50 protein-coding genes and 2 tRNA genes (2 of these 52 cut by a window edge) are annotated in these 57,671 nt (G+C 46.4%); 26 read left to right on the top strand and 26 right to left on the bottom strand.

Annotation, left to right across the window (positions count from 1 at the left end; all coding sequences use genetic code 11):
• The 5 genes from prfB to ACVLR6_RS13545 all read left to right on the top strand — a co-directional run.
• A protein-coding gene (gene prfB, locus ACVLR6_RS13565; RefSeq protein WP_104470758.1) for a peptide chain release factor 2 occupies positions 1 to 1,027 on the top strand; the annotation gives its coding sequence in 2 pieces (ribosomal slippage) (positions 1 to 3 and positions 5 to 1,027; 1,095 coding nt in all); it begins 69 nt to the left of the window's first position.
• 166 nt (positions 1,028 to 1,193) lie between these two features.
• Positions 1,194 to 1,493, top strand: a complete 300-nt coding sequence (locus ACVLR6_RS13560; protein ID WP_104489264.1) for an ArsR/SmtB family transcription factor — start codon at positions 1,194 to 1,196, stop codon at positions 1,491 to 1,493.
• A 45-nt stretch (positions 1,494 to 1,538) separates the two neighbouring features.
• The gene (locus ACVLR6_RS13555; RefSeq protein ID WP_455995452.1) at positions 1,539 to 2,618 is read left to right on the top strand and encodes an alkene reductase; all 1,080 of its coding nucleotides are present in this window, start codon (positions 1,539 to 1,541) and stop codon (positions 2,616 to 2,618) included.
• Positions 2,619 to 2,723: 105 nt separating this feature from the next.
• Positions 2,724 to 4,004 (top strand): 3-deoxy-D-manno-octulosonic acid transferase, encoded by a 1,281-nt coding sequence (locus tag ACVLR6_RS13550; protein ID WP_455995450.1) that lies wholly within the window; start codon positions 2,724 to 2,726, stop codon positions 4,002 to 4,004.
• Between the two features lie 194 nt (positions 4,005 to 4,198).
• Positions 4,199 to 4,909 (top strand): 16S rRNA (uracil(1498)-N(3))-methyltransferase, encoded by a 711-nt coding sequence (locus tag ACVLR6_RS13545; RefSeq protein ID WP_455995448.1) that lies wholly within the window; start codon positions 4,199 to 4,201, stop codon positions 4,907 to 4,909.
• Here the strand turns inward: ACVLR6_RS13545 and ACVLR6_RS13540 are convergent.
• Complete coding sequence (locus tag ACVLR6_RS13540; protein WP_104513198.1) at positions 4,895 to 5,866, bottom strand: mechanosensitive ion channel family protein; 972 nt, start codon at positions 5,864 to 5,866, stop codon at positions 4,895 to 4,897. The genes ACVLR6_RS13545 and ACVLR6_RS13540 overlap by 15 nt on opposite strands.
• A 343-nt stretch (positions 5,867 to 6,209) precedes the next feature.
• Between ACVLR6_RS13540 and acs the strand changes: the two genes are divergently transcribed.
• Both acs and ACVLR6_RS13530 read left to right on the top strand, forming a co-directional pair.
• A complete protein-coding gene (acs, locus tag ACVLR6_RS13535) occupies positions 6,210 to 8,153 on the top strand; it encodes an acetate--CoA ligase (protein WP_104483887.1) in 1,944 nt (647 codons plus the stop codon).
• Positions 8,154 to 8,288: 135 nt separating this feature from the next.
• Positions 8,289 to 9,467, top strand: coding sequence for an acyl-CoA dehydrogenase family protein (locus ACVLR6_RS13530; protein ID WP_180048333.1), 1,179 nt, complete (start codon positions 8,289 to 8,291; stop codon positions 9,465 to 9,467).
• Between the two features lie 226 nt (positions 9,468 to 9,693).
• On the opposite strand, the gene msuE is transcribed toward ACVLR6_RS13530, so the two are convergent.
• Positions 9,694 to 10,425, bottom strand: coding sequence for an FMN reductase (gene msuE, locus ACVLR6_RS13525; protein ID WP_005180758.1), 732 nt, complete (start codon positions 10,423 to 10,425; stop codon positions 9,694 to 9,696).
• A 375-nt stretch (positions 10,426 to 10,800) separates the two neighbouring features.
• On the opposite strand from msuE, the gene ACVLR6_RS13520 reads away from it, so the two are divergent.
• On the top strand, positions 10,801 to 11,451 hold the full coding sequence (locus ACVLR6_RS13520; RefSeq protein ID WP_005180757.1) for a response regulator: 651 nt from the start codon (positions 10,801 to 10,803) through the stop codon (positions 11,449 to 11,451).
• 65 nt (positions 11,452 to 11,516) lie between these two features.
• Here the strand turns inward: ACVLR6_RS13520 and ACVLR6_RS13515 are convergent, their stop codons facing one another.
• A complete protein-coding gene (locus tag ACVLR6_RS13515; protein WP_168370791.1) occupies positions 11,517 to 12,284 on the bottom strand; it encodes a hypothetical protein in 768 nt (255 codons plus the stop codon).
• 405 nt (positions 12,285 to 12,689) lie between these two features.
• Positions 12,690 to 16,178, bottom strand: coding sequence for a hybrid sensor histidine kinase/response regulator (locus tag ACVLR6_RS13510; RefSeq protein WP_005180746.1), 3,489 nt, complete (start codon positions 16,176 to 16,178; stop codon positions 12,690 to 12,692).
• A 184-nt stretch (positions 16,179 to 16,362) separates the two neighbouring features.
• Between ACVLR6_RS13510 and ACVLR6_RS13505 the strand changes: the two genes are divergently transcribed.
• Both ACVLR6_RS13505 and ACVLR6_RS13500 read left to right on the top strand, forming a co-directional pair.
• A complete protein-coding gene (locus tag ACVLR6_RS13505) occupies positions 16,363 to 16,695 on the top strand; it encodes a DUF485 domain-containing protein (protein ID WP_005180745.1) in 333 nt (110 codons plus the stop codon).
• A gap of 1 nt (position 16,696) precedes the next feature.
• Positions 16,697 to 18,412: a cation acetate symporter gene (locus ACVLR6_RS13500; RefSeq protein WP_075167300.1), complete on the top strand. Its 1,716-nt coding sequence runs from the start codon at positions 16,697 to 16,699 to the stop codon at positions 18,410 to 18,412.
• A 42-nt stretch (positions 18,413 to 18,454) separates the two neighbouring features.
• On the opposite strand, the gene ACVLR6_RS13495 is transcribed toward ACVLR6_RS13500, so the two are convergent.
• Positions 18,455 to 19,354: a hypothetical protein gene (locus ACVLR6_RS13495; RefSeq protein ID WP_168397423.1), complete on the bottom strand. Its 900-nt coding sequence runs from the start codon at positions 19,352 to 19,354 to the stop codon at positions 18,455 to 18,457.
• 3 nt (positions 19,355 to 19,357) lie between these two features.
• Positions 19,358 to 19,882 (bottom strand): DUF697 domain-containing protein, encoded by a 525-nt coding sequence (locus tag ACVLR6_RS13490; protein ID WP_005180740.1) that lies wholly within the window; start codon positions 19,880 to 19,882, stop codon positions 19,358 to 19,360.
• 99 nt (positions 19,883 to 19,981) lie between these two features.
• On the opposite strand from ACVLR6_RS13490, the gene ACVLR6_RS13485 reads away from it, so the two are divergent.
• Both ACVLR6_RS13485 and ACVLR6_RS13480 read left to right on the top strand, forming a co-directional pair.
• Positions 19,982 to 20,662: an ion channel gene (locus tag ACVLR6_RS13485; RefSeq protein WP_455995444.1), complete on the top strand. Its 681-nt coding sequence runs from the start codon at positions 19,982 to 19,984 to the stop codon at positions 20,660 to 20,662.
• A gap of 172 nt (positions 20,663 to 20,834) precedes the next feature.
• Positions 20,835 to 22,802 (top strand): BCCT family transporter, encoded by a 1,968-nt coding sequence (locus ACVLR6_RS13480; RefSeq protein WP_455995442.1) that lies wholly within the window; start codon positions 20,835 to 20,837, stop codon positions 22,800 to 22,802.
• 65 nt (positions 22,803 to 22,867) lie between these two features.
• On the opposite strand, the gene omp33-36 is transcribed toward ACVLR6_RS13480, so the two are convergent.
• Positions 22,868 to 23,743, bottom strand: coding sequence for a porin Omp33-36 (omp33-36, locus tag ACVLR6_RS13475; protein WP_005180737.1), 876 nt, complete (start codon positions 23,741 to 23,743; stop codon positions 22,868 to 22,870).
• Positions 23,744 to 24,966: 1,223 nt separating this feature from the next.
• Between omp33-36 and ACVLR6_RS13470 the strand changes: the two genes are divergently transcribed.
• Positions 24,967 to 26,673 (top strand): GGDEF domain-containing protein, encoded by a 1,707-nt coding sequence (locus tag ACVLR6_RS13470; RefSeq protein WP_455995440.1) that lies wholly within the window; start codon positions 24,967 to 24,969, stop codon positions 26,671 to 26,673.
• 98 nt (positions 26,674 to 26,771) lie between these two features.
• Here ACVLR6_RS13470 and uvrA read toward each other — a convergent pair whose 3' ends face one another.
• Together uvrA and tenA are read right to left on the bottom strand one after the other, a co-directional pair.
• Positions 26,772 to 29,603, bottom strand: coding sequence for an excinuclease ABC subunit UvrA (gene uvrA, locus ACVLR6_RS13465; protein WP_160242721.1), 2,832 nt, complete (start codon positions 29,601 to 29,603; stop codon positions 26,772 to 26,774).
• A gap of 250 nt (positions 29,604 to 29,853) precedes the next feature.
• Complete coding sequence (gene tenA / locus ACVLR6_RS13460; RefSeq protein ID WP_168417077.1) at positions 29,854 to 30,531, bottom strand: thiaminase II; 678 nt, start codon at positions 30,529 to 30,531, stop codon at positions 29,854 to 29,856.
• A 267-nt stretch (positions 30,532 to 30,798) separates the two neighbouring features.
• Here tenA and ACVLR6_RS13455 point away from each other — a divergent pair, with 267 nt between their 5' ends.
• The 7 genes from ACVLR6_RS13455 (at position 30,799) to ACVLR6_RS13425 (ending at position 38,456) form a co-directional block, all read left to right on the top strand.
• Positions 30,799 to 31,881, top strand: coding sequence for a DUF475 domain-containing protein (locus tag ACVLR6_RS13455; RefSeq protein WP_005180731.1), 1,083 nt, complete (start codon positions 30,799 to 30,801; stop codon positions 31,879 to 31,881).
• A gap of 152 nt (positions 31,882 to 32,033) precedes the next feature.
• The gene (locus ACVLR6_RS13450; protein ID WP_411683927.1) at positions 32,034 to 33,398 is read left to right on the top strand and encodes an MFS transporter; all 1,365 of its coding nucleotides are present in this window, start codon (positions 32,034 to 32,036) and stop codon (positions 33,396 to 33,398) included.
• Between the two features lie 51 nt (positions 33,399 to 33,449).
• The gene (ssb, locus tag ACVLR6_RS13445; RefSeq protein ID WP_075175360.1) at positions 33,450 to 34,016 is read left to right on the top strand and encodes a single-stranded DNA-binding protein; all 567 of its coding nucleotides are present in this window, start codon (positions 33,450 to 33,452) and stop codon (positions 34,014 to 34,016) included.
• A gap of 239 nt (positions 34,017 to 34,255) precedes the next feature.
• The gene (ahpC, locus tag ACVLR6_RS13440) at positions 34,256 to 34,819 is read left to right on the top strand and encodes an alkyl hydroperoxide reductase subunit C (RefSeq protein WP_005180661.1); all 564 of its coding nucleotides are present in this window, start codon (positions 34,256 to 34,258) and stop codon (positions 34,817 to 34,819) included.
• 201 nt (positions 34,820 to 35,020) lie between these two features.
• Complete coding sequence (locus tag ACVLR6_RS13435; protein WP_455995437.1) at positions 35,021 to 35,896, top strand: pirin family protein; 876 nt, start codon at positions 35,021 to 35,023, stop codon at positions 35,894 to 35,896.
• Between the two features lie 433 nt (positions 35,897 to 36,329).
• A complete protein-coding gene (locus tag ACVLR6_RS13430; protein WP_455995435.1) occupies positions 36,330 to 37,628 on the top strand; it encodes an FAD-dependent oxidoreductase in 1,299 nt (432 codons plus the stop codon).
• A gap of 3 nt (positions 37,629 to 37,631) precedes the next feature.
• Positions 37,632 to 38,456 (top strand): SAM-dependent methyltransferase, encoded by an 825-nt coding sequence (locus tag ACVLR6_RS13425; protein WP_160242735.1) that lies wholly within the window; start codon positions 37,632 to 37,634, stop codon positions 38,454 to 38,456.
• A 61-nt stretch (positions 38,457 to 38,517) separates the two neighbouring features.
• On the opposite strand, the gene ACVLR6_RS13420 is transcribed toward ACVLR6_RS13425, so the two are convergent.
• The 11 genes from ACVLR6_RS13420 to ACVLR6_RS13370 form a co-directional block, all read right to left on the bottom strand.
• Positions 38,518 to 38,593, bottom strand: a tRNA-Thr gene (locus ACVLR6_RS13420).
• A gap of 223 nt (positions 38,594 to 38,816) precedes the next feature.
• Positions 38,817 to 39,044 (bottom strand): hypothetical protein, encoded by a 228-nt coding sequence (locus ACVLR6_RS13415; RefSeq protein WP_005180651.1) that lies wholly within the window; start codon positions 39,042 to 39,044, stop codon positions 38,817 to 38,819.
• A gap of 1,043 nt (positions 39,045 to 40,087) precedes the next feature.
• Positions 40,088 to 40,366: a hypothetical protein gene (locus ACVLR6_RS13410; RefSeq protein WP_455995433.1), complete on the bottom strand. Its 279-nt coding sequence runs from the start codon at positions 40,364 to 40,366 to the stop codon at positions 40,088 to 40,090.
• 770 nt (positions 40,367 to 41,136) lie between these two features.
• Entirely contained in the window at positions 41,137 to 43,257 is a 2,121-nt protein-coding gene (locus ACVLR6_RS13405) for a DUF3987 domain-containing protein (protein ID WP_455995432.1), read from the bottom strand.
• A gap of 5 nt (positions 43,258 to 43,262) precedes the next feature.
• Positions 43,263 to 43,622, bottom strand: coding sequence for a hypothetical protein (locus ACVLR6_RS13400; RefSeq protein ID WP_455995430.1), 360 nt, complete (start codon positions 43,620 to 43,622; stop codon positions 43,263 to 43,265).
• Entirely contained in the window at positions 43,615 to 43,998 is a 384-nt protein-coding gene (locus ACVLR6_RS13395) for a hypothetical protein (protein ID WP_455995428.1), read from the bottom strand. Before ACVLR6_RS13395 ends, ACVLR6_RS13400 begins: the two co-directional genes overlap by 8 nt.
• Positions 43,995 to 44,213 (bottom strand): helix-turn-helix domain-containing protein, encoded by a 219-nt coding sequence (locus ACVLR6_RS13390; protein WP_455995426.1) that lies wholly within the window; start codon positions 44,211 to 44,213, stop codon positions 43,995 to 43,997. Before ACVLR6_RS13390 ends, ACVLR6_RS13395 begins: the two co-directional genes overlap by 4 nt.
• A gap of 93 nt (positions 44,214 to 44,306) precedes the next feature.
• Positions 44,307 to 44,594: a helix-turn-helix transcriptional regulator gene (locus tag ACVLR6_RS13385; protein WP_455995425.1), complete on the bottom strand. Its 288-nt coding sequence runs from the start codon at positions 44,592 to 44,594 to the stop codon at positions 44,307 to 44,309.
• An 82-nt stretch (positions 44,595 to 44,676) separates the two neighbouring features.
• Positions 44,677 to 45,582, bottom strand: a complete 906-nt coding sequence (locus ACVLR6_RS13380) for a DUF6387 family protein (RefSeq protein WP_455995424.1) — start codon at positions 45,580 to 45,582, stop codon at positions 44,677 to 44,679.
• A 104-nt stretch (positions 45,583 to 45,686) separates the two neighbouring features.
• On the bottom strand, positions 45,687 to 46,973 hold the full coding sequence (locus ACVLR6_RS13375) for a tyrosine-type recombinase/integrase (RefSeq protein WP_455995422.1): 1,287 nt from the start codon (positions 46,971 to 46,973) through the stop codon (positions 45,687 to 45,689).
• Positions 46,974 to 47,183: 210 nt separating this feature from the next.
• Positions 47,184 to 47,273, bottom strand: a tRNA-Ser gene (locus ACVLR6_RS13370).
• A 121-nt stretch (positions 47,274 to 47,394) separates the two neighbouring features.
• Here ACVLR6_RS13370 and ACVLR6_RS13365 point away from each other — a divergent pair.
• Positions 47,395 to 49,275, top strand: a complete 1,881-nt coding sequence (locus ACVLR6_RS13365; protein WP_075167320.1) for a potassium transporter Kup — start codon at positions 47,395 to 47,397, stop codon at positions 49,273 to 49,275.
• A gap of 88 nt (positions 49,276 to 49,363) precedes the next feature.
• Here the strand turns inward: ACVLR6_RS13365 and ACVLR6_RS13360 are convergent, their stop codons facing one another.
• Positions 49,364 to 49,969: a hypothetical protein gene (locus tag ACVLR6_RS13360; RefSeq protein WP_455995420.1), complete on the bottom strand. Its 606-nt coding sequence runs from the start codon at positions 49,967 to 49,969 to the stop codon at positions 49,364 to 49,366.
• A gap of 264 nt (positions 49,970 to 50,233) precedes the next feature.
• Here ACVLR6_RS13360 and ACVLR6_RS13355 point away from each other — a divergent pair, with 264 nt between their 5' ends.
• A complete protein-coding gene (locus ACVLR6_RS13355; RefSeq protein ID WP_016658418.1) occupies positions 50,234 to 51,316 on the top strand; it encodes a DNA/RNA non-specific endonuclease in 1,083 nt (360 codons plus the stop codon).
• 70 nt (positions 51,317 to 51,386) lie between these two features.
• Positions 51,387 to 51,632 (top strand): hypothetical protein, encoded by a 246-nt coding sequence (locus ACVLR6_RS13350; RefSeq protein WP_005180612.1) that lies wholly within the window; start codon positions 51,387 to 51,389, stop codon positions 51,630 to 51,632.
• A gap of 20 nt (positions 51,633 to 51,652) precedes the next feature.
• On the opposite strand, the gene ACVLR6_RS13345 is transcribed toward ACVLR6_RS13350, so the two are convergent.
• The 4 genes from ACVLR6_RS13345 to ACVLR6_RS13330 form a co-directional block, all read right to left on the bottom strand.
• The gene (locus ACVLR6_RS13345; RefSeq protein WP_104470204.1) at positions 51,653 to 52,123 is read right to left on the bottom strand and encodes a transposase family protein; all 471 of its coding nucleotides are present in this window, start codon (positions 52,121 to 52,123) and stop codon (positions 51,653 to 51,655) included.
• A complete protein-coding gene (locus ACVLR6_RS13340; protein ID WP_075166718.1) occupies positions 52,071 to 52,466 on the bottom strand; it encodes a transposase family protein in 396 nt (131 codons plus the stop codon). The genes ACVLR6_RS13345 and ACVLR6_RS13340 overlap by 53 nt, the downstream gene beginning before the upstream one ends.
• 192 nt (positions 52,467 to 52,658) lie before the next feature.
• Positions 52,659 to 53,306, bottom strand: coding sequence for an aquaporin Z (gene aqpZ / locus ACVLR6_RS13335; protein WP_455996195.1), 648 nt, complete (start codon positions 53,304 to 53,306; stop codon positions 52,659 to 52,661).
• 142 nt (positions 53,307 to 53,448) lie between these two features.
• Positions 53,449 to 54,465, bottom strand: coding sequence for an AraC family transcriptional regulator (locus ACVLR6_RS13330; protein WP_005180609.1), 1,017 nt, complete (start codon positions 54,463 to 54,465; stop codon positions 53,449 to 53,451).
• Between the two features lie 110 nt (positions 54,466 to 54,575).
• On the opposite strand from ACVLR6_RS13330, the gene ACVLR6_RS13325 reads away from it, so the two are divergent.
• A complete protein-coding gene (locus ACVLR6_RS13325; protein ID WP_075167324.1) occupies positions 54,576 to 55,208 on the top strand; it encodes a sterol desaturase family protein in 633 nt (210 codons plus the stop codon).
• 422 nt (positions 55,209 to 55,630) lie between these two features.
• On the opposite strand, the gene hisF is transcribed toward ACVLR6_RS13325, so the two are convergent.
• A complete protein-coding gene (hisF, locus tag ACVLR6_RS13320; protein WP_075167325.1) occupies positions 55,631 to 56,389 on the bottom strand; it encodes an imidazole glycerol phosphate synthase subunit HisF in 759 nt (252 codons plus the stop codon).
• A 113-nt stretch (positions 56,390 to 56,502) separates the two neighbouring features.
• Here hisF and ACVLR6_RS13315 point away from each other — a divergent pair, with 113 nt between their 5' ends.
• Both ACVLR6_RS13315 and ACVLR6_RS13310 read left to right on the top strand, forming a co-directional pair.
• Entirely contained in the window at positions 56,503 to 57,453 is a 951-nt protein-coding gene (locus ACVLR6_RS13315) for a homoserine kinase (RefSeq protein ID WP_005180603.1), read from the top strand.
• A gap of 17 nt (positions 57,454 to 57,470) precedes the next feature.
• Positions 57,471 to 57,671, top strand: the 5' end (the start) of a protein-coding gene (locus ACVLR6_RS13310; protein ID WP_005180601.1) for a DUF1294 domain-containing protein. The gene runs 426 nt beyond the window's last position; 201 of the gene's 627 nt are visible here — the first part of the coding sequence; it begins with the start codon at positions 57,471 to 57,473; its stop codon lies beyond the right edge, outside the window.

Below are 57,671 nucleotides of genomic sequence, written 5' to 3'. Positions count from 1 at the left end.
CTTTGACTACGATCTTAAAAAAGAGCGTTTAGAAGAAGTTCTCCGTGAATTGGAAGATCCGGCCATCTGGAATGACCAGAACCGCGCCCAAGCCATGGCCAAAGAAAAAGGCGAGCTTGAGAACGTTCTGAATGTATTAGACGGTCTGGCAACACAGCTCGAAGATGCGCAGGCAATGCTGGATCTGGCGGTGGAAGCCGATGAAGAAGCCATGCTGGAAGATGTGCAGGCCGAATTGAGCGCCGCTGAAGAAGAGTTGGCAAAACTTGAATTCCGCCGGATGTTTAACAATCCAATGGACCCGAACCCGTGCTATGTCGAAATTCAGGCCGGTTCTGGCGGTACCGAAGCACAAGACTGGGCTTCAATGCTACTGCGTATGTATATGCGCTGGATTGAGCGTCATGGCTTTAAGGCCGAGCTGATGGAAGAATCAGACGGTGATGTGGCCGGGATTAAATCTGCGACTATTCGTGTAGAAGGCGAGTATGCTTATGGCTGGTTGCGGACTGAATCGGGTGTCCATCGTTTGGTGCGTAAGTCACCATTTGACTCGGGTAACCGCCGTCATACGTCATTCTCTGCAGTGTTCGTTTCACCTGAAGTAGATGACAATATTGAAATTGAAATCAATCCGTCAGATGTCCGTACCGATACCTATCGTGCATCGGGTGCTGGTGGTCAGCACATTAACAAAACTGACTCTGCCGTGCGTTTAACCCACATTCCAACCGGTATTGTGGTGGCCTGTCAGAACCAGCGTTCACAACATGCCAACCGTGACCATGCCTGGAAACAGTTACGTGCCAAACTCTATGAACTGGAGATGAACAAACGTAACGAAGCTGCGCAAGCGCTTGAAGATTCCAAGTCAGATATCGGCTGGGGCAGCCAGATCCGTTCTTATGTATTGGATGACTCGCGGATTAAAGACCTGCGTACCGGTGTCGAAAACTCCAACACAGGTGCAGTGCTGGACGGTGATCTGGACAAATTTATTGAAGCGAGCTTAAAGCAGGGGCTTTAAGCCGCTGGCAATAAGAAAGTATCAACAACAAGGCACTAGCAGTGTAAAACTAATATATCTAAAAAAATCGATATATAAATCGAAAAAATACGATATATTGGATAAGAACACTGAATAGTGCTTTGTTGCGTTCCTTGAACACAGCCTGATGCGACGTGCCTGAATTATGGATATTGATTTAATTTTTAAAGCCTTAGCCAATCCGACGCGCCGACAAATCTTGCTCTGGTTAAAACATCCGGAACAGTTTTTGTCAGAAGAGCAGTGCGGCGGCTTTCAACGTGGCGTCTGTGCCGGCAATATCGAAAAACTCGGTAAGGTGTCGCAGTCAACCATGTCCAATCATTTATCTGTGTTACAGCAGGCCGGTTTAATTCAGGCTGAAAAACATGGTCAATGGTCCTATTTCTCCCGCAACGAAGCCCTGATTCAGCAATATATTGAATTTTTAGAAAGCTCACTCTAAGACAAAACAGCATCTGTTTGGTCGCGTGCAGCTACAGAGGCATCTATGGCAGAACTGAATACTCCCTTAACCCTGGGTCAACTCCAGTTAAAAAATCGTGTGGTGATGGCACCCTTAACCCGTAGTCGGGCTACGGATGATCGCGTTCCGACGGCATTAATGGCGGAATATTATGCCCAGCGTGCCAGCGCCGGTCTGATTATTTCTGAAGCCACAGTCATTTCTGAAGAAGCCAATGGCTATTTAAATACTCCGGGCCTGTTTAGCGATGCTCAGGTTGAAGGCTGGAAGCGGGTCACCCATGCAGTGCATGAGCGCGGCAGTTTAATTGTGGCGCAGTTATGGCATGTGGGCCGGGTGTCGCATCCCGATTTACTTCAAGGCGAAACGCCAGTGTCTGCCAGCGCTGTGCAACAGGCTGGTCATGTCAGCTTGCTGCGTCCAAAACGTCCTTATGTGCTGCCACGTCCGCTAGAAATTGCTGAAATTCACGCGATTACCGAGCAATATAAACAGGCAGCGATACGTGCCAAAGACGCCGGTTTTGACGGGGTAGAACTGCACGCGGCCAATGGCTATTTAATTGACCAGTTCCTGCAAAGCAAGACCAACCAGCGTGAAGATCAGTATGGCGGTTCAGTTGAAAACCGTGCCCGTTTCTTGCTGGAAGTGGTGGATGCCTTGATTGAAGTCTGGGGTGCCGGTCGTGTGGGTGTACACCTTGCACCGCGCGGTGATGAGCATGATATGGGCGATGATGATCCACGTGAAACATTTGGCTATGTGATGCAGGAATTGGGTAAACGTCAGATCGCGTTTTTCTTTACCCGTGAATATTTGGCAGAAGACAGTATTTCTGAGTATATGAAACAGCGTTCAGGTGGTGTTCCCTACATTGCCAATATGCGTTTAAGCCGTGCCGATGCGATTGCACTGCTGGCTTCAGGCAAAGCCGATGCCGTGTCTTTTGGTAAGGCCTATATTGCCAACCCGGATTTATATGAGCGTCTGCTGGATGATGCACCGCTAAATGAACTGCAGCTGGAGACCATGATTGGGGTGCAGGGCGCAGCAGGCTATACCGATTATCCAACTCTGGCTGAAAGCGTGGTGACTGCCGACTAAAGCAGCCACGTTATTGCTGTGCTTTTTTATTTGGAGCCATATCCATTAACATGCGGATAGGGCTCTGTTATATTCTCAGGGCAAAAATCAGTTTGAGGCATCTCTTTGGCTACTCCGTTTTGGTATAACGCAGCGTTATCTGTTCTAAAACCGTTGTATCGGTCGCGTATTAAAAAGCGGGCCGAGAGTGAAGCGCAGTATCAGCAGGAAATTGTAGAGCGTTTTGGGCCATTTCAGCCGCCGAAAAATCTGCAGGCGATCTGGTTTCATGTGGTCTCGGTGGGAGAAACCAACGCGGCCCAGCCTTTAATTGAACATTATTTAAAAGCCGGTCATCCGGTGCTGGTCACCAACACCACCAAAACCGGACAGGCACGCGCTAAATCTCTCTTTTTAAAAGCACCGTATGAGGCGCTGTTTCAGGCAGTGTATTTACCAGCTGACCAGAAACATCTGATTCGGGATTTTTATCAGAAATATCAGCCGAAATTATTGCTGTTGATAGAAACCGAGCTGTGGCCGAACCTGATTGATCAGGCCAAAAACTTCCATGTGCCATGCCTGTTGCTAAATGCACGGCTGTCTGAAAAATCGGCCAAAGGCTATGCCAAAGTCTCCGGCCTGACCCGGGCGATGTTGCAGGGTTTGACGCAGCTGTTGGTGCAAGATCAGGCCTCACATAGCCGCTTTGTGGCACTGGGTGCAGCTGCTGAACAGACCCAGGTGGTGGGTAGTATCAAGTTTGATATTAGTGCACCGCCTGCTTTTATTGAACAGGCCAAAATGTTGCAGCAGGACTGGCAGCTGACAGGCCGTAAAGTGATCACACTGGCCAGCACCCATGCTCCAGAAGAAAAAGACGTACTGGCCGCGTTAAAACCAGCCTTGATGGCAGATCCGGCACTGGTCTGTATTGTGGTGCCGCGCCATCCGGAACGTTTTGATGAGGTCTTTCACGCGGCACAGGCTTTGGGTTTGCGCACCCAACGCCGTAGCCTGGGACAGAAAATTGAAGCGGATACCCAGATTTATCTGGCAGATTCAATGGGTGAGATGTGGCTATGGTATGCACTTAGCCAAGCTTGTTATGTCGGCGGTTCTTTAAATGAACCGGGCGGTGGACACAATATTCTGGAGCCGATTGCGCTGCATGTGCCGACCATTCTGGGCAAGAATTATTTTAATTTTCAGACCATTGTTGATGAGTTTCTCGACGCTCAAGCGGTGGTGGTGGTAGAGAATGCTGAACAAGCGGCACAGACCATGCTGGAGATCTTATCGGATTCCTCCAAAGCACTGACTTTAAATACTGCAGCACAAAAGATTATGCGGCAGAATCAGGGTTCACTGGCAAAGCATATTTCGGTGATTGATCAATATCTTTGATGATATTCTGATGGGTAAAGAAGCTGATTTTCATGGATTTACGAGATCAGATTAAAACTGAGCCTTCTCTTTATCGATTTAATGCCAGGAACTCTTCTTCTTTTACTTTAGTTTGGAAAAAGGAGTCCTGCCTCGGACCGTTGTGGATGACGTTTCCGCCTATCCAGTGATGGATTTGTTGAGTTATTTTTTTTATGAATATTGTCCTTCTTGATCCTCGCCAAACTGAATCTGAACTGTGGTCAATTAATTCAACGCGGCAGTTAGCGCATTTGCAACAGCATTTGGATATTCAGGTTGGTGATACCCTGAAAGTTGGGATTCGTGAAGGCAAACGGTATCTCACGGAAATTATCGAAATTACAGACAAAACGGTTCGCCTAAAACCGTTAAAAGAAGAAGCTGTGCCAGCAAAATTGCCAGTGACGTTAATTGTGGCTTTACCACGTCCGAAAGTGCTGCGCCGTTTAATTATGGATGCAGTCACGGTCGGGGTGGAAAAAATTATCCTGATGCATAGCTATCGGGTCGATAAAAGCTACTGGCAGACGCCATTTTTACAGCAGCTGGAGCATTATATTGAACTGGGGCTGGAGCAGGCCGGCGATACCATTGCACCAAAAGTTGAACTGTACAAACGCTTTAAACCCTTTGTTGAAGATGTTTTACCGGGTCTGATTAGCGCCGATTGTCCCGCCTATGTGGCACATCCCTATGCAGAGATGCGCATGCCCGCCGCGATTCAGCACCCGTGCAGCATTGTGATTGGGCCGGAAGGCGGTTTTATTCCTTATGAGGTCGATCTTTTGATACATAACGGCTGCCAGGCGGTGAGTCTGGGCAACCGGATTATCCGTACAGAAACCGTGATTCCGTATGTGCTGGGACGTTTATTTAGCCTCTGAGCTGTCTGCCACCGATGGATCACCGCGATAGACTTTCACTTCCTGCACCGGGTAAGGAATGGAAATGCCCTGTTCGGCAAAGCTTTGAATGACTTCTTCCTGAATTTTACTGATAGATGCCGCGCTATTGGTTTCGCTGGTATTAATCCACCATTGCACGCGTAAATTGACCGAGAAATTGGCCAGCGCATCGACATTAACGCTAAATTCCGGCTGGGTCAGAATAGTCGGGTCACGTTTCAGAATGCACATCACCAGATCTTTGGCTTTCTGAATGTCATCTTCATAGCCAATGCCGACCACAAATTCGCAGCGGCGGCGTGGAAAGGCAGTATTGACAGTAATGGCGCTGGTATAGACCGTGGCATTGGGAATCACAATGCGGCGACCATCGGCCGAGCGTAAAAAGGTCGCGCGAATCTGGATATCTTCGACCGTACCTTCTAATCCATTCACCAGAATGCTGTCGCCAATTTTAAAGGGCTCACCCAGTAAAATCAGCACGCCGGAAAGCAGGTTCTGGAAAATATCCTTAAAGGCAAAGCCAATGGCAACCGAGCCAATCCCGAGGGCGCTCATCAGCTGGCCCGGGGTAAAACCAGGAATGGCAATCACCAGACCAATTAAGAAACCGAAGAAGATAATCACCGAACTGCCAACCCGGTTCAGTACCAGCACCAGATTTTGCCGGGTATAACTGCGGTTGGATAAGGTTTTTTTCACAAAAAATTTAAACAGCTGGGCAATCAGCCAGAAAATCAGAATCACGCCAAGCGCGATCAGGAAATAGGGCACACGCTCCCAGAAGCCTTCCATGATTTTATCAATAGCAGAATAGGCATCATTGTATTTATGGGTATGTTCAATGACTGTCTGGGTGGTTTTTTCCGTGGCCTGTTGAATCAGCTCGGAAGTTTCTTGGGTGACTTCGCCCAGTTGGGTTTTTTCTTCGGCCACGAATCTGCCAGTCCTCAGCAATAAAATTGTATTTTGCCTGAAATCCGGCCGGATTTTAATAAACATTCTGCAAGCGCGCTGCCGATTTTTGCAAAGTACACTGCGGTTTTGACTGCAAGCGGGTTGTTTTTATAGATAAAGCTACTGCTTTTATACTGAAAAGTACGGCAAAGACATTGAATCTGCTGGTGTATCTGTGCTTAAAATTAAATCAATCGCTACGACCAAAGCATGATTGTGGTGGAGAAAAAATAAGCGTCATACTGCTGATATGCAGAAATAAAAAATCAAGAATGTGGCATATATCTCGTGATGAGATGAGAGAAGATCAAGGAAGTATAATATGAATGAGATCTATCCTGTACCCGAAGAATTTAAGAAAACTGCGCGTACCAACGAGGCAGAATATTTCGAACGTTATCAGCAATCCATTGAACAACCCGACGAGTTCTGGGCCGAGCAGGCCAAGCGTCTGGACTGGATTAAACCGTTTACCCAGGTCAAAAATACCAATTTTGATCCGGACAATTTCAAGATTGAATGGTTTGCCGATGGCCAGCTCAATGTCAGTGCCAACTGTCTGGACCGGCATTTAAAAGAACATCCTTATAAACCGGCAATTATTTGGGAAGGTGACCATCCTTCACGGCATAAAATTATTTCCTACCGTGAGCTGTACGATGAAACCTGCCGCTTTGCCAATGTGCTGAAGAAAAATGGCGTCACCAAAGGCGACCGCGTAGTGCTGTATATGCCAATGGTGTCCGAGGCTGCCATTGCCATGCTGGCCTGTGCCCGGATTGGCGCGGTGCATTGTGTGGTGTTTGGTGGATTCTCTCCAGATTCGCTGGCCAGCCGGATTGAAGACAGCCAGGCCAAACTGGTGATTACCGCAGATTCGGCCATGCGCGGTGGCAAGCCGATTTATTTAAAGGCCAATGTCGATCAGGCCCTTACTGTGGCCGGTACCGAGTCGGTGCAAAACGTGATTGTGGTCCACCGGACCGGTAACCCGATTGAAATGAAAGCCGGGCGTGACCTGTGGTATCACATGGAAATCATGACGGTCAATGAAATTTGCCCGCCTGAGCCAATGAATGCCGAAGACCCGTTATTTATTTTATATACTTCCGGCTCGACCGGTAAGCCGAAAGGGGTGCTGCACACCACCGGCGGTTATCTGACTTATGTCAACAGTACCTTCCGTGAAGTGTTTGATATTAAACAGGATGATGTGTTCTGGTGTACCGCCGATGTCGGCTGGGTGACCGGGCACTCCTATGTAATTTACGGGCCATTATCGAATGGCACCACCACAGTGATGTTTGAAGGGGTGCCGCAATATCCGACCTGGGCGCGCACCGGGCATTTGATTGATAAACACAACGTCACGATTTTATATACCGCACCCACTGCGATTCGCGCCATGATGCGTGAAGGCGACAGCTTTGTACGGGAAAGTGACCGCAGCAGTCTACGTCTGCTTGGTTCGGTTGGTGAACCGATTAACCCGGAAGCCTGGAACTGGTACTACACCGTGGTTGGTGAAAGCCGCTGCCCAATTGTGGATACCTGGTGGCAAACCGAAACCGGCGGGATTCTGATGTCGCCGCTGCCGGGCGCAACGCCACTGAAACCGGGCTCGGCCACGCGTCCGCTGTTTGGGGTACAACCGGCCCTGGTCGATGCTGAAGGTAATGAGCTGGAAGGTGAAGCCGAAGGTAACCTGATTATCAAGGATTCCTGGCCAGGGCAAATGCGCACCATCTGGGGCGATCCGGCTCGCTTTATTGAAGCCTATTTTGCCACCTATCCGGGCAGTTACTTTACCGGAGATGGCGCGCGCCGCGATAAAGATGGCTATTACTGGATTACCGGCCGGGTCGATGATGTCCTGAATATTTCCGGACACCGCCTAGGCACGGCTGAAATTGAAAGTGCGCTGGTGGCACATGATGCGGTGGCCGAAGCCGCGGTGGTGGGCATGCCGCATGATATTAAAGGTCAGGGCATTTGTACCTTTGTTACCTTGCAAGCCGGCGTGACAGAAAGTGATGAGCTGCGTACCGAACTGGTCAACTGGGTCCGGAAAAATCTGGGACCGGTGGCCACTCCAGATGCGCTGCATTGGGCACCGGCCTTACCAAAAACCCGTTCCGGTAAAATCATGCGCCGGATCTTGAGAAAAATTGCCGCCAATGAGCTGGATAGTCTGGGCGATACCTCAACCCTGGCAGAACCACAAGTGGTAGATCAGCTGATTGCCACGGTGCAAGCCAGCCGTTAAAAATAAATATTAAAATACCGCCTCTCGCAGGCGGTATTTTTATGCTGAAAACCGTGTAGCATAGCTGGACACGATGCGAGCACAACAGCCAGCTCCACCCACAGTATTACGATTGATCAAGGATATGATTTTCAGATGAACCCGACTACGGCCACTGTTTTAGACCCGCGTGAAATTGCCCGACAACTGGCCCGCCAGTTTGCCCAGACCGCTGCTGAACGTGACCGGCAGGGCGGTAATCCCAAAGCAGAGCGTGATCTGATTCGCCGTAGCGGTTTGCTGAGTTTATCAATTCCGACAGAATATGGCGGGCAGGGTGCCGCCTGGTCGACTATATTTAAAACGGTCCAGATTTTGGCACAAGCGGACAGCTCCTTGGCGCATGTCTATGCATTTCATCATTTACTGATTGCCACCGTGCAGCTGTTCGCCCAGCCCGCACAATATCAGCACTGGTTGCAACAGACAGTTCAGCAGCAGCTGTTTTGGGGCAATGCTCTGAATCCGCTGGATCGGCGTACCACGGTCACACCGGTTGCAGATTCTGAATATCTGTTTCAGGGCGATAAAAGCTTCTGCTCCGGTTCGGTCGATTCAGACCTGTTGCTCTGTTCCGGTTATGATGCGACCGGCAGGCTTTTGATTGCGGTGATTCCGAGTACCCGGAGTGGTGTCCATTTTCTGGGTGACTGGCACAATATGGGACAGCGCCAGACCGATAGCGGCACGACCCATTTTGAACAGGTGCGTGTTCATCAACATGAATTGCTGCTGAATCCCGGACCGCTAAGTACGCCTTATGCCAGTTTGCGGCCGCTAATTGCACAACTGATTTTTGTGCATCTGTTTTTGGGTGTGGCCGAAGGGGCATTTGAAACAGCGATTCAGAGCGTGCAAGGTCAAAAAGCCTGGTCCAAATCTCGGGTCGAGCAGGCGGTGGATGACCCGTTTATTCAACGGCATTGCGCCGAGTTTTATCTGCAGCTAGAAAGTGTCCGGCTTTTGGCAGATAAAGCCGTGCAGAGTGTGCAGCAGGCTTGGCGCATCGGACCGGAACTCACGGCTGAACAGCGCGGTGAAGTAGCGGTGGCCATTGCTACGGCCAAAATTGCCTCGACCAATACCTCTTTATATATTACCGAGCAGATGTTTCAGGTAATGGGCGCACGGGCCACCACCGCCCAGCTGAATCTGGACCGTTTCTGGCGCAATGTGCGTACTCAGACCCTGCATGATCCGGTAGATTATAAATATCAGGAACTGGGCGAATGGGTGCTGACTGGCAAAGTGCCAGATCCCAGTTTTTATTCTTAGGACTAAAACCGCTTCATTCTCATTTCATTGAGTCAGATAAAATGAAAAAATCCCTCAAGCCGAGTCTTGAGGGAAAAATAAGGGGCCTGTTGTTGTGTTTATTTGATCCGGCATTGCAGCGATGTTTCGCTGCAAGCTTGCGGACCCAGGCTGCTGCAAGCCTGAATCCGCAGGATCAATGGCCAAGACTTCACTCGGAAGAAGGGAATGCCAGCGGGTCAGCCAATTACGCGACTTGCGGTTTGACCTTGTTCTGATGCAGACGCGATTCTGCTGCATCCAGACTAGGTACTGCAGCAGAAGGTAGTACTTCATCCTGCTCAATCTGTTTATTAATGCCCAGGTTCTGGTTGGCCTGCTGGGTTTTACTTTTCACCACTTCGGCGCGCTGGCCTTTGGCCGGTGCCCATTCCAGAATGGGCAGGGCGCGTGCCACAGCCAACGTAATCCGGTCACGCAGGGCCTCGCTATGGATGGTGTATTCCAGGGTAAAGTCACGGTCTGTGGCATAGACACCAATAGGCAAGGTTTGCGCCTGGAAAAAGCTGAATAACGGACGCAGCTGATGCTCCAGTACCAAGGCATGGCGGTCACTACCCCCCGATGCCGCCAGTAATACCGGTACATCTACCAGCGCAGTCTGTTCGACAAAATCAAAGAAATGTTTGAATAGACCGGTAAAGGAGGCGCGATATACCGGTGTACCGACAATTAATGCATCCGCTGCTTCAACGGCAGCCAGATCATCCTGCACGCGCTGTGGTAACTGCTTGCGGTAAATGGCACCGCCCAGCAAAGGGGCAATTTCACTGAATTTAATAAAATGCACCTGAATCGGGGTGGCTTCGCCCAGTTCATCAATAATGGCTTGCACCAAAGCTTCGGTTTTAGACGGATGATTTAAGCCGCCCGATACTGCGACAATATTGAGCGGTTTGGTTGAATTGAAAACAGACATAGGCTTACCTGAATTGTGGTTGATCTCGGAATGTCTGTTATTAATCAATAGTTGAATTACCCTGTAAAATAAGCAAATACAGAAAAGTTATCTGTTTTTCAGATAACTTTAAAATGAGCAATTAATAACCAAATTTAATGAAATAAATAATTGAAATTTATACTTATATGCGACTCAGATAAGCATCTGAATCAGGCTGATAAATGTTATATCAAAATCAGATTTCCTATCTCAGATTTAAGAAAATGTAAGAAAATATGAATAATCGGACAAAAAATCTCGTTTAAGCCAAAAATAGTTCACTCTTGCATATCCTTAACCGCATTTGTATGGGTAGAATAGGAGCCATTGTGCACAAGATCTCTCACGTCACTTATGAATATTTTAATCGTTGATGATCATCCGCTGTTTCGTCATGCTTTAATTCAGGCTGTACGCTATAGCTTACCGCAAGCTCAAATTCATGAAACTGCTGCAGTCAATGAATTCTATGAACGTTTAGAAAAAGGACCTGAACCTGATCTTGTTCTCCTCGATTTAAACTTGCCAGGCGCTTCGGGTTTCTCGGCGCTGGTGCATGTGCGTGCACAATATCCTTCAATTCCGATTATTGTGGTGTCGGCACATGAAGAAGTGTCGATTATCCAGCGTGCCATTGCGCACGGTGCCATGGGCTATATTCCAAAATCTGCCCACCCAAGCCATATTGGCGAAGCGATTCGTCAGGTGCTGGAAGGGGAAATCTGGTTACCGCCAAACCTGCCGGCCAATGTCAATTTTGACCCGCGTGCTGCCGATGAAACTGCACTGGCAGAGCGGATTCAGTCCTTAACGCCGCAGCAGTTCCGTGTGTTGATGATGGTGGCTGAAGGCTTGCTGAATAAACAGATTGCCTATGAACTGGATGTTTCTGAAGCGACCATTAAGGCACACGTGACGGCGATTTTCCGTAAACTGGGCGTACAAAACCGTACCCAGGCGGTATTGGCGATTAATGCGCTGAATATTGAAGAAAAGAAAATCTAAATATTGAAAAATATATAAAAAGGACATCAAATGATGTCCTTTTTGTTTTGCAGATCGGCTAAGGCTTAAGCCAGACAATCCTGTTTCGGTGTGGCATCGGTACAGAACAGCGGATTCAAAGCGCATTGCAATTCATCAATCTGTTCCTGAGTCACATAGTCCTGAGATTTTAAGTAGTCGGCAATACGGTTATCGCGCAGGCTTAAAAATGCCGGATCATAGACGCCTAAATCGACAAATAGCGCGGCAGTTTCCAGACTGTTAAAACGGTCCAAATAGACATCATTGCCATACATCAGGAAGATATGATCTTCATGGGAATGAATATCCACACCTAAACGCTGTGCCAGTTCATGCGGCGGGGTTTTGATAAACAGTAAATCGGACAGTTCATCAAACTGGCTGGTATCGAGTTCGGTTTTATCGGTTTTGACTTTGCCGAGCCAGGCTTTAAATACCAGGACCGCACCACCGCGCAGCAGCATGCTCCAGATCTGGTGACGGGTGGTGGCACCAAGACAGTCACATTCAGTTTCCAGCGAACGCAGCAGTCTCTGTTCCTGTTCAGACAGTTTTTCAAACAGGCCCAGTCCTTGTGGTTTATAGGCTGCTGGACTAAATACATCAAAATGCAGTTCATCAAAGACCTGTAAGGCCAGCGGTACAGCGGTTTGATAAATGGTATTCAGGGCTTCAATATGCGCATGTTCTAATTTGCTGTGCTGAAACAGGGTTTTCCAGTCGATGGCCGGCAACAGGGCATTGGCGCCATACTGACGGTGAAACTGTTGGTTCTGCTCATGACCTTGCTGTACTGCGCTTGAAAGACTCATCAAAAAACTCCTCTAGGCTGGATGATGATCAGCTCCGGACAGGACGTTCAGGGGCTCATCTCCAGACTAAACACTGATCTTTTCTTTTTAATGTCTTTTTTATGCGCGTATTGCTACATATCAGATATACGACTAAAGTCTAATGTGTATTTTTTAATCAAAAAATAATTTTAAAAATCATAAGATTAAAATTTTGTAACCAGGTATACAGCTGTACACTGAGATTTTTGGTAGCCTTTGCCATAGTAAATAATTCAATGGAATTTTCTGCCAATGGCTGTCAGGCAGATAGCGCCTGTTTTGAGCAGTTTTGCCTAGCGGGCTGCAATAAATCGCCATTTTCAGGCCCAAAATACAAAACCTCTTTGTTACCGAAGCCGCAAAGAGGTTTCAAAATATGTCAGCCTAAGCTGAAATTTTCAGACCGGATAACCAGGCTCGCAAGGAGGCCGGTTTCAGCGGTTTTTTCAGCAACACGATATTCAGCTCTTTTAGACGCTGCGGTAATTCCGGATCCGAATCGGCGGTAATTAATGCCACTGGTACATTTTCCTGACGGTTGGCCAGAATAAAGTCCAGACCGACTTTATTGTTATTTAAATGCTGATCGACCAGCCAGACCTGAATATTTTCCTGCTGGATAATCTCCAGGGCCTGTTCCGGTTCGGTGGCTTTAAAGACCTGATAGCCCCATTTGCCCAATAAGGTCGCCATGCCTTCTAAAATGGTTTCATCATTATCCAGACACAGAATTTTATAGGCCTTGGTTTTCAGCGGTACGGCCTGAACCGGTGCAGCCACGGCTTTAGGTGCATCCACCACCGGTACTTCAATCATGAAGCAGGAGCCCTGTCCGAGAGTGGAATAGACATAGACCGGATAATCCAGCAGGCTGGTCATACGCTGCACAATGGCCAGACCGAGGCCCAGACCCTGTTCACCCCACGGCGAGGTATGGCCGCAACGTTCAAATTCCTGGAACAGTTTAATGCGCTGTTCTTCGGCAATGCCGGGACCGGTATCCCAGACCCCGATGCGGATATGCTGCGGACGCTGTGCAGAACGTAATACCCCGACCACGACTTTGCCTTTGGCGGTATAACGCAGTGCATTGCTGACAAAGTTTTGGATAATCCGGCGAATCCATTGCGGATCGGTGTCAATCCAGAACTGGGCATCATGCACGGCAAACTGGATGCCCCGCTGCGCGGCAATGGATTTAAATTGCAGTTCCAGATCACTGAGCAAGTCATGCAGTGGATAAGGCTGACGTTTCGGCTGAATGGTGCCGCCTTCTAAACGGGCAATATCCAGCAGCGCAGACAGCATACTTTCAGCGCCATGCAGGGCACGATCCAGCTGCTGCAAGGTTTTACGGTCATCATCCGACTGGATGCTTTGCTCTAGCGCGGTACTGAACAGACGGGCTGCGTGCATCGGCTGTAATAGGTCATGACTGGCCGCGGCAATAAAGCGGCTCTTGGACATATTGGCTTTATCGGCCTGTTCGCGCGCCAGCTGCTGTTCGGCCAGGGCATCGGCCAATTGCTGGGTACGGTCTTGTACACGTGCTTCAAGGACCGCTTCATTTTCACGGAAGGCGGTAATATCGGCAAAGGTGGTCACGAAGCCACCGCCTTCAATCGGATTACCGCGCATTTGAATCACGCGGCCATCTTTACGGATACGTTCAAACTCATGCGCACTGCCGACTTTCATCCAGTGAATCCGTTTACGCACGTGTTCTTCCACCGAGCCCGGGCCACATTCGCCGCGCTCGGCGTTATAGCGGATCAGGTCGGCAATTGGACAGCCGACATAGACAATATCTTTTGGATAATCAAACAGTTTCAGATATTGATTGTTCCAGGCCACCAGACACATATTTTCATCGACCACGCTCACCCCCTGGGTCATGTGGTCGATCATGGTCATGATCAGATTCTGGTTAAAGCGCTGCCATTGGGAGGCCTGGTCAAGAATATTGGCGACCTGACCTAGCGCCAGACCATTGTTGACCATCGCCGTGGTGAGCAGGGTTCGCGCCGATGCCGCGCCAATGGTGCCGGCCAGGTACTGTTCGGTAAAACGCCACCACATGCCGTTGGCATTGCTGTTTTCATTCAGCACCACATTATTCTGTTCACTGAACTGCCGGAAGGCCTGCATGGTTGGCTCATCGCCGGTAATGCGTTTGGCCAGCGTAATCAGGTCACCGACTTTTAAACGCGCCACATCCTGATGCGAATAGCTGACTTCATTGCTGGTGGTGTGCGATGGCAGCGGCTTGGTTTCATAGTAGAAGAAACTTTCAGCCTGAATCTGTTCGGCCACGCTCGGGCGGAATATGCGCGATACCCAGACATACAGCAACAGGTTCAGACCAAGTGACCAGACCACACCATGTGTCAGCGGCGCAAATGATTCAAAACCTAACAGCGCTTCCGGACGTAAGCCATTAATACCAAATGGCCCCACAGTTAAATAATACTGGGTAATCGCCGAGAACTGTTCTGGCAGACTGCGTAAAACCGTTGGCCAGAGCAGGGTATAGGCCCACATGATAAAACCGACAATCAGGCCGGCATAGACGCCCTGTTTACTGCCGCCGCGCCAGTACAGCCCGCCAATCAGGGCAGGGGAGAACTGCGCTACCGCACTAAAGGCCAGTAAACCGAAGACCGAAAGCTGGTCAATATCATTAAAGAAATGGAAGAACAGGAAGCCAAGCAGCATCACCGCCAGAATACAGATGCGGCGGGTGAATTTCAGCACCAGTGGCAACCGTTTGTCATGACGCGAAATCAGGCCCGAGCGCCACAGCGCCGGCATGATCAGGTCATTACTGAGCATGATCGACAGCGCCACTGAAGACACCAGCAACATCCCGGTTGAAGCCGAAAAACCACCCAGGAAGGCCAGTAAGGTCAGCCATTCCTGATTATAGCTGAGCGGTAAGGACAGCACCGCGACATCCGGAATCATCAGATATTGCGGCGCGGCATGTAAGGCCCAGCTGGCAATTGGAATAATCGCGATGGTGGTTAAAATCAGATAAACGGCAAACCAGCGCCGTGCCCCGCGAATATGTTTTTCATCGCGTAATTCGACCACCGCCACGTGGAACTGGCGTGGCAAGCAGATAATCGCCAGTGCGGCCAGCAGGGTTTGCACCCAGAAAGTTTCCGGTACGCCCAACAGCTGCACTTCATGGAAGGTCTGGGCCACATCATTGCTGATCTGCTTCAGGTTATCGGCCGATTCAAAGACAAAGAAACCGGCCACACAGAGCAGGGCAAACAGCTTGACGAAAGATTCAAACGCCACCGCCAGCATTAAACCGCCGTGCTGTTCGGTGTTGGCAATTTGCCGGGTGCCAAACAGCATCGCCAGAATTGCCAGCAGCGCGGTTAAAAACAGTACACCATTGGTGGTACTTTCGACATGGGTGGTCTGATCCAGAATTACGGCAGCACTTAAGGCAATTGCGCGTAACTGCAGGGCCAGATAGGGAATAATCGCAATGACTGCCAGAATGGTCACCAGCGAGGCCAGGGCACCACTTTTGCCATATCGCGCTGCCACGAAGTCGGCAATCGAGGAAATGGCATGATGTTGCCGGACCCGACCCAAACGGCGCCAGATGTCATAGCCAACCGCCACGAACAAGAGCGGCCCTAAATAGATCGGCAGGAAGATAATGCCTTCACGTACCGCTGCACCAGTGGCCCCGTAAAAGGTCCAGGATGAACAGTAGACGCCCAAGGTCAGACTGAACAGCAGCATACGACCGCGCGTACTGAGGCGGCTCGCATGTTTTTCACCAAAAAATGCACAAATAAAAAGTAATGCAATATAAAGGGCTAACACCCCGATAATCAGCCAGCTGTTCATAATACCCGCGGTGTATTTATCTCGCGTTATAATACTCTATTCGTGAACGCATCAGTTTGAATTGCTCAAAATTTAACGACCAAAGTCTAAATTACAAGCACCCTACAAACTTGTTAGTTTTCATCATGAATATAATTCGAATTAAAAATTACGCCTAAGGCTGGGCGTTTCAAGGAGTAAAACTATGGATGAGGCTCAAGTAGATCGAATTCTACACAATCCAAAATTCAAAGAAATGGTTGCAAAAAAGCGTAATCTTAGCTGGACGCTTACCGCAATCATGTTAATCGTTTATGTCGGCTTCATGTTGTTAGTTGGCTATAACAAAGAGTTTCTATTATCTTCCATTTCTGGTGGCGTGACGACCTGGGGTATTCCACTGGGTCTGGGCATCATCGTGTTATCTTTCATTTTGTGTGCAGTGTATTCCTATATTGCGAATAACAAGCTGGATCAACTGAATGAAGAAGCAATGCGTGAAGTAGAAGCAATTGCACAACAAAAAGGACAAGACTAAGATGAAATGGACTTCATTGAAGGCGCAAGCTGCTGCAGCTTCAGCGTTGATGATGTCAGGTATGGCTTTCGCCGCACCTGATCTGGGCGCAGCAGAACAACAAGCCACCAACTGGCCTGCAATTATCATGTTCCTGATCTTTGTGGGTGCGACCCTGTTCATTACCAAATGGGCGGCGAAACAAACCACCAATACCAAAGACTTCTATACTGCCGGTGGTGGTATTTCAGGTTTCCAAAACGGTCTGGCCATTGCCGGTGACTATATGTCGGCTGCGTCTTTCCTGGGTATTTCCGCCATGGTGTTTATGTCAGGCTTCGACGGCTTGCTGTATTCACTGGGCTTCATGGTGGGCTGGCCAATCGTATTGTTCCTGATTGCAGAACGTTTACGTAACCTGGGTAAATACAACCTGTCTGACGTAGTTTCCTTCCGTTTATCAGAAAAACCGGTACGTACCCTGGCGGCATTCAGCTCGCTAGTCGTCGTGGCGTTCTATCTGATTGCACAGATGGTGGGTGCAGGTCAGCTGATCAAACTGCTGTTCGGTCTGAACTATAACATTGCAGTTGTGCTGGTTGGCTTATTGATGATGGCTTACGTTATGTTCGGCGGCATGCTGGCAACGACCTGGGTACAGATCATTAAAGCGGTACTGTTACTGTCTGGTGCAACGTTCATGGCCTTCATGGTAATGAAAGGCGTGGGCTTCAGCTTCACCAATATGTTTGAACAATCAATTCAGGTGTTCTCGAAGGTACATGACCTGAGCCTGGCTGATGCAGCCAATATCATGGGTCCAGGTAGCCTGGCATCTAACCCGATTGATGCGATCTCACTGGGTCTGGCATTAATGTTCGGTACTGCAGGTCTGCCACACATCCTGATGCGTTTCTTCACGGTAAAAGATGCCAAAGAAGCACGTAAATCTGTTGTGGTTGCAACCGGCTTTATTGGTTACTTCTACCTGTTAACCTTCATCATTGGTTTCGGTGCGATCCTGTATGTGGCCAACAACCCGCAATTCCTGGATGTCGCGAAAATGGCAGTCACTGGCAAACTTGAGCTGGTGGGTGGTAACAACATGGCAGCGGTACACCTGTCTGATGCAGTCGGTGGCGACCTGTTCATGGGCTTCATTTCAGCGGTTGCATTCGCCACAATTCTTGCGGTGGTTGCCGGTCTGACCCTGTCAGGTGCTTCAGCAATCTCTCACGACTTGTATGCCAACGTATTCAAGAAAGGTCAAACTACACCTGAATCTGAACTGCGCATGTCTAAAATCGCAACTTTAGGTTTAGCGATCTTCGCGATGATTCTGGGTATTCTGTTCGAGAAACAAAACGTTGCGTTCATGGTGGGTCTGGCATTCTCGGTAGCGGCATGTGCGAACTTCCCGGTACTGGTTCTGTCGATGTTCTGGAAAGGTTTAACTACACGTGGTGCAGTGATTGGTGGTGTTGCTGGTCTGGTGTCTGCTGTCGTGCTGATCGTATTGTCGAAAGCAGTTTGGGTCGATACGCTGGCAATTTCTGATACACCAGTGGTGCCATTTAACGGTCCTGCAATCTTCGCAATGCCATTGTCATTCTTCTGCTGCTGGTTGTTCTCGATTACCGATAACTCTGCGCAAGCACAAGCGGAACGTAAAGCATTCGATGCACAGTTTGTCCGCTCACAAACCGGTATTGGTATCTCAGGTGCATCTGATCACTAAGATGAGCAGATATGCCTAAAAAAAGCCCCGCAAGGGGCTTTTTTATGGCTGCGGTTTTTGCTTGCTGGCCCAGTAGGCCTGTAGTTTGCGATATAGTGCTGATTCTTTTTCAAACCAGGTGGCTTTGGCATTCAGTAACAGCTTGGCGACCAGGTAGGCACCCGTGACCTGACCGACCACCGGTAGACCCAACAGCAGACCAATAAAGGCAATTTTACTGACCTTGATGCCAGATACTTTGGCCGCCATCCATTTAAATTCTGACCAGCTGATTTCCTGCTGCTGATAGCGCCGGAACAGTTCATAAATCGCCAGTGAAACACTGGCCACGGAGATGGCCGGAAAGTAGTCCCAGAAATGTTCATCATTCGGGTCTTTGGCGGTGACAATCACATCAATCGCATCTTCCACGCTCTGGGTCAGCTCTTTGGTGCTGAGACCAGAACTTTCCAGACCCAACTGTGCCGCGATTTCTTCAGTGGCAAGCAACATTTCTTCAGGAGGGGCAGCAATCCAGTCTTTGCCGGTGCCAGTACCTTCGATGGCTTTTAGTTGCAGTTGCCAGCTTTCGCCGCTGTGCTGATCGGCCAGAAGCACATCAAAATCGGTATGGTCGTGCTGGTCCAGATACGCGGCATACAGACTGTCGCCATCTTCATGGTCCAGCCGTACAAACTCCATATCATGCAACATGCCTTTAACCGTCGATACCAGCCCGACAATCTGCTGCTCATCAAAACCCTGTAAATAAGCCTGAATATCTTCCAGAGGGGCGTTTGCCAGTTCAGCATGGCTGCGTCTTAATGCAGCCAGTACCGCCTGATCCGCTTCAGTCAGTTGCGGCGTGCGCGCGTTCCAGGCCAGTTTGGCCAATACGGTGGTGATGGCCAGCGCATCAAAATTTTTACGGAGATAGTAAATCGGAGAGGACGATCGGGTCATGGCTTAATCCTCTGGCTGTTGCAGCTGCTCTGCCTGAGCCTGTCCCTGTTTTTTACCTTGCTGGAACGCCTGTTTCCATACCGCTTTAATGCGTTCCTCACTGAGTTTTTCATTACGGGCTTTATGGGAAAAATACAGATCAGCCACTTTCATAATCGCAAAAGTCAGGCCGTAGACCAGTGGAATGGTCAGCAGGCCGCCAAAGCCAAAGGTCACGGTTTTCCAGACCCCCAGTGCAATCTGCTGCGCGGCGATGCCCAAACCCACCAGCCCGATCAGCTCCTTGACCCAGTCCAGCGCTTCATTGTCGGTCAGTTTAATGCCGTGAATGGCAGCAATCCGGCTGGCAAAGTAGCCTTGTAAGGGTGTCAGAATCAGAATATCGGCAAAAGGCAGGGGCTGAATGGCGACACCGGCACAGGTGGCACAGGCCAGATGGGTGATTTTGGCAATTTTTTTATCCTGAGAAAGGTCATCCCGGAATTCAATCTGGGTGATTTCTTGACGTACTTTTTCTGTAATTTTCATACAAAGGAGTGATCTGTCTGCGCTTTTAAGCATGCTATGGTAATCAGAACAAAAAAGAAAGTGATGTCCGCATTACACCAAGATACCCAGGATGTGCCCATGCAAGCATTCATTGATTTATGGAAAGGATTCCGGCTGTTGCCTTCGGCCTGGCTGCTGTTAATGCAGTTTTTTATTCTCGTATTGTCGCTGCTTAGCCATCATGCCACCTATCGCGTGCTGATCTGGATGCTGGGCGTGGTGGTATTGCTGTTAATTGCCAAAGTCATTCGTCAGACCCCGATGTTTACTTTTTTAGGGCTGAGCTTTGTCACGGGCGCCTTGTTTTTTTCCCTGCTGATTGTGCTGGGGGTTAACAACCCGACCGTGCTGGTGATTAGTCATGCCTTTGAAGCCGCGGCCTATTTAAGTGCGGCCTATGGTTTGCTGCATTATATGTTTGAAGACCGTTACCTGACTCGCGATGCACTGTTTGCCGCCGGCGCAGTATTCACCTTAATTGCCTGGGCGTTTGCCTTTGTTTACAATATTTGCCAGATACTGGATCCTTCCAGTTTTTATCATCCGACCCAACCACATTTACAAAGCTGGCTGGATCTACTGTTTCTGAGTTTCAGTTTGCAGTCTGCCACCGGCCTGTCTGACCTGATGCCGATTGGTCCGGCGGTACGGGTGATTGCCATGCTGCAAATGTTTTGCGGAGTGATGTATCTGGCCTTAATAGTTTCCCGGCTGATTGCCTTGCAATACATTCGTCATTTGCCCAGAAACAAAGATTAATCATCGGCTTGGGCTATTTTGTTACAGCAGTTCAATAGTGTTTCTGCTGCGAGAGGACTAAGCTGTGCGCGAGTTTAAGCTCACGACACTCATCTTTTGTTCACCTTTGCGGTGAATGCTGCCCGGACCTGAAGCGTCTGTCTATCATCTTTAAAAATAAAATGGGGGAGTTATGCCTTCCGAAAAATTGCCCTGGTGGGGCAATATCAATCCGAATGTATTTATCAGTACGGTCGCGGTTATTGCGATTTTTCTGGCGGTGGTGCTGCTGGCGCCCAATAGTTTTGAACTGCTGACCCAGCGCATGAACCAGTGGATTACCGATTCTTTTAGCTGGTTCTATGTGCTGTCGGTGGCGGTGTTTCTGATTCTGCTGATTTATATAGCACTGTCCGATATGGGTAAAATCAAGCTTGGTCCGGACCATAGCCAGCCGGAATATCATCAGGGTTCCTGGTTTGCAATGTTGTTTACCGCCGGGATGGGCATTGGCCTGATGTTCTTTGGCGTGGCTGAACCGGTGATGCACTATGTCTCGCCACCGGTCGGTGAGCCGGCCACCATCCAGGCAGCGCAGCAGGCGATGCGTATTTCTTTTTTCCACTGGGGTATTCATGCCTGGGCCATTTATGCGCTGGTCGGGTTGGCACTGGCTTATTTTGCTTACCGGCACAATCTGCCACTGAAAGTCCGTTCCGCCCTGTATCCGCTGATTGGCTCAAAAATTTACGGCCCGCTCGGAGATGGGATTGATACCTTTGCCACGCTCGGCACTGTCTTCGGGATTGCCACCACTTTAGGTTTTGGTGTGACCCAGATCAATTCGGGGCTGAATTATTTATTCGGGATTGAGCAAAGTGCCAGTACCCAGATGATCCTGATTATTGTGGTCAGCAGCATGGCGTCTTTATCGGTGTTTTTTGGTCTGGACAAAGGTATTAAACGGCTGTCAGAGCTGAATCTGGTGCTGGCGGTGGTGCTGCTGTTATTTGTATTTATAACGGGGCCGAGTATCTATTTACTACAAACCACCATTCAGAATATTGGTCAGTATGCCTCGAATCTGTTTCATATGACCTTCAATTTATATGCCTATCAACCGAGTGGCTGGATTGGGGGCTGGACCATCATGTACTGGGCCTGGTGGATCTCCTGGTCGCCATTTGTGGGACTGTTTATTGCCCGGGTGTCCAAAGGACGCAGTATCCGTGAATTTATTGTGGGGGTAATGCTGATTCCGACTGGTTTTACCCTGGTTTGGATGGGTTTTATGGGCAATGCCGCGCTGTATAGCATTTTGCATGAAGCGAATCTGCAATTGATGACCGCAGTACAGCAGGACTCCTCGGTGGCCCTGTTTGAGTTTTTAAGTAATCTGCCTTTTGCCTCCATCATGAGTCTGCTGGCGACCCTGCTGGTGATGCTGTTTTTTGTTACTTCGGCAGATTCAGGTGCGCTGGTCACAGATTTTCTCACTGCAAAAACGGAACATTCTCCGGTCTGGCAACGGCTGTTCTGGACCGTATTGATGGCGGTGCTGGCGATTATCCTGCTATTGGCCGGTGGCCTGAGTGCGCTCCAGTCGGCCACCATTATGAGTGCCTTGCCATTTACCCTCATTCTGCTGCTGATGTGCTGGGGCCTGCTCAAAGCCCTACGGCTAGATGTCACCAAAATGAATGCCTTGCAGGAAGCGCGGATTACGCCGCGCGCCATTCATAATCCACGCAGCTGGCAACAGCGTCTGGGGCTGATCATGCATTATCCGCATAGCCAGGCTGAGGTAAAACAGTATATTCAGATTCGGGTACAGCAGGCTTTCGAGAATATTCAAAAGGAGTTTCAAAAGCGGCATCTGACTGTGTCGATTGATTCACTAGAAGATGGCCTGCGTTTAAAGGTCGATCATCAGCATGAGATTAACTTTATCTATCAGGTGGTGTCCCGTGAAACTGTGCCGCCGAGCTTTATGCCAGAAGTCACGGCCGATGCATCGTTTTATCAGGCTGAGGTATTTTTAAGAGAGGGCGGGCAGAACTACGATGTGATGGACTGGACCCAGGAAGATTTACTGCAGGATATCCTAGATCAATATGAACGGCATTTATATTTCCTGAGTATTGTACGTAGTCCGGAATAATCATTTCTTTCAAACAAAAAAAGACGCTCATAGAGCGTCTTTTTTACATCAGTTTCTAAATCAGATTAGAAACGGAATTTAGCATTTAAGCCAACAGTTTGAGTGTCACGCACGTCACCTTCAGCATTAGCATTTACATAGCTTGCGCCAACTGCAACTGCTGGAGTGATGAAGTAATTTACGTTTGCACCCCAAGCTTTATCGTTAGCGATATCAGCGCTAGTTTCAGCATAAGAAGCACCTACGCTAAGAGCAGGCGTTAAGTAAAGATCAGTTTTTAATGCATAAGCAGTGCTTTCACCGTAAACAAGGCCAGTTTCAAAACCGATCGCCATGTTTGTACCATCAATTGCACCCACGTATTTAGTACGTGCAGTAATAGCGTCTTGGTCATCTGCGATTGTTTCAGATTCTAAAGCAGCTTTAGCAACACCATTAGAAAGGATGTTAAAAGCATCATAAGAAACTTGATCTGCAACGCTGGTATAACCTACAGCAACCAGGAAGTTTGGCGCTACTAATGCACCAAGTTCTAAAGCATAGCGATCACCTTGATCATCAGTTGCTAAAGCATTTTTGCTGTCATTAATTGTATGGCTATAAGATGCGCTTGCATAAGCTGGAACGAATTTTGTTGGAATGTAAGCTTCTGCTTTAGCACCATAAGTATGAGAAACAATATCTAAACCATTTTCATCATATTCACCGTAGTTATACGCTAAAGAGAAGTTTGATGCTTGGTTTAAAAACGCAGCTTCAGCTAAAGGACCTTTAGTTGAATCAACATTTTTGAAGTAGTAAGTACCTTGAACTGCACCAGTGAAGTTTTGCTCATTTACAGTGTTGTCGATGAATTCTGATTGACCTTGAACTTCGAATTGGTACGCTTGAGCACCGGTCATGGCTAATAATAAAGCTGTGGCTAAACCGAGTTTTTTCATGATAGTTACCAGTTTTGTTAAAAATGGATTAAACAATAGGCATTGTATTGTAACAATTTATTAAGTCAATGAAGACAAAGGAGATTATTTAGTTGAGTAATTGCTCTAAAATGTGCATGGGCGAAAAAGTAGTCAATTGATAAATCTGTTGTCAACCTAAAAAGTGTATAAAGAACAAGCGGCTAAATCTCATTTGCGAAAGAAAAGTGTTTGCTGCCTCACTTTTCTTTATAGTTAATATGAATTGATTCAATATAAATTATCTATAAAAGCAATCTAATAAAAATGTGAAAAGCAGCGCATAAAGCTTAAAAAATGAAACTTAAGACCAGGATTATGTAGCTGAAATTGATAACGCTTTACTTTTTTCTACGTTTTCTGGTTTTTATAGGTCTAAATTCGCTGACTATTAATACTGGTTAAACTAAAAGTAGACTATTTTAATAGGCTTTACAAAAAGTGTGATAAGTATCATAATGGCTAGATAAAGTTATACCGTTTGGTCGGCTTTATCGAAATTGTGATTTCGGTCATGATTTTTCTTGATGCAGGACTAGAGGTTAGAGGAACTGCACTGAGATTCTCCACAAAGTTTTACTTTTTATATGCCCAGCTTTCCCCAAGGCTGGGTTTTTTTTATGCCTGAATCCTGTAGTCAGGATTAAAAACCGCTTAAGTATAAATTTATGGTGCACTATATTGGTGCAATATTTCTTGAATTAAAAAGCGCTATTGAATATATGACCATAAAAAAATCCCGGTTTTCAACGAAAACCGGGATTTTTTAGCCAAAATTTGCGGGAAAATTTAAAATTCTGCTGAGGAATATCTAAAGTCGCCCCAATGCGGTGCATTATGCACTTATTTGATGCAACTGTAAAATGTTTTCTTTAATTTTTTATACAATTTTTAAAACCTTGTTTTTGTTATATAAATCATTGACTTATATTTAATTTTTAAGAGAATGCAATCTCGGTTGCCCTTCAAAAAAATAGAAACTTACTCTAATTTCGTCGGTTTTTATTCAATTTAATCAATAAATTTGTTAACCTTGTCACAATTTTTTGGTTATCTTGCTGATTTATTCGACTTATAGTTGAATGAACGCTGCCGCTGTCCTGTTATTTTTTTCCTCAGTAGTGTGGTCATCCGCTTCAGGTCGTTGCTCTGCCTTTGTTGATTCAATACGTTCAGTTCATGCTCATGGTAGTGAGGTTATAAACATGTCCCATCGCTTGCATTCAGAGAATACTAAGCAGCGTCTGTTTATTTCTATGCTCATTATCATCCTGTCGATTCTGTTTATTTCGGTTCCGGTGACGCTGAAGAGTTATCGCTCTTATCAGCAGTCCGATGTGGTGCTGACCGAAATTTCAGTCTTACGTCATGTGGCCGATCTGGCCAATGAGATTTCACGCGAACGTGGTCCGGCCAATAAGGTCATGTCCAGTACTCCAGATGAACTCAGTGCCAACCTGAAAGAGCTGACCCTGTTTCGAGAGCGGGTCGATCTGCAGATTGAACACACCATGCAATTGTTAAATAGCGCCGGTTTTGCTGCACAGGCCAATGCCTTGACCACCGATTTAAAACCGGCTTTGGCAAAAGGACGTGCTGCGGTGGATGCCTATGCAGCACAACCCTATGCCCAGCGCAGTTCAGCACAGCTGGATCAGGCCATTCAGGCCATGTTTCCTGCCTGGGATGAAGTCTATGAGGTGCTGAAGCATGTCATGATGCAGTCGGAAGGCAAAAAGACCATGCTGTCGGAGTCCTATAGTCTGATTCTGGTACTGGCCGACTTACGTGATCAGGCCGGACGTCTGGCCTCGACGATTATGGCGGCCGTGACTTTTAAAGAACCAATTCCTGAACAGAACCTGGCTTATTCTTTACAGAGCCAGCGGCAATCTTATTATTTATGGGATCTGGTCAACTCGATTCAGCCTGAACAGCACAAAACGCCTGAATATCTGGGACTGCATCAACAGGTTAAACAAAAATATCTGGATCAGGGGGTTCCTATTGTCAGCCAGCTGATTGAAGAAAGTCTGCATGCGCGCCCGTATTCGTTAAGTGGGACTGAACTGACCCTGAATATTGTCGATAAATTTACGACGGTGGTGAATCTGCAGAAATATCTGCTGGATTATAGTGTCTGGCTGGCCCAGCAGGAGCGTCATGCTGCCTGGCAGCAGTTTATCCTGACGCTGTCGGTGTCGATTATTTCTTTGCTGGCGGCGCTGTTTACCATGGTCTATGCGCGTTTTAAGGTATTTAAACCTTTAATTGAAGCGCGGGATCTGATTTTAGAGTTATCTGAAGCCCAGCCGCAGACGGCCACAGCTCCAGATTCCTCACCCACCTCTTTATTTGCTGCGCTCAAGCAGTTGCAGGCACGTTTGGCTGAACGGGATTTGCTGGAATTCCAGCTACGCAATATGGCCAATACCGATACCCTGACCGGAGTCTCCAATCGTCTGGCGCTGGAAGAATATATTCAATATCTGAATCAGAATCCGGACAAGCTCCATCAAACCGGTTTAATTATTATTGATATTGATGACTTTAAAGAGGTCAATGATCAGTATGGGCATATTGTCGGTGACCGGGTGATTCAGGGAATTGCCGAAGTGTTAAAACACAGTGTGCGTTCATCTGATCTGATTGTGCGTTATGGGGGCGATGAATTCCTGATTCTGATTGAGCAGATTGATCTGGACGGGGCCTTGAGTATTGCCGAGAAATTACGTCAGGAAATTAGCCAGAATGTTCTGACCCTGCCGGGACTGGACACGCCGTTAAATATTTCTGTCAGTGCCGGGGTCGCCGCAGATGCAGGCAGCTGGATGGAACTGTTTGGCCGGGCAGATCACTCCTTATTTAAGGCCAAAGAGAAGGGGCGGAATAGGGTGGAAAGTATGCTCTAAACCGTAAATTAAAATAGAAAAATATTTTAAATATATATCTTGATATTTTTCAGGTGAATCTAATAACAAAGAAAAGGGCTCCTCAGAGCCCTTTCATTTTATTTTAACATCGGTTTCAGGAATTTTCCGGTATGGGAGGCTTTCACTTTCACCACCTCTTCCGGGGTACCTTCGGCAATAATCATCCCGCCGCCGGCACCGCCTTCTGGGCCTAAATCCACAATCCAGTCTGCGGTTTTAATCACATCCAGATTGTGTTCAATCACCACAATGGTATTTCCCTTGTTGCGCAGCTCATGCAGGATGTCCAGTAGTTTGGCAATGTCATGGAAATGCAGACCGGTGGTTGGTTCATCCAGCACGTACAGGGTTTTACCGGTATCCCGTTTTGCCAGTTCGCGTGCCAGTTTGACCCGCTGCGCTTCACCACCAGATAAGGTGGTGGCTGACTGACCCAGACGGATATAACCTAAACCGACTTGATTCAAGGTTTCCAGACGGCGGTGAATCACCGGAATGGCATCAAAGAAATGCATGGCATCTTCGACCGTCATTTCCAGCACATCGGAAATATTTTTGCCTTTGTAATGCACTTCCAGGGTTTCGCGGTTATAGCGTTTGCCATGGCAGGCATCACAGGGGACATACATATCCGGCAGGAAGTGCATGGCGACTTTAATCATGCCATCACCTTCACAGGCCTCGCAGCGTCCGCCTTTGACGTTAAAGGAGAAACGGCCCGCCGCATAACCGCGGCCTTTGGCTTCAGGCGTCTGGGCAAACAGTTCACGAATTGGGGTAAACAGACCGGTATAGGTGGCCGGATTGGAACGCGGGGTGCGGCCAATCGGACTCTGGTCAATATCCACCACTTTATCCAGGAATTGCAGTCCTTCAATGGTGTCAAACTTTTCCGCGCTGAGCGTGGTGGCGCCATTCAGCTGGGTTGCGGCCAATGGCAGCAGGGTACGGTTAATCAGGGTCGATTTACCCGAACCGGATACCCCGGTAACGCAGGTCATCACGCCTAAAGGCAGGGTCAGATCGACATTTTTCAGGTTATGGCCGCAGGCGCCCATCAGCTTGATCTGCTCATTTGGTTTCGGTGGCTGGGTGCGCTGTTTCGGCACTTCAATCTTGAGCTTGCCCGACAGGTATTGACCGGTCAGGGAATTGGCATTGGCCGCCAGTTCCTGATAGGTACCTTCAGCAATCACATTCCCGCCATGCACGCCGGCGCCCGGCCCAATATCAATAATATGGTCTGCGGCACGAATCGCATCTTCATCATGTTCGACCACCAGTACGGTATTGCCCAGATCACGCAGGCGAATCAGGGTTTCCAGCAGACGGTCATTATCACGTTGATGCAGACCAATGGACGGTTCATCCAGCACATACATCACGCCCATTAACCCGGCACCAATCTGCGATGCCAGACGAATACGCTGGGCTTCACCACCCGAGAGCGTTTCGGCAGAACGCGACAGACTTAAATAGTTCAGACCGACTGAGACCAGAAAGTGCAGACGTTCACGGATTTCCTTAAAAATTTTATCGGCAATTTCGCCTTTGGCGCCTTCCAGATTCAGGTTCTGGTAGTAATGCTCGGCATCGCCAATCGACATTTTGGTAATCTGGCTGATGGTTTTGTCTTTGACTCGCACATGACGCGAAATTTCATTCAGACGTGAGCCGTCACAGGCATCACAGGCGGCATTGGAGAGATACTGCGCCAGGTCATCGCGGACATAATTACTTTCCGTTTCACGATAGCGGCGTTCCAGATGTGGCAAAATTCCTTCAAACGGCTGTACCCGGTTATGGCGACGACCACGTTCATCGACATAGCTCAGGTCAATTTTTTCCCGGCCACTGCCGTAGAGGAATTTTTTCTGGGTGTCTTTGTCCAGTTCATTCCAGGGCGTATCCAGGGAAAAATCATAATGATCGGCAACTTTTTGCAGCATGCCATAATAATAAGGACGCTGACGGTCCCAGCCACGAATTGCACCCTGGCTTAAAGAAAGTTCCGGATTGGGAATGAGTTTGTCGGCACTAAAATGGCTGCGTGTGCCCAGACCATCACAGACCGGACAGGCACCAAACGGGTTGTTAAACGAGAATAGGCGCGGTTCCAGTTCGGCCACGGCACGGTCACATTCCGGGCAGGAGTGTTTGGCCGAGAATACCCGGTCCGGATGTTCGCCTTTCATCCACGATAAAATCGCAATATCTCCACCTAAACGTAAAGCGGTTTCAAAACTTTCGGCAATACGGTTGCCCAAATCATCCCGGACTTTAAAACGGTCGACCACCACTTCAATGCTGTGTTTTTTCTTTTTGTCCAGTTCTGGTGGCGGATCAATCTCCATAATTTCGCCATCTACCCGGGCACGGACAAAACCCTGGCTTTGCAGCTGTTCAAACAGATGGGTATATTCGCCTTTACGTTCACGTACCACGGGTGCTAACAGCAGCAGGGCGGTGCCTTCTTCCAGACCTTTAACTACATCGACCATTTCAGACACGGTCTGCGCCACCATCGGCAAGTCATGTTCCGGACAGTAGGGCGTACCCACGCGTGCATAGAGCAGACGTAAATAGTCATAAATTTCGGTAATGGTGCCGACGGTAGAACGCGGGTTGTGGCTGGTCGATTTTTGTTCAATGGCAATGGCCGGACTTAAGCCTTCAATCGAGTCGACTTCCGGTTTTTCCATTTGTGACAGGAACTGGCGCGCATAGGCCGAGAGCGATTCGACATAACGGCGCTGACCTTCGGCATACAGGGTATCGAAAGCCAGGGAAGATTTACCTGAACCGGAAAGTCCCGTAATCACCACAAACTTGTCGCGTGGAATATCAAGGTTCACATTCTTCAGGTTATGGGTACGTGCGCCTCGAATACGGATATGACTTTGGCTCATGCAATGATCCTAGAAAATTCATTTAAAACCTCTATATGATAGCGCATGAAAAATGTTCAAGTGCAGGCTTAAGGTATTTCTACGTCAAATTATGTCGGTTGATTGCAAATAAAGGCCAAGATCTGAAAACGTATAAGGATAAAAAATTGTCAGGAGAAAAAGTACGGGGATCAAAGCACGCAAGAATGAAAGAGAGCTGTCGGCCCTTGTGCAAGTCTGCTGATCTTGCACCAGGGCGAGTAATCAAAGATTAGTTGCTGCTGTCCAGTCCCGGCCAGTTACGCTGTGCATAGGCACTGTCCCAGAACAGCCATTCCAGTTCAGCAGCACGGGTATAGGCCTGACGCATTTTCGCCAGTGTGTCTTCATCACAGCGCTCGGCCACGCGGTCAACCGTGGCAATCACATTGCGCACTGCGGTATGGAATTCTTCGCCGGCATAGGTATCGACCCAGGCCTGATACGGATTGTTGGCGACCGAGTTACCGACAATATCTTTACCGACTTCGGCATAAATCCAGAAACATGGCAATAATGAGGCCAGCACCACCGGATAACTCTCCGACCAGGCAGTGGCAACCAGATAACTGGTGTAATGATGGCAGGCCAGGGTCAGTGGCGTATTTTCAAACTGTTCTTTGCTAATGCCAAAATCCTGCATAAAGCCGTTATGGAGTGAACGTTCTACCACAATCGCTACCTTGGCGGCTTCGGCAAACTGGATCACATCATCGGCATCAAAGGCTTTGGCAGCACACACCGCCAGCGCGCGGCCATAGGCCAGTAAATAATGCGCATCCTGAATCACATAGTGGCTAAAGGCCTCACGACTTAGGCTGCCTCGCGCCAGTTCCTGGTTAAAGGGTAGGGCCAGGGTGTTTTGATACAGTTCTAAATTCTGTTGCCACAATTGTTCAGAAAAACGCATGTCCGGTTCCTGTAAAGCATCAAGATCAATGCCCAAAGACTAGCATACTTGCACCGCAAAGATGAGCCGCTTTGATTTGTATCAGAATAAACAAAAAAGCATACGAAGTGTTTTGGCATCGTCATGAAAAAGCGTCATAATAGCGGCCATATCTCTATCGCCGAGGTCCTGCATGTCTTCAGCAGGATGCACGCGGCGCATTCGGTGTAATTCAAGTTTAATATTTACCGAATTTCTTTATCTAATAATGTCATAGGTCGATTTGTCATGATGAAACATTTTGGTTTCTCTATTGCATTTACGATCGTGTGTCTCGGTTTGTCTGCTTATTGGGGCTATACCCACGGCCCGGAAGCAGGCCTGAAAACCATGTTCACAGCACTGACCATTACGGCCATTCTCGCCATTATGGAAGTGTCGTTATCGTTTGATAACGCGGTTGTTAACGCATCAGTCCTGCGCGGTTGGGACCATTTCTGGAAAATGCTGTTCCTGACGGTCGGGATTCTGATTGCCGTATTCGGTATGCGTTTAATTTTCCCGGTGGTGATTGTTGCCGTCACAGCCGATATGGGCATGATGGAAGTGGTGCAGCTGGCACTGAATAATCCGAAAGAATATTCGGCCAAATTAATGGCGCATCATCCTGAAATTGCAGCATTTGGTGGTGCCTTCCTGTTAATGGTGTTCCTGAACTTCTTTCTCGATGATGAAAAAGACACCCACTGGTTCCGCTGGATTGAGCGCCGTTTATCCAATCTGGCCAGCGTACCGGCCATGTCGGTCTTTATTGCACTGGTGGCTTTGCTGATCATGGCGGCCAATGTGGTTGAGGACAAACGTCTGGTAGTCACCATGGCCGGCATTTGGGGCATCGTGATCTATATTGGTGTACAGGTATTGAGTCATTTACTGGGTGGCGAACCTGAAGTCGATGAAAATGGCAATGCGATTCGTCATGATGAAAATGGCGTGCCGACCGGTGTGGTGAAAGCCGGTATTGGTGGCTTCTTGTATCTGGAAGTGCTGGATGCCTCGTTTAGTTTTGACGGTGTGATTGGTGCCTTTGCGATTACTTCGGATGTGGTAATTATCATGCTGGGTCTGGCGATTGGCGCGATTTTCGTGCGTTCGATGACCATTTATCTGGTAGAAAAAGGCACCCTGGATGCTTATATTTACCTGGAACATGGTGCGCATTATGCGATTGGTGCGCTGGCCTTTATCATGATTGCCAGCGGAACCGGTTTACATGTCCCGGAAGTGGTCACCGGCCTGATTGGTGTGGCCTTTATTGTCTGGGCGGTATTTGCCTCAATTCAATATAAAAAACGTCAGGCACTGCACTAAGTTGCAGTCTGATCTGAAGAAGGTGCAAACAATTGCACCTTTTTTTATGACTGGCAGTTCAGATGCAGAATATTGTGCTGAATATCGCAGCATCTGCAGCATGAATGATGTAGGATATTCGCATACAAAATTGTTGCACTTAGCCTATTGATATGATGAATGCCTTAGAACGCCGTTCAACTTTTGCCTTAAGCAGTATTTTTGCCTTACGCATGTTGGGTCTGTTCATGATTATTCCGGTTTTCTCGGTGGCAGGGCAATCCTATCAATATGCAACCCCGACCTTAATTGGTCTGGCGGTTGGGGTGTATGGTCTGACCCAGGCCATTTTACAGATTCCATTTAGCCTGATTGCTGATCGCTATAGCCGTAAACCGCTGGTGGTGCTTGGACTGTTACTGTTTGCTTTAGGCGGTGCCATTGCTGCAATGTCAGAGACCATTTATGGGGTCATCATTGGCCGGGCCATTGCCGGTGGCGGCGCAGTCTCTGCCGTGGTGATGGCTTTACTGGCCGATGTCACCCGTGAAGAACAGCGCACCAAAGCCATGGCCATTATGGGCATGAGTATTGGTTTATCCTTCGTGATTGCCTTTAGTGCCGGGCCGTGGCTGACCGGACTGGTTGGTATTTCCGGCCTGTTCTGGGTGACCACCATTATGGGACTGGCGGCCATTGCCATGTTGCTGCTGGTGCCTAAAGTCACGCGCCATCATCGTAATTTCCAGCAGGGCTATTTGCCGCAGCTCAAACAGGTGCTAAAAATGGGCGATTTAAACCGCCTGCATCTGTCAGTGTTTACCCTGCATTTACTGCTAACGGCGATGTTTATTTATGCACCACCGCAGCTGATTGAATATGCCGGTTTGCCATTGTCCAGTCACGGCTGGGTGTATTTGCCGCTGCTGGTGCTGAGTCTGTTTTTTGCCTTCCCCAGTATTATTCTGGCGGAAAAATATCGCAAAATGCGCGGTATTTTCCTGACCGCGATTGGCGGGATTATTCTTGGCCTGATCGTGATGATTTTTGGTTTTGAATCTAAATATATCCTGCTGATTGGACTGGGTCTGTTCTTTATTGCCTTTAACGTGATGGAAGCGCTGTTACCGTCCTGGTTATCGAAAGCGGCACCGATTCAATCCAAAGCCACTGCAATGGGCGTCAATGCCAGCAGCCAGTTCCTCGGTGCCTTCTTTGGCGGCATGATTGGCGGGCAACTGTTACTGCTGAATAACACGGCGATGGGTTGGAGTATTCTGACCGCAGTTGCTATAATTTGGCTGCTGATGAGTTTTGGTCTGGCCCAGCCGCGTTATCTGTCGTCGATGGTATTTCGCCTGCCTGAGGCCAAACAAACGGATGAGTGGACTTCTCAACTTTTGGCCATTCATGGTATTGAAGAAGTCGTGGTGATGTCTGAACAGCAAGTTGCCTATATAAAAGTCGATAAACAGCAAATTGATGATACTGCGCGACAACAATTAACGCACTTGTTGGGTAAAGAGGTAGCCATTTAAGCATAACTCTTATAAAGTAAATAATAGAAACAAATAGGAAGAATACAGCTGATGCGTGGTGTAAATAAGGTCATTTTAGTTGGTACTTTAGGTCGAGATCCAGAAACAAAAACTTTCCCGAATGGTGGCTCGCTTACTCAATTTTCCATTGCCACCAGTGATGCGTGGACCGATAAAACCACCGGTGAGCGTAAAGAGCAAACCGAATGGCACCGTATTGTGCTGCATAACCGTTTAGGTGAAATCGCGCAGCAATACTTACGCAAAGGTTCAAAAGTCTATATTGAAGGTTCGCTGCGTACCCGTCAGTGGACAGACCAAAACGGTCAAGAGCGTTACACCACAGAAATTCGTGGCGAGCAAATGCAGATGCTGGACTCTGGTCGTCAGCAAAGTGAGCAGGGCGATAATGGTTTTAGCCAGCCACGTTTTAACAATAACCAGGGCGGTGGTTATAGCAATAACAACCAGGGTGGCTATGCGCCGCAAGCTCAAGGTGGTTTTAACAACAATAATGCTGGTGGTGGCTATGGCAACCAGGGCGGTTATCAGCAACCGAAACCAGCTCCTGCTGCAACGCCTGCACCGGCAGATTTGGATGATGACTTACCGTTCTGACACACTCTAAAGCAGAAATTGATAAAAACCCTTTGTTTTGGCAAAGGGTTTTTTATTGCCTGTGTGAAAAGTAGGATAGATCAATTGAGGAAAACGATAAAAACTTCAATGGAGATAGAATATTTAAATCTGTATTTCCGATTATTTTTATAAAAAAGTACTGTTTTACCGATTTATCTCAGTTTTGTATTCTAGCTTCACAAGATAAGCAATCCCCACAACGCACTGAGGAATACAAAATGAGTTTAATCAATACCCAAGTGAAAGCCTTTAACGCTACTGCTTACCAGAATGGTCAATTCATTGAAGTATCTGAGCAGGACATGATCGGTAAATGGTCGGTGGTATTTTTCTATCCTGCAGACTTTACCTTTGTCTGTCCAACCGAATTAGGCGATCTGGCTGATCATTATGCTGAATTCCAGAAAATGGGCGTTGAAATTTATGGCGTATCCACTGATACCCACTTCACCCATAAAGCCTGGCACGATACTTCAGACGTGATTGGTAAAATCCAGTATCCGCTGATTGGCGATCCAACCTGGACTCTGGCAAAAAACTTTGAAGTGTTAATTGAGGCTGAAGGTCTGGCTGACCGTGGTACTTTCGTGATTGATCCGGAAGGTACCATCCAGATCGTTGAAATTAACGCTGGCGGTATTGGCCGTGATGCCCAGGAACTGCTACGTAAAGTCAAAGCAGCGCAATATGTCCATGCACACCCAGGTGAAGTTTGCCCGGCAAAATGGAAAGAAGGTGAAGCAACGCTTGCACCGTCAATCGACCTGGTCGGTAAAATCTAATCCAGTTGCATTTATCTTCTGATGAAAATCCAGAACTCCGGTTCTGGATTTTTTTTGTCTGTTGAAAGAGAAACCAAGCAGAATCCGGATACGCCCGGATGATTCTATTCTTGCAATGCAGTATGCCAGATTTGCGCTAGCTGGCCGCACTACAAAGGCTTAACATGAAACGATCAATTCTCCTTGCAGGCGCAGGACAGTATGAAAAAAATAATTGGTTTATATCGAAACAAAAACATGCACTGGGTCGGTGATGGTTTTCCGGTACAGAACCTGTTTGCTTATGACCGTTTAGGTCAGGCCATCAGCCCGTTTTTAATGCTCGACTATGCTGCGCCTTATCCGTTTGAGGCGACGAAAGCGCAGCGTGGTGTGGGTTCACATCCGCATCGTGGCTTTGAAACTGTGACTCTGGCCTATCAGGGTGCCGTCACCCATCAAGATTCGGCCGGTGGCGGGGGCACTATTCAGACGGGTGATGTGCAGTGGATGACAGCCGGTGCCGGCGTGGTGCATGAAGAGTTTCATTCTGCCGATTTTGCCGAAGCCGGTGGACTGTTTGAAATGGTCCAGCTCTGGGTCAATTTGCCAGCCAAAGACAAAATGACCACGCCGCGTTATCAGGCCATTGCCGCTGCCGATATTCCCCGGATTGAACTGGACGATGCCGCCGGACACCTCCGGGTGATTGCCGGGAACTATTTAGGTCACACCGGGCCGGCACAGACCTTTAGTCCGGTCAATGTCTGGGATGGTAGCTTGCATAAAGATGCGCAAACCTTTGTGCATGTCCCGGTGACTCACAATGTCCTGCTGGTGGTGCTAAAAGGTGAGCTGCTGGTGAATGGCAATCAACAGGTGCAGGACAGTTCTGTCGTGATGTTTGCCCGCGATGCCGAGCCGACCATTCAGTTGCAGGCGCAGCAGGAAACACAGTTTTTAATTCTGACCGGTGAGCCATTAAATGAGCCAATTCAAGGCCATGGTCCTTTTGTGATGAACAGCAAACAGGAAATTATTCAGGCCTTTGAGGACTTTCATTCTGGTAAGTTTGGCCAAATTCCGCCGCAAAGCTAAGCATTCAGCGATCCTGCTGCGAAAAGAAAAAAGCCTCTGATAAAAATCAGAGGCTTTCTTGTTATTGCGCTGTTAAGTTTCTTGTTTTATCTCATTTGTATCATTATCTGTAATTATTTTATGTGATGTGGTTGTCATTCTTGTGTGGAGCGTATACTAGCGGAAAACACGCACTTTGTAAAACAACTATTCTAAAACTGGTTAATTTATACCTATTGTTTTTAAATGATTTTTAAAAATTAATAAATAAAATTTCAGGTATTTCTTATATTTACACGGGGCTTGAAAATACGTTAAAAAATGTAACAGAAGTGGCATTTTAGAACTTTATTACACTTTGTAAAAAGGGTGAATCTGGTAGTTTTTAATAGCTCATTTTGGCAAGGCATGGTTCATAATTTCGGTCAATGTTTTCATTAACGGATAAGACGTTTTGGATATTGCAGTCATCGGTAGTGGCATGGCTGGGCTAGCTACCGCAAGAATTCTTAAAGATGCAGGGCATAACATTACAATTTTTGAAGCTCTGCCTGGACGTGGAATGGACAGCCACAGTACTGAGTTTGAAGGCGGTTTAATTGACGCACCGCTGCGGGTCATGAATCCGCATTTGTGGAAAAACACGCTCAGTTTAGCCACCTATCTGGGTATTCCGACCTTCCCGGTACGGACCTATATGGCCTGTAGCTGGTTATTTGAAGACCGGACCGAAACCTGGTTAACCACCTCGCGTACGCGTATCGGGAATTTCCCGATTATCAATAACCGTAAAGGCTTGCAGCAATACGGCTGGCGTCTGGTTAAAGGCATGTTGCAGTTAAAAACGGCAATTGCCAAATTCTTCCGGTCGAAGAATCAGGACATTACCCTGGCTGAGTTCATCAACCAGAATGAAATTGAAGAAGTGTTCTGGCATGGCGCGGTAATGCCGGTGTTGTACACCATCTGTACCTGTAACCCGAAAACCATTGGCGAATGGCCAGCGAAGCCGCTGTTGACCTTCTTGCGTCAATTGACCGATGGTGATGCGCTGTTGCGTATTCAGGGTGGCACTCCGGCGCTGGTGAATAAGCTGATTGAAGGTATTCATATCAAGAGTGGTTCACCCATCACCCATATTAGCCAGCAAGATGATCAGGTCTATGTCAAAAATGCCGAAGGCGAAACTGCGGTATTTGACCGTGTGGTGGTGGCCACCCCAACCACCAATATCGAGAACTTCCTCGATCGTGAACAGTTTACCGAAGATATTGCCTTGTTAAAGCAGTTCAAGTTTGAACAGGGCGAACTGGTGATTCATACCGATAGCACAGTGATGCCGCCAAAACGCAAAGACTGGTCGGTACTGAGCTATATGATGGACCGCAAGTTTACCCGTCAGCAATTTACTGTCTGGCTAAACTCGATTGAGCCATCGCTGGTCGGTAAAACGCCGGTGTTCCAGACCTGGCGTCCGGTCACGCCTATTGATCCGAAGAAAGTTATTTCTTCTGTCACCCTGACCCGTGCGGTGGTGGATTCAAAAACCGTGGCATTGAACAAAGAATTGCAACAGCGTCATAAAGTGGCTGATCGCAAGGTGTTCTTCTGTGGTTCATGGTCATGTGACGGCTTGCCAATTTTAGAATCAGCCGTGACTTCAGCCATGCATATTGCAGAAATTTTTGGTGCACCGTTGCCGTTTGTGGGCTTAAAACCTAAAGTAGAGGTTGCTCCCCAACTCGGCTATTAATCTATGCGCTGGCTTCAGGCAATTTTTCGACAGGCTCCTTCCCATAAATATGCAATCAATGCAGCGCTTTTGGGAGATCCTGCCGAGTTGCCCTGGAGCAATCTGGGCTACTGGCACTCATCTGCACAGGACTATCCGGCGGCGTGCCAGCAGCTGGCCGATCATTTGGCCGAAGCCGTTCAGTTGCAATCCACAGATCGGCTGCTCGATTTAGGCTGTGGACAGGGCGCCAGCCTGTTGCACTGGCAACAGCATTATCAACTCTCAAATATTACCGCCGTTGAACTGCAAACGACCTGTGTCGAGCAGATTCAAGCGCGCTGGCCAGAGCTGCCCATCTATGCGCAGTCTTTTTTAAATTTAAAAAATCTCATACCTCTGGCGCCATTTGATGTGGTGCTGTGTATTGATGCGGCCTATCATCATGCTTTGAATTCATTTCTGGATGCCGTGCAACCGGTTTTAAATTCAAAAGGCCGTCTGGGTTTTCACACCCTGATATTGTCACCGCAGTTTTTAAATTCAAATACTGTGCAGCAGCACGCTTATCGCGCTTTATTAAAGGCGGCGGATGTGTCGTTGCCGGAACTGAAAACCGCAGTACAACTGGAGCAGTGTTTGCAGGAACGCGATTTTACCCAGATTCAGATTGAAGATTTATCTGCACCAGTGTTAAACGGATTTGCCGAATATATCCAGCAGCTGCACTGGCCGCAGCACAGTCCAGGTCTGGACCGGATCAAGATTGCCATGACCGCAAAGCTGTGCCGACGTTTATATAAAGATGGCTTGGTGAGATATGTGCAAGTGACCGCACACACGCAATAAAGCAGAAAAAATAGCGCCATAAAAACAACAAAGGCCCACTAAAATAGCGAGCCTAAGAAAATGGTGCCGGCACACGGATTCGAACTGTGGACCTACTGATTACAAGTCAGTTGCTCTACCAACTGAGCTATGCCGGCATTGTGGAGTTGCATTTTACAGATTTTTAATTCGGGCGCAAGCGAAAAAATAAGCAATTAAAAGTAGGCGACAGGCGCTGTTTTATTTTTATCCAGCTCTTGTTTTCGCGCTTAAACATCGTGGAAGAGGCAAGTTTCTGCTCAAGACAACAATAGCTCACGTTCAGGGCGAGCTATTGTTTTGAATTTAAAATAAAGGGGGGTTAAGTGCCGCAGAGGCGTGCTACTTGCTCCTTAAAATACGGTCTAAATCTTGTGCACATTCTTCAAGGGTAAAAGCCATATCGAGTTGCATTTGTGGTTTGAGTTCGTTGGCGAGAGATCTCCACTGCTCAATAAGTTTAAGGGCTTTTTGAATTTTATGTCGATTGAGGTCTTTGGCGATGGTGGGGGTATAACCACCACGTTTGGCATTTTTAATTTGTTTGACATAATTTGCGCTGTTATTCATGCTCGCTCCCGAATAGCAGTTTTTTGACTGATTGGCTTTAAACATCTTTTTTGGCACGATTAAATGAAGAATATTTTTTAAGTTAATAGTTTTAAACAGTTGTTTATTTTGCCTATTGTTCTCCTTGTTCTGTTTAGGTCTGTGTTTAACATAGCACAATGCTTGCTGCTGTAAAGCTTGCGAATTCTATGCCACTTTTTATTGTTGTAGCATGAGATGATGACTTTTTGTTGACATCTGTGGTTTAAAAACAGGTTGGAACTGTGGCAGGCTGTAATTTTCACATATATGCGGGCAGGATGGCATAACCCGAAGATCATGCTTAACAACCCAAGAGATGAACGGGAAGTCAGAAAAATTGATGCTATTTTCAGCAAAGCCTGAGATGGTGCTGGAAAAATAAGCGCTACAAGTCAATGAATTTATCAATATAGTTTTGAATTTAATAGAAAAAGTCTATCTCAGGTTTCCTGTTTTATCTGTGTTAAAAACTTGACCATCCATTTAAATTTTAGGGAAGCAGATGCGATAGAGGCTCTGCTTTTTCAATTGTAAATTTAAATTCAAAAGCCGATGAATTTAAAACTTAGCGGATGTATTCAGGCTCAAGTTTTTAAATTCAAAAAAATAAAAGTACTGTTGTTATTTTAAAATCTAATCCAGAAACAATCAGATAATTTCACTGTCTGGAATTAAATAATTTTGAAAAAGCAGAAAAGTCGAAGCATAAAAAAAGACCCAAATTTTACAATTTGAGTCTTTTTAAACATTCTGGCGGTGAGAGAGGAAGTCGGAATATATTTGTAAGATATTGAAAAATATAATTATAAAAATGTATAAATTTAAATATACCGACAAATATACCGACAAGTGTTCAGAGTTGTACGGGTAGTGCGCGTATCGTCAATTAGATTCCGAAGCTCTCGATTTGTGTAATTTATGAATATAGAACTTAGGTATTAGCAGAAAAAAATATAAGATTTTTACCGTGCTTATAGATTGGTTAACATGGAATAACCGATCAATATTTAAAAAAACCAGCTTCACGCTGGCTTTCCTTTCTGTTCCAGTCCCTTATAAAAGATTATCCCGAACATAACGCCAGCGCCCAGACTGCCAGGCATTAAATCGACTATTTCTGTACCTGGTACTAAGGCTAGCTTTACTAAAGTCATAATCGAGGCAGTCAAAGCAAACCAGACTAGAGTAATAGCCTGCTTCTTGTTGACAGACCAATTAGCGATTTCAGGTTTTGACTTCACAATGGATTTTGCAATCACGAAAGATAGAATGGCTAAAACCAGTGATGTTGTAAGCAGCATATTTTCCCCTCTTTATTATCTTAAAAGTTGATTTTTCACCATTTTAAAATACAGCAAACTCGATATTTTTTGTTAATCGAATAATTGAAAAAATATCTCTTGAAAAAATCGTGCATGGGGTTGTTTCCCAAAACAGGGGAAAACAACCCTAATTTAGTTTAAAAAATTATATAAGTATTTGTTTTGTATAATTAATATTGAAAACGTGCAAAAGTGTGCAGCTAAGGCTTAAATCCGGTCTTTTTTTGGTAATTTTTGCCAATAAAAAATAACGTAAATTTTTAAAACAGAATTGTAGGCCGACGGCGTAAAAATTAGTTCTGGATACAGAGATGCGAATCTACAACCTGTTTATGTTCATCTATGGCTTTTGCTATTCAGTGTTTTTGTTATGGCTACTTGGAAAATTTCTTAGTTTTAGAAGTACGACCTGGTATCCATCACACTTTCTTTGTTTGCGTTTAAGCATTGGTCTAATTTCTTAATCTGCTTGTACTTGGATATGTGTCTTTTTCACTATGACAAGTGCGACCTTCAATTCTTAATTTATATATTTCTATATGAAAGTCTGACTAAATGACTAAATGACTCTGTAACTATTGATATAAAAGACTTTGTATTTAGTGGTCACCTAGAATCCATCTGACTAAGCGACTAAATAGAATATCGATTTAAAGTTTCTACTTAGTCAATTAGTCAGTTAGTCAAATAATGACTGCTAAATGTAAAGCCTTTAGCAGTAATACTTTCAGGCTCATTTAGTCACTTAGTCACGATTCTGTTAAACAAGGGTGAATTACAATGTATCTTTTACGTCCTATAGATTCGATCTTGATATAGTTTGAATCTATCAACTGCTGGAGAACCATCTCAAAAAGATTTTTATTCTTTTGCATTGGTCTAGGGCATGAAGTTTGAACATATGAATAAGCTATACGATCAGTATTTTGGGCATTGCATTGTTTGGCAATCCATTTAATAAGACGTTCTGCATCACTTTCGGTTTTAACCTCAATATCTGCATACATTGCCCATTCATTTAATGAATGCTGAACGACTTCACAAGCTCCCTTTAGCGTTTTGGCATCAATCCACTGTAAGCCCTCAAAATAAGCAAATACAGTGGCTAAACGACGCGATAATTGGCTGGCACGACTGGCAAATGCTTGTAGGTACTCATAGCGTTTTCCTTTGCCTTGAAGCAACTCAAACATATTATAGAATTCTTGATCTATTTCTCTTGCCTCATCGCTCATAGGTAGCACATAGCGTCCATTATATAGCTCATGCTCAGATTTTACTTGTGGGCAGTCATCAAGTAGATATTCGCAGCGTGTCCAGTAGGCGATAAGCCTATGGTCAGTGCTGGCATTCTTATTTCGATAAATTGCATCCTGTATTCGTTTACCAGCAAGGTTTTCAGGGATAGTTAGAATAAATCTAGGTAAAAACCCTTGTCCCCTTAACACGGGGTCTTTTAATGCCTCTGCCAATACTTCATGTTGTCCTTGTAGATTGAATGTAAGCCGAACATCATAGGCTCGACCACTGCCATTCAGATTTGATTTAGATCGGGTACGTTCTACAAAGCCATCATCAAATAACTTGGCATATCCTCCTAGTGCTTGGTTGCGTGTATCACCTTTCATAGTATGGCCACCAAAAAATTGGCCTGCCTCATCACTTGCGATAGAGGCATTATTCAAAATGCCATCAATATAAAGCCCAGCAATAGATTCTAGTGTTATATCGCTATATAGAGTGCTTGGGTCATTCGGTGGTGGATTCTCTACACAATATGCCTCACGGTCTTTTTTAGATAATCCAGCTAGGCCACTTTTCCATTGTTCAAGCTCTTGGCGATATGCTTCGTACTGTTTACGTTCATGATTAATGATTGCCCGATCTGCTAGGTTTCGGCTGGTACTCTTACGGCTTCCGCTTTGTCCCTCAGTTAGCAAAAATAAACTACATGGCTCTCCTTGTTCATTAAACGGATGTGGTGCATTTACTTTAGCTTGGGCAATATGTGACATAGCACCAATAACACATTGTGCAGTCATGGCAATCGGTGCTTGTACATGCTCAGAAATGGCTATAACGGCCTCCTTTGCTAATGGTGGGAGTGCATGAATCGGGTACGGATTCAAAGTGGTTTCTGATTGGGATAATGGTAATAACTCGCCCCATTCAGTCGGCTTAATTAATTGTTCTATAGCTTCATCAATAAATACCTGTATTTCGGATGTATCTTCCTCTTTAACAAACTGATAGAAAAACTCGCTTACATCAATTTTTAGATACTGGTTTAGCAGCCTAACAGCCGTGTTTTGTTCCAGCTTTTGAAATGGCTCAAGCTGTATATGCTCAGGTCTGACAGGAATATAAAGTTGTTTGTATCCGGCATTTGATAACTGATTAATCACAAATTGAATTTGCTCAAAATCAAACGCTTTAAGTTCAGTCTGCTTGGCATTGCATAAGGTGGGTAATATCACCAAAGCTACGGCGTACCCAGTCTGGGTAATCTTAAAGAATGCTTCTAGGCTGTAAGTAACAATAACTGGCTTATCTTTTTGCAGTTCGCCGTAGTAGGCAAAGCCCTTAGCTAGTCCATCAGGAATGACAATTACATGCTGTCCGTCCTGCATGACTGCACACTGTACAAGCTCTAATTGCCCATCATAGATAGGCATAATCAAAGGCTGTTTATAGGTAGTGCCGTTTATATTTACATTGCTCTGTTCAACATAGATCGGCTGATTTGGACTGCCGAAACGCTGTATCAATGGATGTGAAAAATAAGCATCATTAATCGATACAAGCTGCATACATTCAGCTAAAATAGCTTCGGGTGTTATTAGTTCTTCGGGGTGGTCATAATCAAGCATTGTGACTACCCCTTATTATTTAATAAAGAAATACGTTCATTATGTTTCTTTTGCCATTTTTTCCAAAATACACAAGAAACTCGTTCCATTGCTTTCTTAACGTGCAAAGCCCCTGTAATGAAATAAAAACTATAATCAGGGTGTTCTAACTGAATAGCGTTCTTAAATTGATTGGCTTCTTCGAAAGAATAGAAGGGAATATTCCAATTCCCTAGCGGATAGGCAATACCACTATTTACACGTCCAACGGCCATATAAAAGCAATAGCATTTATCATTTGCCATTGAATCAATCCATGTTTGGATTTTTTCTTGTGATTGATTTCCAGGATTAACAAAAGATACAGGATGAATTTGATTAGGCATGGTTGCCTCCTATGAGTTTTGAGTTTTGAGAAGTTTCGCCAGATTTAAAACTGGTGAGGGGATTCACTCTCGGCCTCATAGAGCCGCCCCACATATTCGCCACGAATGACTTATTTTGTGATGTCATCCCCTCATAGAGGGAGTTCAGCCTTGTTAGTGTAGCTGAAACACTTGTGCTGTATAAATGCAAAGATTGAGAGCCAATGCAGTTAAGAGGCACAAAAAAACCTGAATGACGTTCAGGGGTGACGCTATGAGTTTTCGAGAGGCCTACAGCATAAGCGGAATGACTCATACTTGCAATAACGAAGCAAAGCACAACAAAGCAAGTGCCTAGAAATATGCCTTTGAGCAAATTCAAAATTAACTCTTTCATACCGCCACCTGCTGAATAAGCTCATAACGAGCATGTCTGCCAAGGCCTGATTTATTGCGTATGTTATGAGTCACAATGTCATAACCTGTGTTGCGTAAACGCTGGATGATTGCACTTAAACGGTAGCAACCAAACAGGTCGATAGCCTCGGCCTGTGAAATGGTTTTACCTTGTTTGAGATGAGCTAAAACTTGTTTTAATTGGGTGTTATTCATGTTCTAGTCCTCATTTCATTGGATACGGCTCACTAATGGCATTCATCAAAAGGCCATCAGTAAAAGGTCTAAGTTCTTTACGATGTTGCATCATTAAGCCTCCAATCCTTTTGAAGCCATCCATTCTTCAATATCTTCAATACGCCATGCGGTGATGCGCTCGGTTAGTTTTACTGGTTTAGGAAACTCTCCAGTACGTACCTTGTCCCAAATAGTTGTTTCACCCATCGGCAGAATGCCTTTGCGTTCAGGACGAGCCTTGATGATTCTGGTTGTGCCATCTTTCGTGGTGTACTTGCGTTCCTTACGTGCAGCCGTAGTCGCAAGCTGTGACATGCGGTAAAAGCCTTTTGGGGGATGATTGAATTTTTCAGTGGACATAAAAAACCTCTAACTATGTAGCGTATTGCAACGGTGTTAGAGGCAGTATCTAGTTTGATTAAATGAAAAGTAGGGGAATCGGTTAGCTAATAACTTTCCCTACTTTTTGCTGAAATTTCTGATCTGCAAGATAAATCAAATACTGACTGTCTGTACTTTTAGAATCTAATAATGATGTAGCAAGTGGAAGAATTGTTTCATTGACCCGATCACTCTCAAAACCTCCATTTGGGAATAGCAGTTGTTCGAACATTTTTATTTCAAGTGTATGGTCATTTAATTTAGCCCATATAAGTAAGTCCATTGATTGGATAATTTTGTATTGTTTAATTTTTTCAATAAATTCTTTAGGTTTATTAAATATAGCTTTGTGCTCTGTTATCTGTCTTAAAAATTTTAAATGCTGCTTAAATTCCTCGATTATCGCGTGATTTGAGAAGTTTAGATTAATTGAAAATGAATAGTCTGTTTGCTTATATTGTTTAGATTTAATCAATAATCTAAATTCATCATAGCTAAGGTCATATCGTTTTTGCAATCTGTCATTGGTGTTGCGTACTGGTGTTATATAAGGTCTAGAATCCCAGTCTTTCTTATTTATAAGTTGTGGACTTTCTTCTGGAGATATTAATTTGGTAAAACTTTTTGATATTTTTTGAAGTCTTTCTTCATAATAGCTTTTTTCAATTTCTATTTTTTCAGTAATGGTAAGTTCTCTACTACTAGGAAGACTTTGTTTATATTTATTAAATAAAATGGAGAGGGATATACCAGGAAAAAACTTTTTATTACTTCTATTATCTATTTCAGGGTGTCGACAAAACTTTTGAAATTCTATTATTTCTAAATAAAGCATTTGACGTTTATGAATCTCAATAGAAAGTCGTCTAGCACTATAGCTATCTTGATATTCATCATAAGCGGGGCTTTTTAGATACTCAGGAATAAGGTCAATATACTTACTGGAAATATGCTTAATTTTCTTCATTTAGTAATCCCTATATTCATTCAAATAGTTAAATAAAAAGGCATTGAAAATGCCTTTTTGTGTAAAAAAACTTAACTAAATAATGAATTATGCTTCTTTAAAACTTATGCGGTTTTAACGCTCTGTTTGAACTGAATCAAATTTTCATCATCATTTGGCTTAAACCTTGATACATCCCCACCTTGACGAAGTGTGTCCAAATAATCAGCCCATAGCTGCATCATTTCACGTCTACGGCGTAAAAACTTAGTTCGGTTATAGGCTGTACCATTTGGGTCTTTAACCTTGTGAGCAAGCTGGTGCTCCACAATATCAGTTCTGTATTCAATTTCTTCATCAAGCAGTGTTCGCGCCGTTGCCCTAAACCCATGTGCTGTGTGCTTTCCTTTAAATCCTAAACGTTTCAAAACTTGGGTAAGGGTGTCTGTACTCATGCACTCAGATGAGGTTTTGACACTTGGAAATACATATTTTGAAGTAGTTCGCATTTCCTCTAGTTCTTTGAGAATGTCATAAGCCTGAATTGATAACGGTACAATGTGGTCTTGATTGGTTTTACTAGCTGCAAATGACAAGCATCTATTTTCAAAGTCCACTGACTCCCATAGAAGGCCACGTATCTCATTTGGACGTTGATAGATATAAGCAGATAACTTTAGTGCCAGCTCTGTTCTGATTCTTGTACGTGGAAAGTCCTTAGTTAAACGCCATGTCTTACGTAATAGATCGGCTAACTCTTTCTCGCTAGTAATGGCGTTATGATTGCCTTTAATTGGCTGGGGTAAGCTAATGTCGGGTGCAGGGTTATAAGTAATGATTCGGCGTTTTAACGGAAGTTTAAGCACCATATTCATAATTGACTTAACACGTCTAGCTGATTCAAGTGCACCACGTTCAACAAGTGCATCAGTCACATCGCGTTCTAGCTGTTCTGTGGTCAGTTGTGTAACTGGTAAGTTTCCAATGAAGGGGAGGATGTCTTTATTCAGCTTGCGTATTGTTTCACTGTCTACCTTTCCCTCATGTCTACGAATCTCTAACCATTCCGCAGCAAATTTACTAAAAGTGTTCTCTAAGGTTTCAAGCTGCTCGCGTTTTTTATTATTCCGTTGCTCGGCTGGGTCGATACCATCTGCCAGCATCTTTTTAAATTCATCACGTTTAATTCTTGCTTGCTCAAGGCTAACCGTTGGGTAAGTGCCGATTGCTAGAGTGTTATATTTTTGCGTTACTGGTCGACGGTAATCCATGCGCCAATATTTCGCTTCGGTTTCATCAATCAATAAATACAGTCCACCGCCGTCTGGGTGTCTTTGCTTCTTTGCACCGTTCACATCAAAGCTAAGATTTTTAACCTGTTTAGCAGTCAGCTTATTAGACTGTTTTGCCATACTGATTTCTCCTTGTTGTCGGTATAAATCAGCACTTTTTTAGAAATGGAGGTCAAAAAATAGCTGATTTGAGTTTATACCGACAAATATACCGACAAAGTTGTCGGTATACTACCGTTCTCCATAGGAGTGTATCGGGCAACAAAAAAGGCTTAAACCCTTTAGATTCAAGCCTTTTGCACTACGGTAAAGTACCGTAAAAATCGAATTTGGCGGTGAGAGAGGGATTCGAACCCTCGATACGCGTCAACGTATACACACTTTCCAGGCGTGCTCCTTCAGCCACTCGGACACCTCACCATAGGCCGTGGATAATACCCAAAAAAAGTCACTCTGCCAAGCTGAAACAATTGATTTGCGGAAAAACTTTTGGGCTGGTGCTATTATGCGCAAAAATACGGTCTATCCATGAAGACATTCTATGCAAAGTACTGCAAAAAAAGCCGCCCTGCCTGTGATTACCCTCGCGGCACTGGGCGTAGTTTTTGGTGACATTGGAACGAGTCCACTCTATGCCTTGCGTCAATGTTTCCTGACCGCACATCTGGCCATTTCTGAAGGCAGTGTTCTGGGGATTTTATCGCTGATCTTCTGGTGCATGATGCTGACCATCAGCTTTAAATACGTCACCATCATCATGCGCGCAGACAACAACGGTGAAGGCGGAATCATGTCGCTGCTGGCCTTAAACCTGCGTACCACCCGTATTTCTGAACAGAAGAAAATCTACCTGATTGCACTGGGCTTTATTGGTGCATCGCTGTTTTTTGGTGATGGGATTATTACCCCGGCCATTTCGGTGCTGTCGGCGATTGAAGGGCTGAGTATTGCCACCCCGATGTTTAACCAGTGGCTGATTCCCTTATCTATCGGGATTCTGGCCGGACTGTTTCTGGTGCAGCGTCATGGTACCGGCATCATGGGCACCTTCTTTGGGCCGTTGACCCTGCTCTGGTTCCTGTCGATTGGTGGGGTGGGGCTGTGGAGTATTATCCAGACGCCGTATGTGCTGGCGATGGTTAGTCCGCACTGGGCCATTAACTTTGTGCTGGAACAGCCTTATGTGGCCTTTTTAACCATGGGCGCAGTCATTTTGACCATGACCGGTGGTGAAGCGATTTATGCCGATATGGGCCATTTTGGCCGCTTGCCGATCCGGATGGCCTGGTTTGTGATTGTGCTGCCATGTCTGTTATTGAATTACGCCGGACAGGGCGCCTTGTTGCTGCGTGATCCGGATGCGATTACCAATCCTTTCTATCTGCTGGTGCCGGACTGGGGTCTGTATCCGATGATTGCGCTGGCCACGGCTGCGGCGGTGATTGCCTCACAGGCGGTAATTACCGGTGTATTTTCGATGGTCAATCAGGCTATTCAGCTGCGTTATTTGCCGCGTTTATCGGTCAAGCATACCTCAGAAGTGGAACAGGGCCAGATTTATTTGCCGTTCATTAACTGGGTACTGTTTGTATCGGTGGTGATTCTGATTCTGCTGTTCGAAAACAGTGCCAATCTGGCCAGTGCCTATGGCGTGGCGGTGACCATGACCATGCTCTGCGGCACCATTTTAATTTCCATTCTGGCGTATGGTTTCTGGCGCTGGCCGGTGTGGAAAGTGCTGCTGTTTGCACTGCCTTTTTTAATTCTGGATCTGATTTTTGTCGGTTCAACCTCACTGAAAATTGTCGCCGGTGGCTGGGTACCAATTTTAATTGGTGCCATTGTATTTACCCTCCTGATGACCTGGAAAGATGGCCGTGCCTTGCTGATTCATCATCTGGAAAAAGATGCCTTGCCGATTGAGCTGTTTATTAAAAGTATCAGCATGGGCAATGACACCAAATTTGTGCCGGGTGAAGCGGTATTCTTGACTGGTACGCCGAATATCGTGCCACATGCGATGTTGCATAACATCAAGCACAACAAGGTGCTGCATGAGCGTAATATTATGGTCACGGTGGTGACACGTGATATTCCGTATGTGCCGCAAGAAGAGCGGGTACAGATTGAACGGCTGGATGAACGTTTTTACCGGATTTTTATCTATTACGGTTTTAAAGATCAGCCAAATATTCCGCGCGCGTTAAAGCAGGCCTATGATGATTTGGGCTTTGAATTCGACATGATGCAAATGAGCTTCTTTATTTCACGTGAACGCATTATCAGCACAGTCGGCGAAGGCATGGCACCGTGGCGGGAAAAGCTGTTTATTTCGATGCAGCGCAATACCAGTCCGGTCAGTGACTTCTACCAGATTCCGACCAACCGGGTTGTGGAGCTGGGCAGTCAGATCCAGATCTGATGCAACGGCGTGGTCTCAACGCAACTGCAATAAAAAAACCAGAGCATAGCTCTGGTTTTTTTGGAGGATAAAAGCCTAAAATAGGTCTTTAATTGGCTTCATTCAGGCTTGGGGCTTCAGGTAAGGCTTGAACAGGCGCTTGCATTTGCTCGGCGCCAGCTTCAGGTGCAGCGGCTAAGGCTTCCTGGGTAACATCGGTTTCGGCTTCTATACCATTCACCGGCGCTTCAGCTGAGGAGTCCATCATGGGCGCTGCATTCTGGGCGGCTTCCGCTGCAGGTGCAGTCAACTCTGCTGCGGGTGGTTCAGTAATAGGCTGTGCGCCCTGGGCCAACGGATCAGTTGACTGGCCAGCCGGTACCGGTTGTGAGGTCAGCGCTGATGCATCGGGTGCAACCGCTTGTACCGGAGCATCATGGCCTGGTACCTGGGCGGGTGCATCTGCCGGAATCACATCCAGCTGCGGATTGGTCGGCATCGGCTGAACCACTTGCGGATTGGCTTCAGAGACAATGCGCACCTGACCGCTGGCCACGATATCCTGCAATGAACCCGGCTGACCATTAACCGTGGTCACCACTTTGGCTTTCGATAAGCTTTCCAGGGTATCACCCGGTTGAATGGGAGGTTCGGCAAAGGCAGTTGCACTCATTAAACCGGTAATCAGGCCGGCACCCAGTAATTTGGAATACATAGATTCCTCCATCAAATTTTTATCACACGATTTTTTCGTGAACTACCTTGGCATATAACACTGGCCTGACGCAACGCAGCACACTGAAAGCCATCCAGACTTATCATAAACTGTGTTAAAACTCTGACAGACTGTTACACAGTCACCGCCTGTACAGCGGTTTATTGTCTAATTGTTAAGCGAACAACAGCCAGAACATATACAAGCTGCAGACCCCTTGTTAAGCTCGGCCAATATGTGATTCTTATAGTTTTTAGCAGTGTAATGGCCAGAAAAAAGCGCAGTACAAATCCGCCTCTCTTTCCCTTTTTTCATCAAGGAAGTTTAAAAGTTGTTTTAGGTGTGGTGGCCGCTGGCAGTTTCGCGATTGCCTTTGGACAGGAAAAAATCAGCCAGTGGATGTCCTTGACACCAAGCACTTCGAATAGTGCCTGTCTGGAACAATTTTACCGTGATGTGCCGCCGTATTTAATTAAAGACAGCCTGCGCAAAGACAGTTATCCGCTGTGCTTTAATGGTTTTAACGTGATGTATTCCGGCGTGTCCAAAACCCCGCTGTGGGTGGCTGAAAGTCTGACCCCGGCGCGTTTAAGCCAGAAAATTCCCCGTGAAGACAGTTTCCATGAAGAAGAGCGGGTGAAAGAGCAGCACCGCGCGACCTTGGCGGATTATCGTGGTTCAGGTTATGACCGCGGACATATGGCCCCAAATGCGGATATGTCCAATAAAGCGGCGCAATACGACAGTTTCTCGCTGGCCAATATGGTGCCGCAAGCGCCGAAGAATAATCAGCAGGTCTGGCGTGAACTGGAAGAAGCCACCCGTGCGCTGGTGACCAAGCATAAACAGGATGTGTATGTCATTACCGGGCCGACTTTTAGTGGCAAAAAACTGAAAGCGATTGGTAATGGGGTGATTGTTCCAACCTCGGTGTATAAAGCCATTTACTTACCTAAAACCGGCGCAATTGGCGCCTACTATGCACCGAATGACAATTCCCTGCAGGTCAAAGTGGTCAGCGTCTGTTATTTAGAAGAACAGTTGGGCATTAACCTGTTTCCGCAGCTGACCGAAGAGCAAAAACGCAATACCTATAAATTGCCGCTGACCGCCAACGCGGTAAAAGCCAATAAACCACTGGAATATTCGCATTGGGATGCAGAAAGCCAGTGTGCTGAAGATGTTGCTCCGGAGCAGCTACAGGCCTTACAGCGTCAGTTTAAATCGGGAGGTAGCACGGCCACTGCCAGTGGTACAACCTTGGATGCCGAAACCCAGGATGCCATCATTAAGCAGTTGATTGAGGCCTTGTTGCACTATATCTTACAGTTAATGAATAAAAGCTGATCAGCACATATAAACGGCAGGATGAGCAATTGATCCTGCCACAACAACCAGCATTACGGCCGAGGTGGGTATGTTTAAACCGTTTCAACATGGGACAGAATCTCATGCCATTCATGATCTGACTGTCGAGAATGATCTGGACTGCGTGAATGTCTATGGCAATTTACAGCTCACCAAGGACCAGGCGGGTCTGGCTGCGGCTAAAGCCTTGCAGGCACTGCTGAATGAGGTGGTTGCGGCTCTGGAAAAAGAGCCAAATCTGCCTGAAAAAGTCCAGCGTACCGAAGTACGGGAAATCGAAAATCCTTTTCTTTGACAATAGATTTCTTTCATAAGTCATTTTTTACTCAGCTCCAAGTTATAAATTCCAGCAATTAGATTGAATCTTAATGCTAGTCTTTTGCCTCGATTGCGATATCGCTCAGCAAGAATTTTGAAGGTTTTCAAACTGCCAAATACATGCTCAATTCCAATTCTTCTTTTATTGATTTCCTGATTATAGATTTTTAGTTCGGAATCCAGTTTACAGCGCTTCTTTGCTTTTAATGGCAACAAGCTATTTGGATACACTGTATAAATTCCCTGATAACCCTTATCCGCAAGGATAAATGCACCTGCAGGAATCTGATTCAAGTTACGTTTGAAGAGTTCGAAATCATGTACGGCACCACGACTCGTACATAAACTCAGGATTTTTTGAGTTTGATAATGAATGATGGCCTGTACTTTGAAGGTGTGGGTCTTTTTCTTGCCGCTATAGCTTTTCTTCTGTTTTTTTAGGCCTTTGGATTGGAATTTCTGTGGCATCCACGATCACAACATTCCAATCGATGCCTTCGCCCTCGGGTAAATCTTTGGATAAATTAAAGAGATTGGACCGAATCAGGCAGTCTTCAACATGACGGACAATTCTTGAGGCTGTGGGCTCTGACACGCCATAACTTGTTGCGACATGGAACAATGTTCGGTATTCACGCCAATAGCTTAGACAGAGCAGAACCTGGTCTTCCAGGCTTAACTTGGGCGGTCTGCCTTTGGCAGGGACATGTTTCTTCAATTGCTCAACCATTAAATCAAAGGTTGACCATGAGATGCCCGTGTATCGCTTGAACTGAGGATCAGAAAGCTTGTTTGAATCGATGTATTTCATCTGCAGATTATGCATGAATGCCAAGAAATCTGGAGTGCAAATATCAACCAAAAAGAAGATCGTTTTTTGATTTATGAAAGAGATCTATTCTTCCTGTCTTAGAGGACAGGGTTTTTACGCTCTAACTAATAAACTGTTCATTTAAAATATAAAAAAGCCCACCGAAGTGAGCTTGTAGGACGTGCAGCAAGATTAGTCCTTCTTGCCAACCACTTTATAAATCACCGCGCCAATTACCGCACCAATCATTGGTGCAACCCAGAATAACCAGAGCTGGCTTAAGGCTGCAGTTTCTGCAAAGAACGCTACACCGGTACTACGGGCCGGGTTGACTGAGGTGTTGGTGACCGGAATACTGATTAAGTGAATCAGGGTTAAGGCCAGACCAATTGCAATTGGCGCAAAACCGGCCGGCGCACGCTGATCGGTAGCGCCTAAAATAATAATCAGGAAAAAGGCGGTTAAGACAATTTCAATGATCAGTGCTGAAACGAGTGAATATTGCCCCGGGGATAATTCACCAAAACCATTGCTGGCAAAACCACCGGTGCCGCTAAAACCGGCCTGACCCTGGACAATCAGGTATAAAATCCAGGCCGCGACGACAGCACCCAATACCTGGGCAATGATATACGGGAGCAGTTCTTTGGCTTCAAAACGGCCACCGGCCCATAAGCCCAGACTCACCGCCGGGTTAAAGTGACCGCCTGAAATATGCCCCAAGGCATAGGCCGCGGTTAAAACGGTTAAACCAAAGGCAATGGATACGCCGACAAAGCCAATGCCCAGTTCAAGGAAGGCTGCAGCCAGCACGGCACTACCACAGCCGCCGAATACCAGTCAAAAGGTCCCCAGAAATTCTGCACAATATTTATTCATTTTCATGTCTCCAGAATTTTATTTATGTGATGAAAATTACAAATTGTGAAATATATCACACTATTTTTGTAAAATACTCTTTTTTTATGTGCTTCAAATTAAACTAAAAAGATGAAAGATTGATTAAGTTGTTCTGACGCCATTGCTGTGGAGTGTGCTGGGTCCACTGTTTAAAGGCACGCTGAAAGGCACTCTGTTCCGAATAGCCGAGCAGCAGGGCAATTTCCTGTAGGCTTAAATGTGGATCTTTTAAATATTGTTCGGCCAGTAAGCAGCGTACTTCCTGAATCCGTTGTTGATAGGTGGTGCCTTGCTGCTGTAAATGCCGTTGTAACTGCCGTACTGACAAATTCAGCTGCTGGGCAATATGTTCAATCTGGTACATATTGCGTTGTAAACCGGTCAGAATCGCCTGCTGTAAACGGTGGTCAATCTGGGTGGAATTTGGCAGTTTTTCCAGCAGAGCCTTGGCCTGTTGGAGCAATAAATGCTGTAAGGTCTGATCTCCCTGATAAAAGGGTTTCGACAGTTCCTGCAATGGCATCAGCACCTGGGTTTTTTCCTGGGAAAAACGTACCTTGCAATGAAAATACTGCTCATACAGCGCCACATGCCGTGGCGCCGGATTCTGGAAATGTACTTCATGCAGGCAAATATCCTGAAATTCCATAAAATGTTTCAGGAATTCCACCATCAGCGCAATGGCAATTTCATTGGTCAGTTGCGTGGTCATGGTTGGCGGCAGGTCAGCCCAGCGAATGGAGAGATAATTGCCTTGCACTTCCACCTGTAACGGACTGCCGTCGTAGACCAGCCGGTGAAAGTCATGATAGCGTTGCAGCGCTTCGCCCAGATTGTCACAGGACAGGGCAATATAGGCAATAATGCCCAGATGTTTGGGCTGCACCAGCGCGGCAATTTCCAGTCCCAACGCCGGACGCTGTAGCTGCTGTTCCAGTTCGGTCAGCAAGTCGCGCCAGAGAATATAATCAAAACGTTCCTGATGTTGAACCTGCTGTAATTTTTCTGGAACCGGCAGCTGTTGTGCTTGATAAAAGTCGTACAACAACTGGGCCAAGCCACCATAAATCGAGCCGGTATAATCCTTTATCCGTTGCATAGCTTGTCATTTTATTCTTGTCGTGATTTGTCAATCATATTCAATTTTTCCGTCAATATCTAGCCTGTGCCGACGCTTATAGTGAAGGAAAAGCACAGGAGGACTGGAGCATGTTAAAAGGATTTATTGCAGGTTTATTGGTGGCCAATGCCTTTGAATGGGTGGCACATAAATATGTCTTACATGGTACCCATCGCCCGGGGCAGCCGCGTCACAGTCCGGTGCCACGCAGTATGCGTTCGCATTGGGAGCATCATCGTGAGGTGCGGAAAAATCAGTTTAATGATGAAAGCTATGTGATTGGCTGGTCGCACTGGCGCAATAAAAACGAGATTATTTCGCTGGCCGCCGCCGCGGGTGTGTTTGGGCTGGTCTTTTTCCCGATTTCCAAAGGCATGATGGCCGGCAGCATGTATAGTGCCCTGAATTATTACTATATTCACCGCCGTGCCCATTTGGAGCCAGAGTGGGCCAGAACAAAAATTCCCTGGCACTATGACCATCATATGAACAGCAATCAGGATGCCAACTGGTGTGTAACCAAGCCCTGGTTTGACTATATTCTGGGCACCCGGGTTATATCTTCACCGGATTTGCAGGAGCAGAATCCGCTCGGGATTGCCTTGCCACGGCCGCTGTCGGCGCTATTAAACCGCGGCGCGGAAAAATTCTTCCCGGCCAAATGGGTCGACCGGAATGAAAAGCCATCCCCAGATCTTGAGCCGCTACCCAAAGCCAGTTAATGAGAGGGTTGTTTATCTGCTGAGTAAATTCATCGTTGATTGGCCCAAAGTCAGTATATTCGCGGAACAATAATACTGGATCAATTATGTGATAGAGATCAAATAAAACTGATTGAAAACAACTGCTTTGCAAGCTGTTGTCGTGAATTGTCAATAAAATTGGCGTTGATGGTCAATATCTGTTCAGGGAAGTTTTCTATAGTAAAGAAGCTGAAGATAGCGGCAGAACTTCTGCCTACATCGAAGGTGATTCTGTTGAAATATGTACGTTTTAATGCCAAGCGCTGTAGCAATTCTTGGTTTATAGGGAGTCTTCAAGACTCCTTTTTTTATCTTCATTTTTTATTTGTTTTGCTTTGCCGCATAAAAAAAGAGTGTATGGCTACACTCTTTTCAGTTCTGAAATTTTTGAGCCAATGGGCTTAAAGGCGCATTTCAATACCTTGTGCCGCCAAGTATTGCTTGGCTTCCGGAATGGTGTGCTGACCAAAGTGGAAAATTGAGGCCGCCAGAACTGCATCGGCGCCGCCTTTTAAAATCCCGTCTGCCAGATGCTGTAAATTGCCAACACCGCCAGAAGCAATGGTTGGAATATTGACGTGGTCATTAATGGTCCGCATTAGCGCTAAGTCATAACCGGCTTTGGTACCATCGGCATCCATAGAGGTAATTAGCAGTTCGCCAGCGCCGTAATCGGCCATTTTCACGGCCCATTCAATCGCATCAATCCCGGTCGGTTTGCGGCCACCGTGGGTGAAAATTTCCCATTTGTTGTCGCCGGTTTTTTTGGCATCAATCGCCACCACAATACATTGTGCGCCAAAACGTTGTGAGGCTTCCTGTACAAATTCCGGATTAAACACCGCAGCCGAGTTAATGCTGACCTTGTCGGCACCGGCATTTAGCAATAAACGGATATCTTCGACCTTACGCACGCCGCCGCCCACAGTCAGTGGAACAAACACGGTTTCTGCCATACGCTCAACGGTACGGTAGGTGGTGTCACGGCCATGATGGGTAGCGGTAATATCTAAAAAGGTGATTTCATCAGCGCCCTGTTCGTTATAACGACGCGCCACTTCAACCGGATCACCTGCATCACGAATATCCAGAAATTGCACACCTTTCACCACGCGGCCGTTATCTACGTCTAGGCAAGGAATAATACGTTTAGCAAGCATAATTTTTTCCAGTCATTTCAGCTGATTATGAAACTCACCCACACAAGCGCTACACCTTGGCAGATGGACACGCTATTCTATCAAACTTATGTAAGATTTTTCGCAGGTTTTCTATGTCGGTTTATACGCCTTTGACTTTAAAGGAAGTTCAGGATTTTGCAGCCCCTTATGGACTTGAGGTGGTCGATCTGATTCCGATTCAAGGCGGTATTCAAAATACCAATTACTTTTTGGTGGCTCAGGACGGTACACACTATGTGTTGACCGTGTTTGAAGACATGGATGAACAGGCAGCCGGTGAACTGGTGCCGGTACTGGAACATTTGGGTCAGGCAGGTCTGGCTGTGGCGGTGCCGCTCAGTTATGCTGGCAAGGCCATCCACTCGATTAAACAGAAACCGGCCCAGATTGCGCCGCGTTTAATCGGCGAGCATCCAATGCCGGCCAGCATCGCTCAGGTGGAAGCGATTGCCGTGGCACAGGCCAAAATGCATGTGGCCTTAAAAGATTTTCCTTTAAAACGCGCTTTTGTCCGCGATCATGCGTACTGGCTGGCGGTATCCCAGGAAATTAAACCCAGCTTGAGCGAGGCCGATAAAGTCCTGCTCAGCAAATTGCTGGGACTGTATGAAGCGCTTACCGCGATTTATCCGGACCGTCCAAAAGGGTTTATCCATTCCGATTTATTCCGCGATAATACCCTGTTTGAAGGCGATCAGCTGCAGGGCATTCTGGATTTTTACGAGCTGAATCAGGATGAATGGCTGTTTGATATTGCCATTACCTTAAATGACTTCTGTACTGAGTATCCGCAGGTCAGCCTGAATGAAGACAAAGCCATGGCCTTTTTAAAAGCCTATGACCGCATTCGTCCTTTAACCGAAGATGAAAAAGCCTGTCTGGAGCTGTATCTGGCAATGGCTGCTGGCCGTTTCTGGATGATGCGTTTACAGGTGGCACAAAAAAATGCTTTGCAAGGACGCAGCGGTGACGCAATTTTGCAGAAAAATCCGCTCGAGATGCGTAATATGTTGATTGAACGCTTAAAGTTCGTCACAGCTTAAACATAAAGGGTAGGGAAATGCGCGATCAGGGCCGGTTAATTGAATGGTTTGATGACAAGGGCTATGGCTTTATTCAGCCCAATGATCCGGACAAAGACCGCGTATTTTTGCATATCAAGGATTTTGCCCGTCCGGGGCCGCGCCCGATTGTCGGTTGTGCACTGGATTATCAGGTCATTTTAGATGAACGCGGCCGCTATCGGGCCCAGCAGGTGGTG

The sequence above is a fragment of the Acinetobacter sp. T63 genome, assembly GCF_053852345.1.
Note: the sequence above shows the minus strand (reverse complement) of the source record. Positions and strands in the feature narration are given on the sequence as shown.

What these genes read in the sequence shown, in the direction of transcription:
- ACVLR6_RS13560 (WP_104489264.1), top strand. Translation starts at nt 1,194, where the DNA reads ATGGATATTGATTTAATTTTTAAAGCCTTAGCCAATCCGACGCGCCGA.
- ACVLR6_RS13555 (WP_455995452.1), top strand. Translation starts at nt 1,539, where the DNA reads ATGGCAGAACTGAATACTCCCTTAACCCTGGGTCAACTCCAGTTAAAA.
- ACVLR6_RS13545 (WP_455995448.1), top strand. Translation starts at nt 4,199, where the DNA reads ATGAATATTGTCCTTCTTGATCCTCGCCAAACTGAATCTGAACTGTGG.
- acs (WP_104483887.1), top strand. Translation starts at nt 6,210, where the DNA reads ATGAATGAGATCTATCCTGTACCCGAAGAATTTAAGAAAACTGCGCGT.
- ACVLR6_RS13530 (WP_180048333.1), top strand. Translation starts at nt 8,289, where the DNA reads ATGAACCCGACTACGGCCACTGTTTTAGACCCGCGTGAAATTGCCCGA.
- msuE (WP_005180758.1), bottom strand. Translation starts at nt 10,425, where the DNA reads ATGTCTGTTTTCAATTCAACCAAACCGCTCAATATTGTCGCAGTATCG.
- ACVLR6_RS13520 (WP_005180757.1), top strand. Translation starts at nt 10,801, where the DNA reads ATGAATATTTTAATCGTTGATGATCATCCGCTGTTTCGTCATGCTTTA.
- ACVLR6_RS13515 (WP_168370791.1), bottom strand. Translation starts at nt 12,284, where the DNA reads ATGAGTCTTTCAAGCGCAGTACAGCAAGGTCATGAGCAGAACCAACAG.
- ACVLR6_RS13510 (WP_005180746.1), bottom strand. Translation starts at nt 16,178, where the DNA reads ATGAACAGCTGGCTGATTATCGGGGTGTTAGCCCTTTATATTGCATTA.
- ACVLR6_RS13505 (WP_005180745.1), top strand. Translation starts at nt 16,363, where the DNA reads ATGGATGAGGCTCAAGTAGATCGAATTCTACACAATCCAAAATTCAAA.
- ACVLR6_RS13500 (WP_075167300.1), top strand. Translation starts at nt 16,697, where the DNA reads ATGAAATGGACTTCATTGAAGGCGCAAGCTGCTGCAGCTTCAGCGTTG.
- ACVLR6_RS13495 (WP_168397423.1), bottom strand. Translation starts at nt 19,354, where the DNA reads ATGACCCGATCGTCCTCTCCGATTTACTATCTCCGTAAAAATTTTGAT.
- ACVLR6_RS13490 (WP_005180740.1), bottom strand. Translation starts at nt 19,882, where the DNA reads ATGAAAATTACAGAAAAAGTACGTCAAGAAATCACCCAGATTGAATTC.
- ACVLR6_RS13485 (WP_455995444.1), top strand. Translation starts at nt 19,982, where the DNA reads ATGCAAGCATTCATTGATTTATGGAAAGGATTCCGGCTGTTGCCTTCG.
- ACVLR6_RS13480 (WP_455995442.1), top strand. Translation starts at nt 20,835, where the DNA reads ATGCCTTCCGAAAAATTGCCCTGGTGGGGCAATATCAATCCGAATGTA.
- omp33-36 (WP_005180737.1), bottom strand. Translation starts at nt 23,743, where the DNA reads ATGAAAAAACTCGGTTTAGCCACAGCTTTATTATTAGCCATGACCGGT.
- ACVLR6_RS13470 (WP_455995440.1), top strand. Translation starts at nt 24,967, where the DNA reads ATGTCCCATCGCTTGCATTCAGAGAATACTAAGCAGCGTCTGTTTATT.
- uvrA (WP_160242721.1), bottom strand. Translation starts at nt 29,603, where the DNA reads ATGAGCCAAAGTCATATCCGTATTCGAGGCGCACGTACCCATAACCTG.
- tenA (WP_168417077.1), bottom strand. Translation starts at nt 30,531, where the DNA reads ATGCGTTTTTCTGAACAATTGTGGCAACAGAATTTAGAACTGTATCAA.
- ACVLR6_RS13455 (WP_005180731.1), top strand. Translation starts at nt 30,799, where the DNA reads ATGATGAAACATTTTGGTTTCTCTATTGCATTTACGATCGTGTGTCTC.
- ACVLR6_RS13450 (WP_411683927.1), top strand. Translation starts at nt 32,034, where the DNA reads ATGATGAATGCCTTAGAACGCCGTTCAACTTTTGCCTTAAGCAGTATT.
- ssb (WP_075175360.1), top strand. Translation starts at nt 33,450, where the DNA reads ATGCGTGGTGTAAATAAGGTCATTTTAGTTGGTACTTTAGGTCGAGAT.
- ahpC (WP_005180661.1), top strand. Translation starts at nt 34,256, where the DNA reads ATGAGTTTAATCAATACCCAAGTGAAAGCCTTTAACGCTACTGCTTAC.
- ACVLR6_RS13435 (WP_455995437.1), top strand. Translation starts at nt 35,021, where the DNA reads ATGAAAAAAATAATTGGTTTATATCGAAACAAAAACATGCACTGGGTC.
- ACVLR6_RS13425 (WP_160242735.1), top strand. Translation starts at nt 37,632, where the DNA reads ATGCGCTGGCTTCAGGCAATTTTTCGACAGGCTCCTTCCCATAAATAT.
- ACVLR6_RS13415 (WP_005180651.1), bottom strand. Translation starts at nt 39,044, where the DNA reads ATGAATAACAGCGCAAATTATGTCAAACAAATTAAAAATGCCAAACGT.
- ACVLR6_RS13410 (WP_455995433.1), bottom strand. Translation starts at nt 40,366, where the DNA reads ATGCTGCTTACAACATCACTGGTTTTAGCCATTCTATCTTTCGTGATT.
- ACVLR6_RS13405 (WP_455995432.1), bottom strand. Translation starts at nt 43,257, where the DNA reads ATGCTTGATTATGACCACCCCGAAGAACTAATAACACCCGAAGCTATT.
- ACVLR6_RS13400 (WP_455995430.1), bottom strand. Translation starts at nt 43,622, where the DNA reads ATGCCTAATCAAATTCATCCTGTATCTTTTGTTAATCCTGGAAATCAA.
- ACVLR6_RS13395 (WP_455995428.1), bottom strand. Translation starts at nt 43,998, where the DNA reads ATGAAAGAGTTAATTTTGAATTTGCTCAAAGGCATATTTCTAGGCACT.
- ACVLR6_RS13390 (WP_455995426.1), bottom strand. Translation starts at nt 44,213, where the DNA reads ATGAATAACACCCAATTAAAACAAGTTTTAGCTCATCTCAAACAAGGT.
- ACVLR6_RS13385 (WP_455995425.1), bottom strand. Translation starts at nt 44,594, where the DNA reads ATGTCCACTGAAAAATTCAATCATCCCCCAAAAGGCTTTTACCGCATG.
- ACVLR6_RS13380 (WP_455995424.1), bottom strand. Translation starts at nt 45,582, where the DNA reads ATGAAGAAAATTAAGCATATTTCCAGTAAGTATATTGACCTTATTCCT.
- ACVLR6_RS13375 (WP_455995422.1), bottom strand. Translation starts at nt 46,973, where the DNA reads ATGGCAAAACAGTCTAATAAGCTGACTGCTAAACAGGTTAAAAATCTT.
- ACVLR6_RS13365 (WP_075167320.1), top strand. Translation starts at nt 47,395, where the DNA reads ATGCAAAGTACTGCAAAAAAAGCCGCCCTGCCTGTGATTACCCTCGCG.
- ACVLR6_RS13360 (WP_455995420.1), bottom strand. Translation starts at nt 49,969, where the DNA reads ATGTATTCCAAATTACTGGGTGCCGGCCTGATTACCGGTTTAATGAGT.
- ACVLR6_RS13355 (WP_016658418.1), top strand. Translation starts at nt 50,234, where the DNA reads ATGGCCAGAAAAAAGCGCAGTACAAATCCGCCTCTCTTTCCCTTTTTT.
- ACVLR6_RS13350 (WP_005180612.1), top strand. Translation starts at nt 51,387, where the DNA reads ATGTTTAAACCGTTTCAACATGGGACAGAATCTCATGCCATTCATGAT.
- ACVLR6_RS13345 (WP_104470204.1), bottom strand. Translation starts at nt 52,123, where the DNA reads ATGCCACAGAAATTCCAATCCAAAGGCCTAAAAAAACAGAAGAAAAGC.
- ACVLR6_RS13340 (WP_075166718.1), bottom strand. Translation starts at nt 52,466, where the DNA reads ATGAAATACATCGATTCAAACAAGCTTTCTGATCCTCAGTTCAAGCGA.
- ACVLR6_RS13330 (WP_005180609.1), bottom strand. Translation starts at nt 54,465, where the DNA reads ATGCAACGGATAAAGGATTATACCGGCTCGATTTATGGTGGCTTGGCC.
- ACVLR6_RS13325 (WP_075167324.1), top strand. Translation starts at nt 54,576, where the DNA reads ATGTTAAAAGGATTTATTGCAGGTTTATTGGTGGCCAATGCCTTTGAA.
- hisF (WP_075167325.1), bottom strand. Translation starts at nt 56,389, where the DNA reads ATGCTTGCTAAACGTATTATTCCTTGCCTAGACGTAGATAACGGCCGC.
- ACVLR6_RS13315 (WP_005180603.1), top strand. Translation starts at nt 56,503, where the DNA reads ATGTCGGTTTATACGCCTTTGACTTTAAAGGAAGTTCAGGATTTTGCA.